46 protein-coding genes and 3 tRNA genes (2 of these 49 cut by a window edge) are annotated in these 57,671 nt (G+C 42.9%); 13 read left to right on the top strand and 36 right to left on the bottom strand.

Annotated features, from left to right (window positions below):
- The 8 genes from bamA to rimO all read right to left on the bottom strand — a co-directional run.
- Nucleotides 1-2,281 carry the 5' portion of an outer membrane protein assembly factor BamA gene (gene bamA, locus HL061_RS12540; RefSeq protein ID WP_252962900.1) on the bottom strand. Its footprint begins 134 nt before the window's first position, so only the first 2,281 of its 2,415 coding nucleotides appear in the window; the start codon lies at nucleotides 2,279-2,281; the stop codon falls past the left edge of the window.
- Nucleotides 2,282-2,543: 262 nt separating this feature from the next.
- Nucleotides 2,544-3,920 carry an RIP metalloprotease RseP gene (rseP, locus tag HL061_RS12535; protein WP_071003458.1) on the bottom strand — a complete coding sequence of 459 codons (1,377 nt, stop codon included), beginning with the start codon at nucleotides 3,918-3,920 and terminating at the stop codon, nucleotides 2,544-2,546.
- A gap of 147 nt (nucleotides 3,921-4,067) precedes the next feature.
- Complete coding sequence (ispC, locus tag HL061_RS12530; RefSeq protein ID WP_071003456.1) at nucleotides 4,068-5,276, bottom strand: 1-deoxy-D-xylulose-5-phosphate reductoisomerase; 1,209 nt, start codon at nucleotides 5,274-5,276, stop codon at nucleotides 4,068-4,070.
- A gap of 170 nt (nucleotides 5,277-5,446) precedes the next feature.
- Nucleotides 5,447-6,256, bottom strand: coding sequence for a phosphatidate cytidylyltransferase (locus HL061_RS12525; protein WP_071003455.1), 810 nt, complete (start codon nucleotides 6,254-6,256; stop codon nucleotides 5,447-5,449).
- 176 nt (nucleotides 6,257-6,432) lie between these two features.
- Nucleotides 6,433-7,191, bottom strand: a complete 759-nt coding sequence (gene uppS, locus HL061_RS12520) for a polyprenyl diphosphate synthase (protein WP_240365217.1) — start codon at nucleotides 7,189-7,191, stop codon at nucleotides 6,433-6,435.
- Between the two features lie 273 nt (nucleotides 7,192-7,464).
- Entirely contained in the window at nucleotides 7,465-8,019 is a 555-nt protein-coding gene (frr, locus tag HL061_RS12515; protein WP_075106244.1) for a ribosome recycling factor, read from the bottom strand.
- A gap of 128 nt (nucleotides 8,020-8,147) precedes the next feature.
- Nucleotides 8,148-8,873: a UMP kinase gene (pyrH, locus tag HL061_RS12510; protein WP_071003450.1), complete on the bottom strand. Its 726-nt coding sequence runs from the start codon at nucleotides 8,871-8,873 to the stop codon at nucleotides 8,148-8,150.
- A gap of 172 nt (nucleotides 8,874-9,045) precedes the next feature.
- Nucleotides 9,046-10,641 carry a 30S ribosomal protein S12 methylthiotransferase RimO gene (gene rimO, locus HL061_RS12505; protein WP_240365218.1) on the bottom strand — a complete coding sequence of 532 codons (1,596 nt, stop codon included), beginning with the start codon at nucleotides 10,639-10,641 and terminating at the stop codon, nucleotides 9,046-9,048.
- Nucleotides 10,642-10,776: 135 nt separating this feature from the next.
- Here rimO and HL061_RS12500 point away from each other — a divergent pair, with 135 nt between their 5' ends.
- The 3 genes from HL061_RS12500 to HL061_RS12490 all read left to right on the top strand — a co-directional run bounded on the left by HL061_RS12500 (nucleotide 10,777) and on the right by HL061_RS12490 (nucleotide 14,294).
- On the top strand, nucleotides 10,777-12,147 hold the full coding sequence (locus HL061_RS12500) for an ATP-binding protein (RefSeq protein WP_240365219.1): 1,371 nt from the start codon (nucleotides 10,777-10,779) through the stop codon (nucleotides 12,145-12,147).
- A gap of 82 nt (nucleotides 12,148-12,229) precedes the next feature.
- Nucleotides 12,230-13,990: a sigma 54-interacting transcriptional regulator gene (locus tag HL061_RS12495; protein WP_252962899.1), complete on the top strand. Its 1,761-nt coding sequence runs from the start codon at nucleotides 12,230-12,232 to the stop codon at nucleotides 13,988-13,990.
- 219 nt (nucleotides 13,991-14,209) lie between these two features.
- Nucleotides 14,210-14,294: transfer RNA gene (locus HL061_RS12490), tRNA-Leu, on the top strand.
- A 91-nt stretch (nucleotides 14,295-14,385) separates the two neighbouring features.
- On the opposite strand, the gene HL061_RS12485 is transcribed toward HL061_RS12490, so the two are convergent.
- Entirely contained in the window at nucleotides 14,386-15,408 is a 1,023-nt protein-coding gene (locus HL061_RS12485; protein WP_252962898.1) for a serine/threonine-protein kinase, read from the bottom strand.
- Between the two features lie 81 nt (nucleotides 15,409-15,489).
- Here HL061_RS12485 and HL061_RS12480 point away from each other — a divergent pair, with 81 nt between their 5' ends.
- A complete protein-coding gene (locus HL061_RS12480) occupies nucleotides 15,490-16,434 on the top strand; it encodes an ATP-binding protein (RefSeq protein WP_240365268.1) in 945 nt (314 codons plus the stop codon).
- A gap of 76 nt (nucleotides 16,435-16,510) precedes the next feature.
- Here the strand turns inward: HL061_RS12480 and HL061_RS12475 are convergent, their stop codons facing one another.
- From HL061_RS12475 to gyrA, 6 genes are all read right to left on the bottom strand, one after another.
- Entirely contained in the window at nucleotides 16,511-17,656 is a 1,146-nt protein-coding gene (locus HL061_RS12475) for a ribonuclease Z (RefSeq protein WP_252962897.1), read from the bottom strand.
- 32 nt (nucleotides 17,657-17,688) lie between these two features.
- On the bottom strand, nucleotides 17,689-17,961 hold the full coding sequence (locus HL061_RS12470; RefSeq protein ID WP_071003439.1) for a hypothetical protein: 273 nt from the start codon (nucleotides 17,959-17,961) through the stop codon (nucleotides 17,689-17,691).
- Nucleotides 17,962-18,062: 101 nt separating this feature from the next.
- Complete coding sequence (locus HL061_RS12465; RefSeq protein ID WP_071003437.1) at nucleotides 18,063-18,731, bottom strand: glutathione S-transferase; 669 nt, start codon at nucleotides 18,729-18,731, stop codon at nucleotides 18,063-18,065.
- A 178-nt stretch (nucleotides 18,732-18,909) separates the two neighbouring features.
- Nucleotides 18,910-19,557 carry a hypothetical protein gene (locus HL061_RS12460; protein ID WP_227517157.1) on the bottom strand — a complete coding sequence of 216 codons (648 nt, stop codon included), beginning with the start codon at nucleotides 19,555-19,557 and terminating at the stop codon, nucleotides 18,910-18,912.
- Between the two features lie 238 nt (nucleotides 19,558-19,795).
- Nucleotides 19,796-20,866 (bottom strand): EamA family transporter RarD, encoded by a 1,071-nt coding sequence (gene rarD, locus HL061_RS12455; RefSeq protein ID WP_252962896.1) that lies wholly within the window; start codon nucleotides 20,864-20,866, stop codon nucleotides 19,796-19,798.
- 141 nt (nucleotides 20,867-21,007) lie between these two features.
- Entirely contained in the window at nucleotides 21,008-23,749 is a 2,742-nt protein-coding gene (gene gyrA / locus HL061_RS12450) for a DNA gyrase subunit A (RefSeq protein WP_071003431.1), read from the bottom strand.
- A gap of 572 nt (nucleotides 23,750-24,321) precedes the next feature.
- Here gyrA and HL061_RS12445 point away from each other — a divergent pair.
- Both HL061_RS12445 and HL061_RS12440 read left to right on the top strand, forming a co-directional pair.
- Nucleotides 24,322-24,603, top strand: coding sequence for a hypothetical protein (locus HL061_RS12445; protein WP_058025545.1), 282 nt, complete (start codon nucleotides 24,322-24,324; stop codon nucleotides 24,601-24,603).
- A 56-nt stretch (nucleotides 24,604-24,659) separates the two neighbouring features.
- Entirely contained in the window at nucleotides 24,660-25,511 is an 852-nt protein-coding gene (locus HL061_RS12440) for a methyltransferase domain-containing protein (protein WP_071003429.1), read from the top strand.
- Nucleotides 25,512-25,544: 33 nt separating this feature from the next.
- Here the strand turns inward: HL061_RS12440 and HL061_RS12435 are convergent, their stop codons facing one another.
- The 7 genes from HL061_RS12435 to HL061_RS12405 form a co-directional block, all read right to left on the bottom strand.
- Complete coding sequence (locus HL061_RS12435) at nucleotides 25,545-26,870, bottom strand: ABC transporter ATP-binding protein (RefSeq protein WP_252962895.1); 1,326 nt, start codon at nucleotides 26,868-26,870, stop codon at nucleotides 25,545-25,547.
- Nucleotides 26,871-26,984: 114 nt separating this feature from the next.
- Nucleotides 26,985-28,661 (bottom strand): iron ABC transporter permease, encoded by a 1,677-nt coding sequence (locus HL061_RS12430; RefSeq protein ID WP_252962894.1) that lies wholly within the window; start codon nucleotides 28,659-28,661, stop codon nucleotides 26,985-26,987.
- 161 nt (nucleotides 28,662-28,822) lie between these two features.
- The gene (locus tag HL061_RS12425; protein ID WP_071003425.1) at nucleotides 28,823-29,956 is read right to left on the bottom strand and encodes an extracellular solute-binding protein; all 1,134 of its coding nucleotides are present in this window, start codon (nucleotides 29,954-29,956) and stop codon (nucleotides 28,823-28,825) included.
- 556 nt (nucleotides 29,957-30,512) lie between these two features.
- Nucleotides 30,513-31,235 carry a 16S rRNA (uracil(1498)-N(3))-methyltransferase gene (locus HL061_RS12420; protein ID WP_252962893.1) on the bottom strand — a complete coding sequence of 241 codons (723 nt, stop codon included), beginning with the start codon at nucleotides 31,233-31,235 and terminating at the stop codon, nucleotides 30,513-30,515.
- Nucleotides 31,232-32,833, bottom strand: coding sequence for a 3-deoxy-D-manno-octulosonic acid transferase (locus HL061_RS12415; RefSeq protein WP_252962892.1), 1,602 nt, complete (start codon nucleotides 32,831-32,833; stop codon nucleotides 31,232-31,234). Before HL061_RS12415 ends, HL061_RS12420 begins: the two co-directional genes overlap by 4 nt.
- A gap of 119 nt (nucleotides 32,834-32,952) precedes the next feature.
- Entirely contained in the window at nucleotides 32,953-34,452 is a 1,500-nt protein-coding gene (locus tag HL061_RS12410; protein ID WP_252962891.1) for a tetratricopeptide repeat protein, read from the bottom strand.
- Between the two features lie 110 nt (nucleotides 34,453-34,562).
- The gene (locus HL061_RS12405; RefSeq protein ID WP_290127473.1) at nucleotides 34,563-36,203 is read right to left on the bottom strand and encodes a cardiolipin synthase; all 1,641 of its coding nucleotides are present in this window, start codon (nucleotides 36,201-36,203) and stop codon (nucleotides 34,563-34,565) included.
- Between the two features lie 215 nt (nucleotides 36,204-36,418).
- Here HL061_RS12405 and HL061_RS12400 point away from each other — a divergent pair.
- A tRNA-Val gene (locus HL061_RS12400) sits at nucleotides 36,419-36,494 on the top strand.
- A gap of 36 nt (nucleotides 36,495-36,530) precedes the next feature.
- Nucleotides 36,531-36,607, top strand: a tRNA-Asp gene (locus HL061_RS12395).
- A 326-nt stretch (nucleotides 36,608-36,933) separates the two neighbouring features.
- On the opposite strand, the gene HL061_RS12390 is transcribed toward HL061_RS12395, so the two are convergent.
- A complete protein-coding gene (locus HL061_RS12390; RefSeq protein ID WP_071003416.1) occupies nucleotides 36,934-38,211 on the bottom strand; it encodes an McrC family protein in 1,278 nt (425 codons plus the stop codon).
- Nucleotides 38,208-40,556 (bottom strand): AAA family ATPase, encoded by a 2,349-nt coding sequence (locus HL061_RS12385; protein ID WP_252962889.1) that lies wholly within the window; start codon nucleotides 40,554-40,556, stop codon nucleotides 38,208-38,210. The genes HL061_RS12390 and HL061_RS12385 overlap by 4 nt, the downstream gene beginning before the upstream one ends.
- A gap of 506 nt (nucleotides 40,557-41,062) precedes the next feature.
- Here HL061_RS12385 and HL061_RS12380 point away from each other — a divergent pair.
- The 3 genes from HL061_RS12380 to HL061_RS12370 all read left to right on the top strand — a co-directional run bounded on the left by HL061_RS12380 (nucleotide 41,063) and on the right by HL061_RS12370 (nucleotide 44,381).
- On the top strand, nucleotides 41,063-43,024 hold the full coding sequence (locus HL061_RS12380) for a hypothetical protein (protein ID WP_252962888.1): 1,962 nt from the start codon (nucleotides 41,063-41,065) through the stop codon (nucleotides 43,022-43,024).
- Nucleotides 43,025-43,074: 50 nt separating this feature from the next.
- Nucleotides 43,075-44,001, top strand: a complete 927-nt coding sequence (locus HL061_RS12375; RefSeq protein ID WP_025643743.1) for an IS30 family transposase — start codon at nucleotides 43,075-43,077, stop codon at nucleotides 43,999-44,001.
- Between the two features lie 62 nt (nucleotides 44,002-44,063).
- Nucleotides 44,064-44,381: an ankyrin repeat domain-containing protein gene (locus tag HL061_RS12370; protein ID WP_240365288.1), complete on the top strand. Its 318-nt coding sequence runs from the start codon at nucleotides 44,064-44,066 to the stop codon at nucleotides 44,379-44,381.
- 92 nt (nucleotides 44,382-44,473) lie between these two features.
- Here HL061_RS12370 and HL061_RS12365 read toward each other — a convergent pair whose 3' ends face one another.
- The 4 genes from HL061_RS12365 to HL061_RS12350 are packed head-to-tail and all read right to left on the bottom strand — an operon-like array spanning nucleotide 44,474 to nucleotide 49,316.
- Nucleotides 44,474-46,093 carry an SAVED domain-containing protein gene (locus HL061_RS12365; RefSeq protein WP_240365289.1) on the bottom strand — a complete coding sequence of 540 codons (1,620 nt, stop codon included), beginning with the start codon at nucleotides 46,091-46,093 and terminating at the stop codon, nucleotides 44,474-44,476.
- A gap of 3 nt (nucleotides 46,094-46,096) precedes the next feature.
- Nucleotides 46,097-46,609, bottom strand: coding sequence for a Mov34/MPN/PAD-1 family protein (locus HL061_RS12360; RefSeq protein ID WP_240365290.1), 513 nt, complete (start codon nucleotides 46,607-46,609; stop codon nucleotides 46,097-46,099).
- Complete coding sequence (locus tag HL061_RS12355) at nucleotides 46,594-48,285, bottom strand: ThiF family adenylyltransferase (RefSeq protein ID WP_252962887.1); 1,692 nt, start codon at nucleotides 48,283-48,285, stop codon at nucleotides 46,594-46,596. The genes HL061_RS12360 and HL061_RS12355 overlap by 16 nt, the downstream gene beginning before the upstream one ends.
- An 8-nt stretch (nucleotides 48,286-48,293) precedes the next feature.
- On the bottom strand, nucleotides 48,294-49,316 hold the full coding sequence (locus tag HL061_RS12350; protein ID WP_252962886.1) for a nucleotidyltransferase: 1,023 nt from the start codon (nucleotides 49,314-49,316) through the stop codon (nucleotides 48,294-48,296).
- 296 nt (nucleotides 49,317-49,612) lie between these two features.
- Here HL061_RS12350 and HL061_RS12345 point away from each other — a divergent pair, with 296 nt between their 5' ends.
- Nucleotides 49,613-51,154, top strand: coding sequence for a site-specific DNA-methyltransferase (locus tag HL061_RS12345; protein ID WP_071003404.1), 1,542 nt, complete (start codon nucleotides 49,613-49,615; stop codon nucleotides 51,152-51,154).
- A 50-nt stretch (nucleotides 51,155-51,204) separates the two neighbouring features.
- Nucleotides 51,205-51,345, top strand: coding sequence for an integrase core domain-containing protein (locus HL061_RS12340; RefSeq protein WP_252962885.1), 141 nt, complete (start codon nucleotides 51,205-51,207; stop codon nucleotides 51,343-51,345).
- Between the two features lie 520 nt (nucleotides 51,346-51,865).
- Here HL061_RS12340 and modB read toward each other — a convergent pair.
- The 8 genes from modB to moaA all read right to left on the bottom strand — a co-directional run.
- Nucleotides 51,866-52,567: a molybdate ABC transporter permease subunit gene (gene modB, locus HL061_RS12335; RefSeq protein ID WP_071003402.1), complete on the bottom strand. Its 702-nt coding sequence runs from the start codon at nucleotides 52,565-52,567 to the stop codon at nucleotides 51,866-51,868.
- A gap of 46 nt (nucleotides 52,568-52,613) precedes the next feature.
- Nucleotides 52,614-53,453: a molybdate ABC transporter substrate-binding protein gene (modA, locus tag HL061_RS12330; RefSeq protein WP_071003400.1), complete on the bottom strand. Its 840-nt coding sequence runs from the start codon at nucleotides 53,451-53,453 to the stop codon at nucleotides 52,614-52,616.
- Nucleotides 53,446-53,937 (bottom strand): molybdenum cofactor biosynthesis protein MoaE, encoded by a 492-nt coding sequence (locus tag HL061_RS12325; protein ID WP_071003399.1) that lies wholly within the window; start codon nucleotides 53,935-53,937, stop codon nucleotides 53,446-53,448. The genes modA and HL061_RS12325 overlap by 8 nt, the downstream gene beginning before the upstream one ends.
- Nucleotides 53,938-53,990: 53 nt before the next feature.
- Nucleotides 53,991-54,272, bottom strand: a complete 282-nt coding sequence (locus HL061_RS12320) for a MoaD/ThiS family protein (protein ID WP_071003397.1) — start codon at nucleotides 54,270-54,272, stop codon at nucleotides 53,991-53,993.
- Nucleotides 54,273-54,349: 77 nt separating this feature from the next.
- Nucleotides 54,350-54,856 (bottom strand): cyclic pyranopterin monophosphate synthase MoaC, encoded by a 507-nt coding sequence (moaC, locus tag HL061_RS12315; protein WP_071003395.1) that lies wholly within the window; start codon nucleotides 54,854-54,856, stop codon nucleotides 54,350-54,352.
- 42 nt (nucleotides 54,857-54,898) lie between these two features.
- Complete coding sequence (locus tag HL061_RS12310; RefSeq protein WP_290127472.1) at nucleotides 54,899-55,597, bottom strand: molybdenum cofactor guanylyltransferase; 699 nt, start codon at nucleotides 55,595-55,597, stop codon at nucleotides 54,899-54,901.
- Nucleotides 55,598-55,946: 349 nt separating this feature from the next.
- Nucleotides 55,947-56,477, bottom strand: coding sequence for a molybdenum cofactor biosynthesis protein B (gene moaB, locus HL061_RS12305; protein WP_212563746.1), 531 nt, complete (start codon nucleotides 56,475-56,477; stop codon nucleotides 55,947-55,949).
- Nucleotides 56,478-56,588: 111 nt separating this feature from the next.
- A protein-coding gene (gene moaA, locus HL061_RS12300) for a GTP 3',8-cyclase MoaA (RefSeq protein ID WP_071003389.1) crosses the window boundary here: on the bottom strand, nucleotides 56,589-57,671 show its 3' portion. It continues 18 nt past the right edge of the window; the window shows 1,083 of its 1,101 coding nt (coding positions 19-1,101); the start codon falls outside the window, past its right edge; it ends in the stop codon at nucleotides 56,589-56,591.

The raw sequence follows: 57,671 nt of genomic DNA, 5'->3' as shown, positions 1-57,671 counted from the left end.
GGAATTCGTTGTCTTGGGTCAATAGTGGTACACCTGTATCCTCACCAGTGCCAGGATTAACGAAGGTACGGTCTTCTTTGTCACTTGTATCGAATACCTGACCACCTTCAGCAAATAGTACTGGACGTACTTGGTCTGCCCAATCGCCTTTAAACGGCATCGGTAAAATCAATTCGGTACCAAAAGTAACTAACGCATTACCACCTACTTTTTCGTCCTTATAACGAACACTATCATTGATGGCATCATTATAGCTTTGCGACTTAGGACCCAATCTTGATGATTTATAACCACGAACCGAACCATAACCACCAGCATAGAAGTTTTCATAGAATGGCAAATCATTACCATAGCCAAGCTTGGTATAACCACGCGCCACCCAATCTTTATAAATCGGATAGTAGATATTGCCGCGATAAACCAGTTTCTGATAACTGGCATCACCAAGACCAATGGTCGCATCGACCGTATGGCTCATGCCTTTATTTGGAAATACAGGGCGATCTAAGGTGCTATAATCCCAGCCCAGTAATAAGTTGTAGGTCTGATAATCATTTTTAAAGCCAGTACGACCTTCGAAATCTCCAGTGAAGTCTTCAACAGTACCGCCATCATCGATGATTTCTTGTGCGTTTGATATGCCGAGGAAACGACCACCACGTACTGTCGTGTTGTCGACATTTAGACCAGCACTGACACGCTTGGTTTCATCAACAGGATAGCTGTAGTTCAGCGTGGCACCATAAGCGTCGGTGACATATTTACTAACGTTTCTGTCGTCGTATTTGGTTTCGCGATAATAAGCACTCACCCCTTGTGAGACGCCATTTTCTGTAAAGTATGGATCGGTATATCCTAAGCTATACGAATCACGTGTCTCTGAACGTGATAGTGCGGCTTTAACGCGGTTACCAGTGCCCATAAAGTTATTTTGGGTCAAATCCAACTGAAAAGTAACACCGCCGCTCTGCGAGTAACCTGCTGCAATCGTTGAACTACCAGAAGGTTGCTCTTCTACTGTATAGTTGACATCTACTTGATCTGGCTGATTGGGTACTGGTTTTACATCAACGTTAACAGCTTTAAAGAAACCGGTACGCATAAGACGTGTACGTGAAAGCTGGATTTTTTCGCTAGAGGCAAGAGAGCCTTCTAACTGACGCATCTCACGGCGCAATACTTCATCTTGAGTTTTTAGATTGCCTGTGAAGTTGATACGGCGAACATAAATAGGACGTGCAGGATCGATATAATAATCCACGTCAACCATTTTGGTGTCGTCATTAATGCGTGGTACGGGTCTAACTTGAGCTAAATAATACCCTTCGTTACCATAGCGTCTTTTGAGCGCAGCTGTGGTGTCATCCAGTTTGGCCTGTGAATATTTTTCATTAGGCGCAAAAGTAACCAACTCTTTTAGTTCGTCGTTATCAAAAGTAGGCTTACCTAAGAAATTGACGTCACCAAACTGATACTGCTCACCTTCACTCAAACTGACTTCGATGAACACACTACGTTTATCTTCACTGATATTCAGTACGGCGTTATCTACTGCGAAACGCACATAACCATCGTTTTGATACAATGCTTTTAAATTGTCTAAACTGGCGGCCAGTTTTTCTTGTGCATATCGATCAGATTTTGATAGCAAGCGTGTCCATGATGATTCTTTTACGGCAAACACATCTTTGATGTCTTCATCACTAAAGTGTTTGTTGCCAATCACATTGATATCAACAACTTTAGCAGGCTTACCTTCGATGAAGCGCACATCAAGCTTGACGCGGTTACCATCAAGTACCGTCTGATCTACTTCAATATTACTGTTGTAGTAACCTTGGCTGATATACTGCTGTTGCAGCTCATTAGCAACGCCTTGCAGGGTCGATTGCTTCAGTACATTACCGACAGACAGTCCAGCATTCCCAAGGCCTTGCTCAAGCCCTTCTTTAGGAATGAGCTTATTACCTTCAAAATTCACTTCAGCAATGGTTGGACGTTCAATAACATCAAACCTTAGATTGCCACCTTCGACACGGCTTTGAATATCAGCAAAGTTTTCAGTGGCGTATAGTGCCTTGATACTGGCCGCCAAGCTACTGTCATTGACCGTGTCTCCTACCGTGATGGGTAGAACCGGATAGAGGCTATCAGGGGTTAGGCGTTGCAAGCCATTGAAACCGATGTCAGTCACTACAAATTCTGCAGCCTGTACCGGCATACTCATCATCGCTACAACTAACGGCAACCCAGCCGCGCTCATAAATAAAGGCGTACGCATAAACACTATCCGTCAATAAAAAACTTGCTAAAGTTAAGGTAAAAAGCATATGTTGTCCAGCCCATTTGCACAAAGTCGCAACTCCATGCATGGCTAACTCAGAACACTTTATATAAAAAGAATCACAAAATAAACTAAAAATTACGATTAGTACAGAGGCGATGACACAAAGTATCTTGCGTATAATAGCAACAATCAAAGCGTAAGAGCCATTAAACCATTAGTATATCGTGCTTTATTGATTATATTACTCATTAACCGATCAAAACAGCCGACTGATGTCATTACCAATTGCTAACACCATGAAACTTGCCAGTAAGAGTAAACCGATATTTAACCCCACCATTTGCACCCTTTCAGAGAGCGGCTTACCGCGAATCAGTTCGATGAAATGATAAACGATATGACCACCATCCAATACTGGAATCGGTAAAAGATTCAACACAGCAAGACTCAGGCTAATCAATGCAGCCGTCGATAATACCATCTGCCAACTGATATCAAAGCTTTGCTTGGCGACTTTGGCAATGGTAATCGGACCTGACAAGTTATCCAGACCAATCATACCTGAGAGCATTTTTCCCATCGAGCTTACCGTCATCACGGCGAGTTGCTCAGTCTTCTCGAACGACTTGACCAATGACTCGCCAGGGCCATAAACCACGGTGGTTTTGTAAGCATCAGGAATAACAATCTCAGTCTGATCAACCATGGCGCCAATTTGACCGTAATTATTACCCAAGTTGTCTTTTTTACCTTGCGGCATAATTTGCAATTGCACCGTTTTGTCATCACGCAATACGGTAAAATCAAGTAACACCTCGGGATTATCACGAATAATACGCGTGGCGCTAATCCAATCGTCAATGTTTTGATTATTGATGGCGGTAATACGATCGCCCACCTGTAGACCTTGACGGCTAGCCGCACCATCAGCCGCCAATTCACCGACAATCGGGGCAATCTGTGGCTGCCACGGTAACATACCAAAGCTGGTTAGCGCGTCTTTACCTTGTGCATCACCTTGCATAAATTGTGTGACTGGTGCTTGATAGGTTTTGATCGACTGATTGGGTTGAGCATCTGACTGTAGTGTAATACTCACATTGTCTGTCTCACCCATCCGTCCTGCAAGGCGATAATTGATACCTTCCCACGTCTGTACATCGTGCCCATCAATCGCAACAATCTTATCACCGACAGGTAACTGCGCCATCGCAGCTGGGGTATCTGGCAGCACTTGCCCAATTTTGGTAGCCAATTGCTCAGACGGCGTCATAAACAACACCCAAAAGAGCGCAATAGCAATGATGAAATTCATGATAGGCCCAGCGGCGACAATCGCAATCTTCTTGAGCGGATGCTGATAATTAAACGCAAGATGCTGTTCATCTTTTGCGACATTGCCTTCACGCTCATCAAGCATTTTGACATAGCCGCCCAGTGGCAATGCTGAGATACGATAATCGATGCCACTTTTTTTGCTGGTCCAACCAAATAGTTTAGGGCCAAAACCGATAGAGTATGTTAATACTTTGACGCCGCACATCCGTGCCACGATATAGTGCCCCCACTCATGTAAGGCAATGAGTGGACCTAAGACAAATATTGCCGCAAGAAGCGTTAATAAAAACGTCATGATCTTTTCTCAGTATTGTTGCTTAGCATCTTTTATCAACATCAACATCAACATCAACATCAACATCAACATCAACATCTTCACTGATATCGTTTATTAGTACCATTTTTTAACCAAGAGGCTATTTATGGCTAATGATTGCTACGATTATGCCAATTTTGCCACAAGCTTATCAGTAAGGTGACGCGCTATTTTGTCAATGGCCAATATATCTTCTATGTCAGCCGTTTCGTTTAATGGTGGCAACTGTATATCGTTTAAGGCACGCTCATTGATATCAGCAATGTCAGTTAAACGAATTTGTCCATCCAAAAACGCCGCCACTGCAATTTCATTGGCTGCATTTAGTACAATAGTCGCCTGCGTACCTGCTTGCATTGCTTGACGAGCAAGGCGTAGACAGGCAAATTTTTGCAGATCAGGCTCAATGAGCTCCAAACCACTAAGTGCATATAAATCTAATGGCTGTGAGCCACTATCAATACGGCTCGGGTAACTGAGCGCATGAGCAATCGGCGTTTTCATATCTGGGCTGCCTAATTGCGCCAAAAAACTGCCATCACTATATTCTACCATTGAGTGAATGATACTTTGTGGATGAATGACCACATTTATCTTATTTTCAGGCAGATCAAACAAATGACAAGCCTCGATCAACTCAAGCCCTTTATTCATCATTGTGGCTGAGTCGACAGATATCTTCTGGCCCATTGACCAGTTAGGGTGCTTGACTGCCTCTGCAACAGTTGCTTGCTGCATCTGTTCAAAAGACTGCTGCAAAAATGGGCCACCTGAAGCCGTCAACCACAGTTTGCGTACACCATGATTTGGCTGATGAATTTGGGTGTTGTCTTGCTGAATAGCGAGTGGTAAGCACTGGAAAATAGCATTGTGCTCAGAGTCGAGGGGTAACAACGTAGCATTATGTGTTTTGACCGCATTGATCATGACCTGCCCTGCCATCACCAGCGCTTCTTTATTGGCGAGCAAAATACGCTTACCTGCGCGTGCTGCGGCTAAGGTAGAAGGCAGTCCTGCTGCGCCTACGATGGCAGCAACAACCGTATCTGTTTGGGTATCGGTTGCAATATCTATCAGACCAGCCTCGCCCCCGACCACCTCAATATCAAGCCCTGCCACACTAAGCCGCGCAGCAAAATCATCCACTGCCGATAGAGGTACGCTCACACGTTTTGGTAAAAACTGCTGACAAAGTCCAAATAGCTTATCTAAACGGTGGTAGCCTGACAATGCGTAAACTTCATAATGTTGCGGTTGCGCCGCTAATATTGCTAACGTGCTATCGCCAATCGAGCCTGTCGCGCCTAGTACGGCAATGCGTTGCGTCATAACCATTAATGCCTATGATATTTAGTATTTAGAGAAGGAGAAAAGAATAAATGAGGGTTGAACAGTATAAAAGGCAATAAAGCTATATAGCAATAAATAAGACCGTTGTAAAAGACTAGCCAAAACGGTCACTTCGCTTACTTATCACATCATAAAATCAGCTAAGTGACTTTGTCTTATACCACAATCAAACCTAGCTGCTGTATCGCCCAAAAGCCAAGTGCAAATATCGGAGTTGCAGATAGCAATGAATCAATACGATCAAGTACACCACCATGCCCTGGTAAGATGGTACCAGAGTCTTTGACATCAGCACGGCGCTTGAGCATTGATTCAAAAAGATCACCAAGCACAGAAGCCAGAATCGTTAGCGCCGATAGTGCCACAAAGGCGACTAGCGATGCGCCCGTCAGTTGTAGCTTAAACACACTGATCGCAACGACTACCAGTAGACCTGTAATCAAACCACCGGCCAATCCTTCCATACTCTTATTTGGTGAGACATTGGGTGCCATTTTTCGGCGGCCAAGCTTACGACCAACAAAATAAGCACCGCTATCAGCACACCAGACCAATAAAAACACATAAAGTAGCCACCATGCTGATAGCTGCCAGAGGTAAAAAATCGCAGTAATGGAGGCTGTCAAAATAACCACACCCAACAACGCTAGATGTTTTCCGTACCATTTTGTCTGTGTTGGGAATGCACGTACCCAAGACAATGCCATCAGCCATATGACAAGCGAGGCCGTCCACCAGAATAACCAAGTCACCTTCAACATAAGCGATACGACAGTTATCACTAAAACTAATAGCACAAAGACAATAGGTTGACGCCACTTCGGCATCAACTTCGCCCACTCATGAGCTGCGATAATGACGCCAACGGCTAAAAGCGGTGCGAATAAAATAGGGGTTTGGCTCGCAAACATTGCAATACCAACGATAATAACGAGAACTATTGCCGTTCTAATTCGTTGCCACATACTTATCGAGCCTTATAATAATGAAGAAGGTACAGTCAAAAAAAATGCATTATAACAGTTGATAGACCTGTGCCCATTAATAGCATTGACCCTCATTAAAACGGTTTATCATCTCGTAAGCAAGCGGTATTAGCGACCTAGAGAATACTGTCTGAATTTTTATGGCTACTATTGCATCAGCGACTATGCTGCTCTATCCCTACCTGCTCGCTGGTTTTACCAAAACGGCGTTGACGCTGTGCAAACTCAGCCATCATCGAAGCCAGCTCTTCTGGAACAAAATCTGGCCATAAAGTTGGCGTGAAAAACAACTCTGCATAGGCCGCTTGCCATAATAAAAAATTCGATATTCGATAATCACCACCGGTACGAACCAGCATGTCTACTGCTGGAGCGTCTGCCAGTTGTACTTGCTCACCGAGCATTTCTGCACTAATATCTTCAGCCCTCAACTCACCTGCCTGCACTTGTTGTGCCAGCTGTTTTGCTGCATGAGCAATATCCCATTGTCCACCGTAGCTAATCGCAATGACTAATGTCATGGCATCAAAGCTTGCAGTTTCTGCTTCGGCATCCGCCATTAACGCTTGTAATTTTTCACTAAGCTGACTGCGATCACCGATAAAACGTAAGCGAATACAGTATTTTTTCATACGCGGCATTTGCTCATCAATGGTCGATGCCAACAACTGCATTAATAGTGCAACTTCACTAGGTGGTCGCTGCCAATTTTCGCTAGAGAAAGCAAAAACAGTCAGTACTTCAATACCGGTCTCGACACAATATTCTACGATAGGGTCTAAAGCAGTTTTACCAGCTATGTGACCTTGACCTTTACCCAGGTTATTGGCTTTGCCATATCTGTTATTACCATCCATGATAATAGCGATATGACGAGGAAGAATGTTAGGAGCCGTAACGGCTGAAGTGGACATAGGCAAACTTGCTTATTGTTAAGGTAAAATAATAATAACGTGTGCAGTGGCGATTAAAAGCGCCATGTAAATAATTCACAAATTTATCATAATTTAGCGATCAAAATTTTTATAGCTTACAATATATTTGAGAAATATCAGTAAACTGCACTCACATTAATAAATCATATTATCCATGTCATAATAAACAGCCAATAACTACAAGGTATTGGCTGCTAAATTACAGATAATCTACCGAATTGATTCTTGCTATAAATACCAAATGGATCAGTATTAAACTTCCATCAAATCGCTTTCTTTTTTGCTGAGGCGGCTATCGATAGTTTCAATGTACTTGTCAGTGATTTTTTGGATGTCATCGTTAGCACGGCGCTCATCATCTTCTGAGATTTCTTTCTCTTTTGCTAGATCTTTGATGTCATTCATCATATCACGGCGAATATTACGGATAGACACACGGCTGCTCTCTGCTTCTCCGCGAGCAAGTTTTTGCATATCGCGTCGGGTGTCTTCGGTCAACGCTGGCATGGGCACACGAATCACATCCGCTGTCATTGGGTTTAGGCCCAAATCTGCTTCGCGAATGGCTTTGTCTACTGCTTGTACCATCGTACGGTCAAACGGTTGAACCAATAACGTACGTGAGTCTTCAACGTTCACGCTGGCGACTTGGTTTAGGGGGGTTGGTGCACCGTAGTAGCTGACCATCACGCCTGACAACATACCTGGGTGTGCACGTCCAGTGCGAACTTTACTGAAAGTGCTCTCAAGCGCTTCCAACGTTTTTTGCATGCGTGCTTCGCCGTCTTGCTTAATCTCTTTAATCATTGTGTGTCCTTATTTATCGCTATCGACAAATTTTTTATTTGCTATTGGGATATTTGTTATTAGCTACTTTTTGTTATTAGCCACTCTCTGAAGTGACCGATCAACGCTACATCAATTCAGGGAATTAATTAATGAAAAACGCGTGTGCCTTCGTTTTCACCCATGATGACATTTAGCAATGCATTAGGTTTGGTCATATCAAACACTTGTAGCGGTACGTTATGCTCGCGGCATAGCGCGATAGCCGTCAAATCCATCACGCCAAGTTTCTGCTCTAACACTTCATCAAAGGTGAGCCCGTCGTATTTTTTGGCATCAGTATGGAGGCTTGGGTCTTTGTCATAAACGCCATCAACCTTAGTCGCTTTCAAAATCAAGCCGGCTTCAATCTCGATACCACGCAAACAAGCAGCCGTATCAGTGGTGAAGAATGGGTTGCCTGTTCCAGCAACAAAGATACACACTTCACCATTTTTGAGATAGCGAATCGCATTACGACTGCTATAGCTTTCGGTGACCTCACCAATTGGCAATGCAGACATCAAACGCGTTTTGATATTACGACGCTCAAGCGCATCACGCATCGCCAGACCATTCATGACAGTGGCTAGCATACCCATCTGATCACCCGTCACACGGCCAACCAAACCTTCTTTTTGTAATTGTGCGCCGCGATATAAGTTGCCACCGCCAACCACGATACCAACCTGAACACCTAGTCCACGCAAATGAGCGATAGACAGGCTCATTTTATCGAGCACTTCGGTATCAATACCCATGTCTTTGCTACCAGCCAAGGCTTCACCAGAGAGTTTTAGCAAGATACGGGCGTAACGCGGGTTTTTGTCAGACATGAGGTCACCTTATTATCATGAAATTATAAAGAAAATTATGGGTAAAACACAAATCAGGTTTGCCCGTAACGCTGCACTTAAAGACAAGCGTATTAAACAGGCTAAATTGCGCTAATTGTAGCAAAAACTGCCCGCTATTGGGCAATTTTCACTCGTATATCTTGTCGAACACTTAACCTTGATAACTGGCAAATAGATCATATTCGCTGGCATCATCAATCGTCACGGTCAGGAACTGCCCAACTTTGACTTGAGCAGTAATGTCATCAACATAGACATGCCCGTCAATTTCAGGCGCATCAGCATAACTGCGGCAAATAGCGATATTCTCATCACTATCAATCTCATCAACCAATACCATTAAGGTTTTGCCGACTTTTTCTTGTAGTTTTTGCGCTGAGATCTCTTGTTGCAGCGCCATCAAACGCTCGTAGCGAGATTGCTTGACGTCTTCAGGCACATGGCTTGGCAAATCATTGGCGACAGCACCTTCTACTTCTGAATACGTAAATGCCCCCACGCGGTCAAGTCGCGCCTCGACCAGCCAATCAAGCAAGCACTGAAAATCTTCTTCAGTCTCGCCTGGGAAGCCAACTACGAAAGTTGAGCGAATCACGATATCAGGGCAGATATCACGCCATGCTTTGATACGAGCCAAGGTATTTTCGCTGTGCGCAGGGCGTTTCATTGCTTTTAGAATACGATGACTGGCATGCTGAAACGGAATATCGAGATAAGGCAGCAGTTTCTTTTCGCCCATCAGCTCGACGACTTTGTCTACATGTGGGTATGGATAAACATAATGCAGACGCACCCAAATGCCTAGATCATTCAAGGCTTGGCATAAATCATAAAACTTAGACTTGAGCGGCATGCCATTCCAAAAGCTGGTCTTATATTTGAGGTCCAGCCCATAGGCTGAGGTGTCTTGCGAGATGATAAGCAACTCTTTCACGCCCGCTTTTTTGAGCGCCATGGCTTCGTTCATGACATTATCAATCGGGCGCGACACGAGATCACCGCGCAAACTTGGGATAATACAGAACGTACAGCGGTGGTTACAGCCTTCTGAGATTTTTAGATACGCATAATGACTGGGCGTCAGTTTGACCCCCGCTTCATTGATCAAGTCTATTTTTGGGTCGTAATTGGCATCCAAGCTGCGATTTGGCTTTGGCACGTGCTGTGCAACGGCTGTAATCACTTCATCATAGGCATGCGCGCCTGTCACTGCGAGTACAGCGGGATGCATCTCACGGATTTTTTCCGCTTCTTTGCCCAGACAGCCTGTGACAATTACTTTGCCGTTTTGACTAATGGCCTCGCCAATCGCATCAAGCGACTCTTGCACCGCTGACTCAATAAAACCGCAGGTGTTGACCACGACCAAATCTGCACCGTCATAGTCGCTTGCAACTTGATAGCCATCACGGCTCAGCTCAGTGATGATACGCTCACTATCCACCAAGGCCTTGGGGCAACCTAGTGACACAAACCCAATTTTTGGCGCTGCACTCACTGGCATCGTGGCAGTTGCATTAGCCGTCGAGGCTGAAGTAGCGTGGCTGCTTTGAGTAATGCTGCGGTTTTGATTGTGGTTGGCTTTATGATGATAAGGCTGGTCAGTATGTGTTTGACTGACATCTGTCTGACTCTGCTCTTGCGGTATTGATGGCTTTGCAGGATTAAAGATAGTGGCAGTGTCTTTTACGGCTGACGTAGGGGCTGTCGTTGTCGTGTTCACTGACTCGGTAGAAGTTTTGGACATGGCTGACCTTGCTAGAGATAAATTGGCTGAGCGCATTGTACGTTTTTTTTGCAAAAATCACCAGTTTTGCCGCTCTATAGTCTTGATTTATGGTTAAATATTGATTCAAATATCCTATTTTTCTGGGCAATATCCATGACTGCTGATTTTATCACCACCAAAACCAACCCTGATTTAGCATTCGTATCACAGCATCTATTCACCGCTATTTTGTGGGTCAATGATCAGTTATCGATAACCCGTTTAAATGCTCAAGCGGAGCAATTACTGGCTATTAGTAGTGGGAGGTTAATTAACCAGTCTATCTTGACGCTATTGGCACCCGATGAATTAAAACTAAAAGAAAATGCTTCTATCGACAATGTCAGTGATGATAGTGAAAACAAACCTCTGGATGAACCCCTCTACTCTTTGACAGAGCGGTTCAATCAAGCACAAAACTACCAACAGCCTTTTATTGACCATGATCATGTCATCCAAACGCCTTTGAATGGCAACTTAATACTCTCAGTCGATTATAGCGTGACGCCTGTTATCTACGAGCAGCAGTCGTATTTTATTATCGAGATGTGGGGCAAAGACCGCCAAAGTCGCATCTCAGAGGAGCAGCGCCAGCAGCAGCAATATGCGGTTGCTCGTCACATGCTACGGTCGGTCGCGCATGAAATCAAAAACCCACTTGCGGGCATTCGGGGTGCAGCGCAGTTATTACAGCGACAGTTTATTAAATTCAGTGATGCGAATACGACGGCGGCTAACAGTCACTCTAACGCGCTCAGCATCTCACAGGACACTAGCGCTGGCACAAACGATGATTTACATAAGATGAATCAAAAACTGCGCAACTATACCGATATTATCATCTCAGAAACTGACCGTTTGACACATCTGATTGCTCAACTGCTTGGCTCAAATCAGCTGCCAAACTGGCAAACGCTGAATGTCCATGAACCACTAGAGCATGTTTTGACCTTGGTAGTCAGTCAATACCCACAAGTGACGATACAGAGGGATTATGATTTGTCATTGCCTGAGTTGTGTGCTGACAAAGACCAATTGATTCAGGTATTTTTAAATATTATGAATAATGCGTGTGAGTCTATGACTGAGTTTGAGCAAACGCTACAGCAGAACAAGCTCTCTGCGTCTAAGGAGTTACCATTAACCGATGTGCAGACCGATAGAGAGACTGCTTATCAGCCAACCTTGCACATTCAAACGCGCGTTGCCTTTCAGCATACGATTGTTGGGCAGCAGCACAAGCAAGTGCTGCAAATCACTATCACTGACAATGGTTCGGGCATTGATCCGGCACTTATCGGACAAATATTTTTTCCGATGGTGACCAGCCGTGCAGCAGGTACTGGCCTTGGCTTATCTATCGTACAAGATATTATCAGCCATCATCATGGTATGATTGATGTGAGCTCTACAGAGGAGGCGAACGGCAAGCAAACACGCTTTACACTATATCTGCCTTTTACCCAGCCCGTCACTGAATCATAGAACACATGGCGGCATAAAACTGCTAAATTGTAAGACATCCAATCCCAAACCGACAATAACAATTGCTCATTAGGCCCGATACATGACCCAATACAGTGACAACCAAAACCCTAAAAGCGATGCACACTCTCCAATAGTCACCGTCAATAATGCACCCAGCGATCAGCCTGCAACGCTCTGGTTAATCGACGATGATGCAGCGCTGCGTATGGTATTGGCCGATACGTTTGAAGATGCTGGATTGACCGTTATCAGTTTTACCCAAGCGCAGGCAGCATGGACTCGGCTCAATGATGCGCTAAAACAGCAAGAATCAGCCACACAGCTGCCAGACGTAATATTGACTGATATTCGTATGCCAATGATGGATGGATTGTCATTTAGTGACTGGGTACACCAGCACTTTCCGGACATGCCGATTGTCATTATGACAGCGCACTCAGACCTCACCTCTGCGATTAATAGCTATCAGACCGGTGCGTTTGAATACTTGCCAAAGCCCTTTGACCTAGATGATGCTGTTGCCACTATCTATAAAGCGATCAACTACCAGCCAAATATGGCGTTAGCTCATTATTCGAACGAATCTGATACCCATATCGCGACTGACGCGCGCGCCGACAGTGATATAACACCTGAAGCACCTACCAGTACAAACTCTAAACACAGCAAAAATAAAGCTGAGGTGACAACTGCCTCTAAAGCTAATAGCAATCCGAGCGGTATCATCGGTCAGTCACAAGCCATGCAAACCGTGTTTCGTGCCATTGGTAGATTGGCGCAGTCCCCCATCTCGGTCTTAATTACTGGAGAGTCAGGAACAGGTAAAGAGTTGGTTGCCAGTGCCTTGCATCAGCACTCACCGCGCAAACAGCAACCATTTATCGCACTTAATATGGCAGCCATACCACATGATTTGATTGAGTCTGAATTATTTGGTCACGAAAAAGGCGCGTTCACTGGTGCAACGACAACTCGTCAAGGACGTTTTGAGCAGGCTAATGGCGGTACGTTATTTTTGGACGAAATTGGCGACATGCCCTTTAGTACCCAAACACGTCTGTTACGCGTACTGGCCAATGGCGAGTTTTATCGCGTTGGTGGACAGCAGCCGATCCAAGTAGATGTCCGTATCATCGCCGCCACTCACCAGAACTTAGAAGAATTAGTCAAACAAAATCGTTTCCGTGAAGATTTGTTTTATCGTCTCAATGTCATTCGTCTACCGCTGCCACCACTGCGTAAACGCCCCGAAGACATTCCTGCATTAGCGACCTACTTTATGCAGTCGGCAGCTGAGCAAATGAACACAACACCGAAACATTTGCATCCTGCGGCCTTACAGATGATGCAGACCTTTGACTGGCGCGGCAATGTGCGTCAACTTGAGAATGTCTGCCTATGGCTGACAGTGATGGCCACGGGCGACACCGTGATGGCCACAGACTTGCCACCAGAGCTATTAGAAAACACGCCTCTAGACTCAGAGCTAGACCAAGAACACGACTCGTCACCACAAGCAAATGCAGAAAACCCTCAACTGCAAAATAAAGACGACTTAAATAATTACAGCCAAAATAATCAAGTCACTCACACTCCTGCCAGTCCAAATTGGCAAAAAGCTCTTGCTATCTGGGCTGAGCAGTCTCTCAATACAGGCGAAACTGATATTCTACAAACGGCCACGCCTGAGTTTGAGCGGGTCTTGCTAACAGCAGCACTCAACCATAGTGGTGGCAAAAAGATAGAGGCAGCAAGTTTACTTGGTTGGGGTCGCAATACCCTGACCCGTAAATTACAGCAGTTAGATATCTCTGCACCCAGAGTGCCATCCAAGGAGTAAATAAAGGCTTAAAACGCAATATTAAAAAGCCATTAATATCAATTATTTATAAAAATACGTGAAAATAAATGCAAAATAACTAAAAATAATCGCAAATAGGGGTTGACCAGAAATTCAAACTCTATATAATAGCCAACCACTGAGACGCACTACCGAATCAGTTAACTGTCTAGATAGCGTTTGAACTTAATCGCTTTTGATGATAGAGTAACGGAAAATGGGGCTGTGGCGGAATTGGTAGACGCACCAGATTTAGGTTCTGGCGCCGCAAGGTGTGAGAGTTCGAGTCTCTCCAGCCCCACCATTTTCGGATAGTACATCTTAGACCAAATATTAAAGCCTGCTTTTTAGCAGGTTTTTTTGTGTCTGTCATTTAGCATTTCTAGTTATAACCTTTATAAATTTGCTATCACCTCATCCATACTTTGATACCTTTTCTCTATTCGCTTTGCCAATGCTTTATCAACAATACTTTGATAGCGAACATACTCTAGCGGTAATTTTGGAATAGACTGCTGGCAGTGCTGAATGGCCCAATCTGTCATGGACTGATTACTTTGAGGGTCTATATTAAATGGTCGCTTCCCTACCAATATTTCAACCATCATGATACCGAAGGCATAGATGTCACTTTGTATCGTTGCTCTTTGTCCTTGCCAGCGCTCAGGTGCCAAATATGCTGGTGTTCCGCCAGAAAAATTTATTGCGTTTGGTCGATCATTTCTTTGGGCTAATGCAAAATCTGTCAATAGTAAGTCAGGCACTATACAATCACTATCGGCGTGACTTGTTAGATTATCACTGAGCAAAATATTACTGGGTTTAATATCATTATGAAGCCAGCCAGCGTTGTGTAGGTTGCAGACTAAATGAGCAGACTCTTTGATCAAATCATGTTTTTGCTTGTCTGTTAATGACACATGGTGATTCAACAGCTTAGCTAAGCTGCTGCTTTCATAATAAGGCATGACCAATACCATTAACTGCTGGCTCTGTTCTAATGTGTCGACCTCTACATTATGATAGGCCAATAGAGGTGGCGTAATAGAGCTAACTTGGGTTTTCTGCGAAGTATATAACGCTTGCAACACGCTTATTTCATGAGTTAAATCTGAGACACTTTGAAGTCTAACTGAAGTGGCACGTAGCTCCCATTTAATTATCACGCTACCATACTCTACATGGCGTGCACGCGTTATACCTTGATAGCAGCTTTGCTTGCTGCGTTGTTTGGTAATTTGCGTTTTACTCTCTTGGGTTTGCTCTGTGCTTCCCTCTCTGTATTGTTGACTGATACGCTGATGCACTATTTGGGTATATTGTAACTCTGACAATGCTTGGGTAATGACTGGCAATAGTTGTCCAGATTGCGCTTGCAAGGCTTGTGTAATAGGCAAATTACTGGCACTATTTTTCACAGTGTTATCTCTCATCATATTATAGAGTCGCAATCGCACACTATCGTTTTACCCAACCGCCACTTTACCGCTAGAGTCATTATGTCACAGTCTAACAATTATGCCCTGCCCGCCCCTTTATTAGCATTGCTTAGCCAGTATCTGCAAGAGCACGTCACACCAACCATTGAGATTGACCCAAGCCAGCTTGCGTATCGCTGGGTCGGCGGACGTACTGGTCACCTACAGCCTTTGTCTGTCAATTTATTTTTGAGTTTGGATGATTTGCAAGGTATTGATGTGCAAAAAGCAAAACTGGTACAAAACACCCGCCAGTTTCTCAAAGGCTATCCTGCCAATCACGTCCTGATGACAGGGACACGTGGTGCCGGCAAATCCTCGCTGATTCGCGCCCTACTGCAAGAATATCACAGTGAAGGGTTACGCATTATCGAGATTGCGCGTGATGATCTACAGGTGCTAGACAAGATTCGTGCCGCGATTAATGCGCTGCCAGCGGACTGCGCTTGTCGCTATATCGTCTACTGTGATGATTTGGCATTTAACGGTCAAGATGAGAGTTATCGGGCGCTAAAAAGCGTGCTTGATGGCGCGCTTGATTCTGAGCAAGACAAGCTACTGGTCTATGCCACCAGTAATCGCCGTCGCTTGCTACCACAAATGATGAAGGACAATCTTGATATTTATAATGGGCAGACGGATGAAGTCAATCCTTACGAGACCATTGACGAGACCGTGTCATTATCAGATCGATTTGGCTTGACCTTGACCTTTCATCCTATGGATCAGCAGACTTACTTACAGATTGTGCAGCATTATCTAAATTTAGAGCAACGGAAAATTTCAGCTCGCATTGATACTGATATTGAAATGGATGTGGACGGTGAAAATCTACCTGACAAAATCAGAATGGACGCCTTGCGCTGGGCATCTGAACGCGGTGGACGCTCAGGTCGAGTGGCTTATCAATTCAGTCGTTACTGGAGCGGCAAAACACAATTGGCTATTGAAGACCGTAAATCATAGCCGCTAAGCCATATCAGCCGCTAAGCCATATTAGCCGCTAAGCCATATCTTTGAAACTATCTCTTTACAGTTATGCCTAATTGCTGCGTGCAGAGCCTACATACTGCACGCGACTCTCCTTTTGACTACCCGCTTGATTATCTGCCAAGTCGATAGCCCCATTGACGCTATATTGAGCAAAATCTTCTGCCAGCCATATATTGCCTTGGTAGACACTTTGCGCATCTAAGCGAATATAGGCCATATTTGGCGTTTCGCTATCTGGATTATCAAAGCTCTGATAACGAGCGCTAAAGTGAGTCAAAATGATGTTTTTCAAGCTCATCTTTTGCGCGAATGTGCCCACTATGTGCGCGCTACTATGCATAGGATCAAAGTCAGGGTTGCGGGCTTGAATGGCCATCATGACCTCATGCGTATAAGTGGCCTCATGCACCAACAAATCCGCATCCATAACTGCTTCACTCAAACACTCTGGCGTGTCATTGTCCCCTGCTATTACTACCTTTGTCCGCTGCACATCATCATGAACATAGTCTGCTGAATGTAAGTGCTGACCATCCTCAGTGATGACATTTTCACCTTGTTGTAGCTTGCCCCAAAGCGCGCTTGCTGGAACACCATCCGCTATAAGTTTACCTGTATTGAGCGTGCGACGGCTGATGGTCTGCGTGATACCAAATCCATGAGATGGCACGCGATGTGATAACGGATAAATCTCTATTATCAGCTGATGTTGATTATCCAAGTCGATTTTTACTGTACCTTTATTAACATTAACTTCTTGCGACAACAGATCCTCTATCGACACAAAGTTGAGGGTAAATGGCAGATATAATTCAGTATGTAAGATAAAGGCATCAAGCAGCGCCGAGATGGCTTTTGGTGCAATGAGCGTCAATGGCTCACGGCGACCTGACATCGCGGCACTCGCCAGCAGCCCTGGCAGGCCATAACAGTGGTCGCCATGGACGTGGGTAATACAAATCGCCGTCAATTGACGTAAGGAGAGTTTGGTATGCAGTAATTGCTGCTGTGTGCCTTCGCCACAATCGATGAGTAGCCACGGGCGCGACTTTTTATTTTGACTGTTACTATGCGGCTGGTTGCCTTTTGATGAACCAGACGCATGAGGATTCAAGCACTCGATTGCCAATGCCGTTACATTACGCTGCTTGGTCGGCACGCCTGCGGAGGTGCCCAAAAAGGTTAATTTCAGCATAGGTCATGTCTTTTATTTATTAGAGGCACGGGTTAGGACCGTTGGCATATCATGGTTTTTTGACCGTCAACCATTTGCCCACCATTGGCCGTACATTCATTAACCATATTAGATTCATAAGATTTCCAGCCACCATAAAAACTAGCGGCGCACAAAATTACAACCAGTAGTTTTTGTGACCAAGATTTGATAGATACTTGCTGGTTATCAACCGGTTGCCTATTTTGCAAGTTATGATCTAGCGACTGCTTAGCATCTGTGTCTTTCTTTGTTTTTGCATGATGCGATGTATTCAAGTCTGTCATTATTTTATCCTAAAAAAGGCTTTGCTTATGAATAAACAAAACCTTTTATCTAATATCACCTCAAGTATTGAGAGGTGTTTAAGTGTTTATACAAGTATCTTTTAAAACTGCGGTGTTCCGCCCTTTGCCTCAGCACGTTTGAAAGCGGGGCGTTCTTGACAGCGTTTGAGCCAATTTAATAGATTAGCGTATTTAGATTGATCCATACCTGCACGCGCATTAGAGGCGGCTACCACAATATACATTTGAATATCAGCGGCACTGAACGTCTCCCCTGCAAACCAATGACTGTCTTGGAGATGCTGCTCCATCAGATTTAGGTTGTTGATAATATTATTGTTGATCATGCCATCTTCAACTTGTTTGCGAATACCTTTACTGATCGGTTTGATCAGCATAGGCGATCGTTCAACGACTTTACTAAATACCAGACGCATAACTAACTGTGGCATCGCCGTGGCTTCGGCAAAATGCAACCAAAAAGTATAATCTTCCCACGCCGCTTCATTATCATCAGCCGGCTTAAACTGATGCTCTTTATCATAGTGTCTGAGCAGGTATTCAATGATAAAACCGGACTCAGCCAAAGCGCGATCACCCACTTCAAGCACCGGCGTGTGTCCCAACGGATGCACTTTTTTTAAGCTCTCAGGTGCAAGATACGCCTTCGTACGCTCATAGGTTGTCAGCTCATAATCCAGCTCCAACTCTTCTAGTAGCCATAAAATACGAAACGAGCGCGAATTGTTTAAATGATGCAGAGTTAACATAAACCGTCCTAGTTATATATTGTTTTAAATCAGCCATAATCTCTTAAATATGGCGCCACGTTTTGAATTAAACATGACACCACTGTGCTCGATAATAGCGTAATTTATGCCCCTTTGACACTGCAATTTTGTAGGACAATGACCAAGATACTGCCTTGTAAGTCAGGTTTATGTAAACCTAGGAGGCACCAGTTTTAGTCACAATCACAGACAGTGCTTCAATCTTGCGCGTCATCTTATCGATCTTTTGCTGATATTTTTTGATTTGGCGAAAGCGGTGCGCCATTAGCACGCCCTTAATACGGCGATTTTTGAGACGGCGGCGTGGCGGATAACCCAAGCACACAAACAAAGTCGCCCAAGAGATCGCACCATATTCAAAGATATCATAAGCGATACCGAGACCTGAGCATATAATCGCAGCCCACTGTAGCAAGCTCATACTCTCATTATAAAAAAATCGACCAACCACGATCATGATCATCGGATATAAGAAGTAACCCAACGTCACCTCAAGACCCAAACCATTGACTGGCGCCCACATAAACATCCAAGTTTGCGCCCCCAAAATCGGAGTGGGTAGTATGAATAAAAACCACTCTTTGGCATTTTTTAAGGTTTTTAGATAATCAAAAATATGCTGCCACTGTTTTAGCACACCCACCAGCAGCACCAGACCAAAAAACATCGTGAGCACACGCCACGAAGCAACTTGCGTACCTGATAACGGTTGCAACAGCAAACCAAATAGGAATAGCAATGAGTATAAAAAATTTGCAGCCACAGCAGTGATCGCACCCTGAGAAGTTTGGTTAGTAATCAACATCACAACAGCCTTTAGAGATTGGGACACATCCTTTGCAATTTTAAAAAAAACAAAAGCCTCAGACGATAACGTCTGAGGCTTTTTTATATAGGGTGGTCGCGCAATCTAAGATAAACGCTATTAATGTATCCTGCTACATTATGGGCGGCATTATGTCAAAGTCAAAATAGATAAGCAATACCAGTGTGCATCTAGTATCTCAATGTCGTTATCAAGCAAATTTAATGCTCGTAAGTCCTTATTTTGCATCAAGTTGTTCGAGTTTTTGCTGTATCTTATCCATCTTTTTTTGATAACGACGAATCTTACGAAAGCGATGCGCTTTTAGCACACCATCGATACGCTGATTGATAAAATGACGACGCGGTGGAAAGCCTCCTACCTGCGGCTCTCTATATCCATGCAAGCGGTCATTACGCTGACGAACGAGATAGCCTATCGCACTATCGATTATCATGACCACTAGGGCAAGTGTAATCATGCCGTACATAAAGAGCGAGCCACCTTCATCAAGACTTTGACTCAGAACGGTAATAGACAACACAAATAACAGTAGCGGCTCTATGTAGCTCAGCGCCCCAAATAGCGAGACCGGCAACTTGCTACTCGCAATCATCGTTAGCGACATTGCCAGTGCACTAAAGGCACCCAGCAATGGCAGTAGGTACCAAAACTTCATATTTTGTGCCGCCACACTAAAACCACCAGTGAGATAAAGCATGATCAATACCACGGGCGTCAGCAATGTCAAATCAAACAACAAGCCAGTAATGGGCGGTACAGCAAGCGTGCGGCGCAATAGATAATACGGCGGATAGCCCAAACATACAAATAGCGTCACCCAAGACACCGAACCATATTGAACAATGTCGTAGCCAATACCGAGCGCTGCCAGTGTTGCTGCCGCATACTGCAAGACACTCATATCCTCACGATAAAAAAACCGACCAAGCACAATCATCACAAGTGGCAATAAAAAATAGCCCAAGGTGACATCCAGTCCAAATCCATTCACAGGTGCCCACATAAACAACCAAATCTGGCCGCCTAAGATCGGTGCAGGCAATATAAATATCAGCCATTCTTTCAAGGTCTTAAGCGTCTTTATATAATCAAAGACATGCTGCCATTGCTTAGTCAAACTGAGCAAGATGACCAAACTTAACAACATCATCAGCACGCGCCATGAGGCTACCTGTGTCCCCGTTAAGGGCAGCATAAACAGTCCAAACAAAAACATCATCGAGAATAAAAAGCTCGACGATACCGCTGCGACAGTTCCCTGAAAAGTTTGATTGGTTGTAAGCATAACAACAGCCTTAAAAGTAAAATCCTATGTACATTATTAAGAAAAAGTGAATAAAAAATAAAAGCCTCCGACGACAACGTCAGAGGCTTTTTTCTAGGACAATGATCAGAAACTAGACTGAAAAGCTAACTACCAAGACTATTACTCGTCATCGTCTACTGCATCATTATCCAATGTGTAATCGTTGGCAATATCGATAGCGTCGTTGGCATCGCTCAAAGCAGTATTGTCAGTTGCGGTATCGATATCTATCTGCTCCTGACTTTCCACCTCAAACGTGCCATCTTCTTTCATCGCATCGATTAATTCATCATCACCCTCTTCGTGCTCAACACGCGCCATAGCGACCAATTTTTCATCTTTTGGCAGACGAATGAGCGTGACACCCTGAGTGTTACGACCAGAGCTCGCAACGTGCTCAACTGGCGTACGTACTAGCGTTCCTTTGTCAGAGATTAAAATAATATCATCGGTAGCGTCAACCTTAGTCGCTCGCACCAATGCGCCATTACGCTCACTGGTCTTAATGGCGATAACACCGCCACCGCCACGGTTTTGCGTATTAAACTCTTCGATAAGGGTACGCTTACCAAAGCCGTTTTCACAAGCAATTAGGATTTCATGTACATCATCTTCGATAACGACCAATGATTTGATAAATTCATCAGTAGCCAAACGCATACCGCGGACGCCTTTCGCTGTACGGCCCATCGCACGAGCATCATTCTCATCAAAACGAATCGCTTTACCACTTGAAGCAAATAGCATCACTTCTTGATTGCCGTTGGTAATACGAGCGCTGACCAATTTATCACCCTCTTCTAGACCAACCGCGATCAAGCCGTTCGAGCGAATATTGGCAAACTGTTCAAGCTCAACACGCTTGACTGTGCCATTGGCGGTTGCAAAGAAGACAAAGCGGCCGCTAACTTCCTCAGACATTTGCGGAATCGGCAATATCGTCGTAACGGTTTCGTCGCTATTTAAACCAATTAGATTGACCAACGGACGACCACGAGCACCGCGGCTGGCAATCGGCACTTCAAACCCACGTAAGCTAAAGACGCGGCCACTGTCTGTGAAGCACAATACCGTAGAGTGCGTTGAGGTCACGACCAGATGATCAATCACATCATCTTCTTTCATTGCCGTTGCAGACTTACCTTTGCCGCCGCGCTTTTGTGCGACGTAGTCATCAATTGGCTGAGTCTTGGCATAGCCAGTACGCGACACCGTCATCACAACGGTTTGCTCAGGAATCAGGTCTTCACGGCTGAGATCCATGCGTGAGTCGATGATGTCGGTGCGACGCTCATCACCAAAGTTATCACGAATCTCGATCATCTCATTAGAGATAATACTCATCAGCTTATCAAAATCACCAAGAATAGACTCTAAATGAGTGATTTCGCGTAGTAAGTCTTGGTATTCCTCGGTCAATTTATCTTGCTCAAGGCCCGTCAAACGATGTAATTGCATGTCTAAAATCGCATTGACCTGCTCAAGTGACAAGCGATAACGCTCTTCGCCTTCGATCAGACCAAACGGCGCTTTAGGATCTTCGCCATCGATAAACTCAGGACGTACTGACTGACTACCAGCAGCCGTGAGCATCGCAACGACACTGCCTGAACCCCATGTATTATTCAATAAGCTTTCGCGGGCGAGTCCACGGTTTGCAGAGGCTTTAATCGTCGCAATAATCTCATCGATGTTGGCTAATGCAACCGTTAAACCTTCTAGCAAATGACCACGGACGCGGGCTTTGTTCAATTCATAAATCGTACGGCGCGTCACCACTTCTTGACGATGACGGACAAATGCAGCGATAAGCTGACGCAAGGTCAATAGCTTTGGCTGACCATTGTCTAGCGCGACCATATTGATGCTAAAGCTAGACTCAAGCGGCGTCTGCAAGAACAAGTTATTGACAATAACTTCGGCAGTCTCGCCGCGACGCAAGTCAATAGCGATACGCATACCGTCTTTGTCAGACTCATCACGAATCTCACTGATGCCCTCGATTTTTTTATCACGAACAAGCTCTGCGATACGCTCAATCAATTTGGCTTTATTCGCCTGATAAGGGATTTCGGTAAATACGATGCGCTCACGATCGCGGTTGACGCCAGTATTGCTCATCGGCTCAATATGATAACGACCACGAATATGCAAACGGCCTTTACCCGTGCGGTAAGCATCTAAGATACCTGCACGGCCATAGATAATACCGCCTGTAGGGAAATCAGGACCTGAAATATGTGACATCAGCTCTTCGGCTGAAACTTGTGGGTTTTCGGCATACGCCAAACAAGCATTGATCACTTCGGTCAAGTTATGCGGTGCCATATTGGTCGCCATACCAACAGCAATACCTGTCGCGCCATTGACCAATAGGTTAGGGATACGCGCTGGCATCACGCTTGGCATGCGCTCAGAGCCGTCGTAGTTGTCTTCCCAATCGACCGTATCTTTGTCCAAATCTGCCAGCATCTGATGAGTCAGCTTGGTCATACGTACTTCGGTATAACGCATCGCTGCCGGAGGATCATCATCGATCGAACCAAAGTTACCTTGACCATCAACCATTGGGTAGCGCAAGCTAAAATCCTGCGCCATACGGACGATGGCATCATAGACAGCACTATCGCCATGTGGATGGTACTTACCGATCACATCACCAACCACACGGGCAGACTTTTTGTACGGCTTATTATAATCATTAGACAACACGTGCATGGCATACATCACACGGCGGTGTACAGGTTTGAACCCATCACGCACATCAGGCAGCGCACGCGAGACGATCACGCTCATCGCATAATCCAGATAGGATTGCTTTAGTTCATCTACGATGCCAATAGGACTGACCGATTCGCTCATATACACTCCTTCACTCACATTTTTTTCTAACGTTGACACATCGCTTATGGCACCCACAGATCATATAAAAATACTGCCACATAAATGGGCAGTCATGATCAAAATACATACCATAAAAAAACACTGCTACACATGCAAAACAATAGGAAAATAGTGATACGGTTTTTGTTAAAAACAATGTTTAATAAAAGAAGCTATTTTAGCACAAATTTGCTGATTTAGGGGGTTCTGACCACCATTAAAATCAAGCTAGGCGGTTCATTTGCAGTGATATTTTGAATTACCCATACACTCTAAAATAATTCTAATGACAGGTTTTTTTTGATTGGCTGATTTTGCCATTTTTACAGACGAACTTACAACCTGCTGAGCAAAGAGATACTCCGTCCATCTTAGCTGAACAGAGCCTACCAATTGTTCTAACATGAGCTAATGGGTTTCATAAGTATATGATGATTTAAATTAGGTCAATGAGGCTATTTTTTTAGTGACGCTGGACAAAAAAATCCTAAGCGTTACACTAACTCATCTTTTATAGAACTCGAATAACGACCTAACAGGCTACTTTTATTATGGATATCATTCTTGCGATTGTTTGGATTTTAGCAATGGTGCTATATAGCTTTTCGAGCGATTATGTTGCTAGTTTTCCTAACCATAACAATCGCGCTGTACCCTATGTCCGTTGGGGAGCACTTTTAGTCGCCATGGCTTTGTCAGCATATTTAGCAAAAGCCTATCAAGAAAACCTACAAGGCAACGGTATGTGGGTATTTGTTATCGTCGTATTTGTCATTATTGTTTTAGCCAAGATCGTCTTTAAATGGGTCATTAATAGACGTTTGAAACGCTAAGCTATACTGAATATTTTTGTTGCTCTCAACCTCTCCGCTATTGATCTGAACGCCTTATGACCACTGAACATCAAAACAACCAACTTGGCCTAAACCAAGCCACCGCACCAGAAGACACACGAGCAGATCGTAGCTTCGATACCATTGCCGATCATTTTGAAAAAAAGGTCTATGGCGGTTTAAAAGGTGAAATCCGATTGGCGGTATTACGCCGTGATATTGTTGAATATAGTACACAAATGAGTGAAGCGCTTGGACGACCGCTGCGTATCTTAGATGTGGGTGCAGGGCTTGCACAAATTGCCATAGAGCTTGCTACTCAAGGTCATAGCGTCGTCATCAACGATATCTCAGCAAATATGCTTGAGAAGGCAAAAGCAAACGCTGAACAAATCGATCAAGCGCTGGATATCACATGGTACGTCTGTCCATACCAAACACTTGAAGAAACGCTAGGTAAAGAAGAAAACGATAAGTTTGATTTGATCCTATCGCACGCGCTACTTGAATGGTTGGCAGAGCCTGCTGCCGTCATGGACTTCTTTGATCAATATCTAACCGATGATGGCGCGCTATCTTTGTGCTTTTATAACCCTGCAAGCTTTGATTATCGCAACCTCATCATGGGAAATTTTAATTTACTCGATAATACGGACTATAAGGCGGACAATAAGAAAAGCCTCACACCCAATCATCCCGTTGCTAAAGAAGAAGTGGAGTCTTGGTTGAAGGCGCATGACTATCAGACGGTACGTAGCAGTGGTCTACGGGTATTTCATGACTATGCACCGCTCAAGCGTGGCGGGCATAACGATCCAGAGGCGGTGATAAGGATGGAGCTGCGCTACTCACAATTAGAGCCATACAAATGGCTTGGACGGTATTTGCATATTCTGGCTAAACGGTAAACTTAGACAACCGCTCAAAAGCTGTGAAGGCTGCTAAACGTCTTCATCAACTCTCGATGATCTGTCATATTCTGACCAAGTGGTGGCATTGACCTCTTTTTCGTCAAACACGACCACATGCTCCAATAACGGCAAGATACCAATATGTGAACCAATTTCATGATTATGATGGCTAGCAACCAGTGATAATATGGACTGTCCGTCATCTAACTGTAGACGGTACAAATAGTTGGCACCGCGGAACACTCGCCCAATCACCAAGGCTGTCTGCGTACTATCATCATCATGAATGATGTCATCAGGGCGCACGAGTACCTTGATTGGGGTACCATTTGGATAATCATATTCGCAGTACTGTGGTTGTCCTGATTGATCATAGACTTCCATGCGGCGATAGATATTGCCAAGCGCCGTCTCTACACGACCTTCTTTGATGATACCGTCTATCATCGCGCCTTCGCCGACGAACTCAGCGACAAAAGGACTGACAGGCTCATGATACAGCTCGCTTGGTGTTGCCCATTGTACCAATCTGCCCTTATCCATTACCCCGACTTTATCTGCTAACGCAAACGCTTCGTTTTGGTCATGAGTGACCAAGATTGCCGTAGTATTGGTACGTTTGAGAATGTCACGGACATTCATTGCCAAGGATTCACGTAATACCACGTCCAGATTAGAAAATGGCTCATCAAGTAGTAGTAATTTAGGCTTCGGTGCAAGCGCCCTTGCAAGTGCCACACGCTGCTGCTGACCACCGGACAGCTCATTTGGACGTTTATCCGCATGCTCCGTCAGTTCGACCAGGCTTAGCATCTCAGCCACACGAGCTTTTTTGTCAGCCGCTGACCATTTATTGAGGCCAAAGGCAATGTTTTTTGCCACGCTCAAATGACCAAAAAGCGCATAATCTTGAAACACCATCCCCATGCCGCGCTTGGCTGGTGCCACGGCAAAAGAGTCCCGAGCTGTTTTTTCCGTTAGACGTTGATTGTTTAAATGGATAGTACCGCCGCGGCTTTGCTCCAGTCCTGCAATCGCTCGCAATGCCGTGGTCTTGCCGCAGCCACTATAGCCCAAGAAGCAACCAATCTCTCCTTGCTCAAGCATCAACGACATGCCATTAACTACAATAGTATCGTCATAGCCGACAATTAGGTTTTGTACACTAAAATATGGATTGGTCGCGATAGTGCTCTTAGTATCTTGGCGCGCAGTATCGGCTTGTTCTACAGGCTTGCTACATTGAGACTGGGTTGTCCGAGTTTGCACGACTGGTGATTTTTTGACAGGAGTACTACGTGCTCCAGTCTTTACTGACTGAGCGTCTGACGAGTCGTTCATTGAATCAGTGTACATAGACAATCCCAGTTCGCTATTAGTAAATACAATGTTGGATAAAGCAGTAAAAATGATAATATAAGTTGGATCAAGCACCATTAAACATGGCATATTTATAAGCAGCAATGGCGGTTAGCTGTGTTTGTCACTTTGACGCAATAGTATCCAAACTGGAAGCAATCCGACCAGTACAATCAATAAACTTGGTAATGCTGCCCGCCCCCACATGCCTTCGCTTGTCATCTCAAACACGCGCACCGCCAGTGTATCCCAGCCCTGCCTGCGTGTCATCAATGTGATCGGCATCTCTTTCATCACTTCGACAAATCCCATTAACAATGCCGTTAGTACCCCAGGGCTAAGTACCGGTAGCATCACATGACGCCAACGCTGGTACGCACTGTCACTAAGCAGTTTCGCTGCGGCCTCTTGATTAACGGTCAATCGTTGTAACTGCCGATCCACTGGCTGAAAACTCACCGTCATAAAACGCGTCGACAATGCCAATAGCATAACGATCACACTGCCTGAGAGCACCTGCTGCGAGGTGATACCAAAAGCAATCATTTGATTGTCTAGCCACGCAATAGGAATAAAAATACCCACTGCCAATACCGTACCTGGCACGACGTAGCCTAAATTAGCGAGCGTGGTCATCAGTTTAGTCGATTTATCAGGATATTGCCGCTTGATCCACGCAATAATCACTGCCAAAAAGGCAATAAAAACTGTGGTCATACTAGCAATCATAAGGCTGTTAGTCACAAAATCAATATAGCGCGCATCAAAATCTTGGCGAAAATTCAGTGCAGTCCAATAAATCAGCTGCAAGAACGGTATTAGAAAAGCCAGCAAAAATACAAACGTACATAGCAAGCTCATCCCTATTTTGGCAGGAGTACTGGCGTCGAAACGCTGGTTGCTGCCTTGCGTAATCGAACTGCCGCGCTTGGCCTGCCAATACTGCTCAAACAGTACTACAATAAAAATCACACCGATGAGCAAGGCTGCTAACTGAGCCGCTGTGGTCAAACTAAAAAAGCCAAACCACGCCTTATAAATAGCAGTGGTAAACGTATCGACATTGAATACCGAAACCGCGCCAAAATCTGCCAATGTCTCCATACTTGCCAGCAATAAGCCACCGATAATCCAAGGCAGTGCTTGCGGTAATGCCAACCGAAAAAACACGCGGCTACGGCTCAAACCTAGCATCTGGCCTGCTTCAATCGCCCACCGACCTTGCGACAAAAACGCCTGACGCGCCAGCAAATACACATAAGGATAAAATGCCAGCGACAACACTAAACCTGCACCCCAGACATTACGTACCGAGGGAATCGCTGTCGTGATACCAAAATCGCGCAGTCCTGTCTGTAACGGCCCACTAAAATCCACAATACCAATAGTGACAAACGCCAATACGTAAGCCGGTATGGCAAGCGGCAACATGAGCGCCCACGAAAAAAACCGCTGACCAGGGAAGCGGTACATGCTGGTTACCCAAGCGAGAACCGTACCAATGGTCCCCGATATAACAGCCACCATAAACAGTAAAATCGCGGTATTTTTGAGCACTTGCGGCAGGACATACTCTGCCATATGCGTCCAAATATCGGCGACTGGTTGCGTCCACGACAACAACACGATCAAAATCGGCACCAGCATAAACAACGAAATCAGCCCTAAGACTGATTTCGAGATAATACGTTTACGAAGGGCATGGTCTTGACTGACCGTCTGATTGTCATCAGCTCTGCTACTGATTGGATCTTGCTCGCTAACAGACGCATCTGGCGTTGTGATCATAGTATCATTACCGTGTCATACTCACTCATCGAGACTTTTTAAGCGCCTACCAAACTCAAAACGTTCATTGTTTCATGACTAAACATTTCATCATCAGATTTTAGCAAATTGTCTTTAAAAAAGATGATGTTGAGCTTGGTATCACGATGACTGGCAGTCTTTTATTTATAACCCGCTTTGTCCATCATTTGAATGGCTTGAGTTTGTAGCTCACCAAATTTCTGTACGTTGATATCGTCTTTTTTGAACTCGCCCCAAGATCTGAGCATTTCTGACTCATCCACCCCTTCTTTGACTGGGAATTCTTTGTCTGAGCTGGCGTAAAGGCCTTGCGCCTCATCAGATGACAACCACTCAATCAGTTTAAGCGTACCGTCTGGATTATCTGACCCTGTAACCACGCCCGCGCCTGAAACGTTTACATGTGTACCAGTGGTGCCTTGGTTTGCCCAGAATATTTTCACAGGGAAGTTTGGTTTTTCGTCTAATAGGCGGCCATAGTAGTAACTGTTGGCGATACCAACTTCACACTGACCAGCAGCAATCGCCTCTAGCATGGCGGTATCATCACTGAACACGTCAGTGGCAAGATTATCAACCCAACCACGGATGACAGCTTCTGTTTTTTCTTCACCCAAATGCTCTATCATGCTGGCCACAAGTGACTGGTTGTATACCTTTTTAGAAGTACGCAAGCATAGTTTGCCTTTCCATTTTGGATCCGCCAAATCTGCATAAGTCGATAATTGATCGGCGCTAACTTTGCTTGGGTCATAAAAAATCGTACGCGCGCGCAGTGATAGACCTGTCCACTGACCTTTTGGATCGCGATACTTTGCAGGGACATTGGCCTCTAGCACAGACGACGCTACTGGCTGTAGCAACCCTTGCTGAGCCGCTTGCCATAAGTTACCCGCGTCCACCGTCAGTAGCATGTCAGCTGGAGTGTTTTGACCTTCCGCTTGCAAGCGCGCCATCAGTGGGCCAGTTTTGTCTGTGACAAGTTCAATCTTGACACCAGTCTGTTCAGTATAGCGATCTAGCAATGGTTTAATCAGCTGCTCATTACGTGAAGAATAAATAGTAATTGTTTGACCATCTGCACTGGTCGCACCGTCATCATTAGCTGCTTGCTGTTCAGTTTCAGTACCAGCCTCTGTTGTCTCTGTCTCCACGCTGTCTTCGGTTGTAGAAGAATTGCTACAGCCAACCATTCCCAACATCAGGCCAAATATGGCAGCAGACAATACAGGCTTGGTGGTGAATAGATTAGTGCGGATGGTGTTCAGTGGCATGGTTTTCCCCATAGTAATGCGATAAAAAAGAGACGGCAAATAGTGAGATAAAATGGTCAAAGCCCCTATTTGTTGGGATTCGTTGGACCATAATCATGGAAACAACATACTAATAGAAATGAGATTAACTATCAATACATTTATCTAACCCAAGATGCTGAAATTATTTGGCTTATTAGGGCGTGTTGAACATTCGACCATGGCACTGACAGCAACTATTTTTTAGGCGATTCGATGTTAAAAATAATAAGCTTAGTCACTCTAAGCGCTTATTTTTAACGATGAAGCGGCAAAAAAGAATCCTGTCCCCTGCTTTTATCGTTGGGGCTGATGCTAAAATTGCCCCATACTGCGTTACAAATCTCGCTAAGGCATCTGCATTATCGTCGCTTTGTGCCTTATCTGGAACAATTTTAGCGATCAGCAGTGCCTATTTGCGAATGTTCAACACGCCCTAGTCATTTTCTAAAGCTAAGTTGTACCCAAAACGGCTCTTGTGTTTTTGTACTCCTATCCTCTTGTGAATGGCAAATATATTAACGAATACCACACCAATTTAGAGCAGCCATTGCCCTAACATAACATTGACCGCCGCTTCTGTACGCAATATACGCGGCCCTATATGTACTGGCGTGCACCCGTGTGCGGCGAGTAGCGCTATCTCATAATCGATCCAACCGCCTTCAGCACCGATGCAGACCAAACTGGGCAATTCTAATGTTGTATCTAATTGTCGAAATTCAGAAAATGACTGCTCAGCATAAGGGTGTGCAACGATGGCTTGATTACTCACCAAACTGGTAAGCGTATCCTCTACAAATGGCTTAAAACGTTTTTTTAGCGTAATACGAGGTGCAATCGTATCAACCCCTTGTTGCAACCCTTCTAATACAAACTCATCAAGACGCTTAAGCAGCGGACTTTGCCAATAGCTTTTTTGCGTGCGATAGCTGTTAACAAGTACAATATCGCGTACGCCAAGCGCCGTCATATCCATGATCAAACGCCGCAATACTTTGGGACGAGGTAAGGCTAAAACCACGGTCAGATCCAGTTTGGCTGGCGGGGTAATACCGAGCTGAACATCGTATAACTGAATACTATCAGCAGCAATGTCCTCAATGACAGCCGTACCAAGATTGCCACCTAGCTGCCCAATTTTGAGCGTGTCACCAACTTTTGCGCCCAGTATGTTATTGACATGGTCGACTTGCACCACGTCATTGATTTGCGCTTTACTTGTGGAGAAATTTTCAACGGGCAGTAATATACAATTCATAATATCTCTTGCCCTAAATTTTGAGGAAAATATTGCTCAATAACGTCCTCAATCATAGCCAGTTGACGAGTCAACACTGCTTGCTGTTGTAAGGTTATTGTCTCGCCCGCCTGTCCTGCCTGCGTCGCTAATGGTAAATCACTTAACCAAGCCTCTAGCTGCTGATAAATAAGTGCGGTGTCATCAGTGCTATCAGTACCGTACTGATGATTTACTGTACTTTTAGCGCGCTCATTTGAGCCATCTATCGTCATTGGACGATAAAACTGATTGTTTGGTTGATATAAGGCGCCCACCTCGGCCAGCTTATCGACCACACTTTGGCACGATTGGGTGTAACGACCCATGATGACAGGCGTTACCACGCTCGCAGGTTCAACGGGATTGTGTCCGCCTATGTCTACTAGCGACCCTCCAACCAATGCGACATTTGCCAGTGTATACCAAGTCATCATCTCACCCATGCTGTCCGCCAGATAGACTTGCGTGTCTGCATTGATGGCCTCATCAAGACTGCGCCGTGCCATTGTTAGACCAGTCTTTTCGATCAATGCTGCAACTTCATCAAAACGCTCAGGATGTCTAGGCACGATGATCAGTAACGTATTGGCTAGTGATGACTGCGATAAGATCTGCTGATGTAACGATAGCGCCGTCTCTTCTTCGCCGTTATGAGTGCTTGCTGCCACCCAAACTGGTCGGTCTGCTATCGCAAACGCTTTTGCCAGCGCATTTTTTTTAGCGAGCGCATTTTTTTTAGAGGGTATCTGCGCACTTGCATCTTTTGCATCAACAGCTAAATTATCGGAATCGATAGCTTCCACATCAATTTTAGGCGTATTGATGACCCACTTTAGCGACCCTGCCACGCGGATCTGTGCGCTATCCGCCCCTAATTGACGAAAGCGTTTGGCAGAATCGCTGTCTTGCGCAATGATGAGCGCAAGGTTTTTCATCATGCTGCTGCTCACCGCACCAATTTTTTGATAACTTTTAAAAGAAGACACCGAGAGACGACCATTGACGAGAATACTTGGTATCTGATGCTGAGCAAGCTTGGTCAAGATATTCGCCCATAGTTCAGTTTCGACAAACAGTGCGGCGATAGGCTGTACATGCGTCAAAAATGTCTCAATCACGGCAGGAGTATCAACGGGGACATAGCTGTGACTCATACGACCTTGAGCGATTTCATCTACAAACCGACTGGCACCGCGAGCAAAACCTGTCTGCGTGGTGTTGGTCAACCATATCTGATAGCCACTAGCCAGTAATGCGTCTAATAAAGGTGCAACCGTATTGGTCTCACCCAACGATACCGCATGACACCAAATCACACCTTTATTACTGTGACCAGTAATCGCTGGACGCGGTGGATATTGTTTGCCAAAACGCTGCGCCACTTCTTGCTGATAATTGTCACGTTTGTGAGAGCGCCGCCATACTTGCAGACGGTATAGCGGCTTTAGCACACCGATCAGAAATTGATAATAAAATGGCGTCTGATACACCGCACGATCAGTCAATAAATTATGACCTGACAACCTAGTGTCAGTCGAATGGGAAGATGTGTCAGATGGAGTATGAGATGATGGCATGGAGTAGCCCAGATTAGTAATGAATCAAACAGCAGAAAGGTAAATATAAAAACGCGCCAATTCTACCTGAAATCAGCGCGTAACCATAAACTTTTAAAAGTTTACTGAGTCAATAGCGATTAGACGATAATCAGTATCAGTACCGCAACCACGATCACTGCACCAAACAGTAACTGATAGCGCTTGTTACTGTGCTGCTCTTGTTTTTGCGTCGTGATCAGCGCTTGCGCTTGCTCCCATTGAGACACAAGGTTTGCCGCCTCTATATGACCATTATCTGCCGCTTGCTCTAGCCAGTATTTACCACTATCAATATCTTGCGGCATGCCTACCCCTTGATAATACAGCTTGCTAAGTAAACGCTGGGCACGGCTGTCGTTTTTGCTAGCGGCTTGCTTTACCCATTCCACGCCAGATTTTTTAGCGTCCTTGTCATCTGCCGTGAGTCCTTCGCCAAGCAACTCGTACATCGCCAAGCGTAGCATGGCAGCCGTATTACCCGCTTCTGCAGCCACCTGTAATGCTAGCAATGCTTTATTTTTTGCTGCTATATGATTGTCTGAAAACACAACTTGGCCACGCGGTTTGTCCTGCTTGGCAATGTGCTGCTCAAACTGATCGAGGACTTTGCAAGCTTGCTGATATTCAGTCACGCCTGCTGTTTGCGGCACCTCAATCTCGTCTAACTCTATGAGTAGCTGCGTAAACATTTCTGGTGTCGGTGGGGTTTTTACAGGCGCCATAGGCTTGGTGGCTGGCGACGCTACCTTCGTCAGCTCAGGTTTTGCTTGAAGCTCTGGTTGGCGCGGCGCGGTACTCATTAAAGGTTTAGATACAGTAGTTGCAGCAGAAGGGCGCTCGATATTGGCTGATACTATATTAACATCAGCCAATTCATTATTTACCGGTACGTCCTCTGATGCCTCATAATGACTAGCAGGTTGACTTGTACTGATAGTCGTACTCGAATCTATCGTTGAGTGTATGCTTTGGGTCGTATTATGCGTTGCTGACTCAGTCTTTAAATAACTAAGAGTATCTGTATTACTCGCTTGATCCGATAAATCTGGCAATCTTGCGCTAACTGCTTGGTATAGTCCACTCTCCGCCTGTCCCCCTTGTACCGCTTCAAATGGCCGATCAATATTGCCAAATAGACGCAGCCCTATTGGCTCTAAAGGAAAAAATAAAGGCAGCGCATCAGTAGCCGCATTATTATCACCATAGCCAACGGCCATATGCTGATAAAAGTCATCGGTAATCAATGACAGCTCAGGATAGCGTTTGCGTAGCTCAAACTGCCCATACCAATGGGGCTTATTTTGCCACTGCTGTGCCAATACGCGACCTGCATAAAATCCTAGAAACACCATAAAGTTGCGATAGTGCTCATCGACCAGTAACGTCGCCTCGTCCCATATACCGCCTTTCATCATGTTGCGGCGTACCTGAGACAATAGTGTATCAATACGCTGTAAGCTCTCAAGCGACTCATCTAGCGCACAATTATGCAACTGTGTCTCATATGCGATACCACCTGCGATAGGACGCCCAGCTAAAAAATCTTGCCAGTAACCTTCTGCAATATAGTCAAGTGGTGTTAAGGGCGAGGCAGACATAGACAGGCGTGTCCTTTTTTAGATAAGTTGATTATAGAGACAATGATAATGATTAAAAATATGAGCATAAAAAAACACGGACAGGTTACCTTAACCTAAAATTGAGCGTGCTACAATAAAGGACTAAACAAGCGTACGACATTATCAAATAAGCGTTTTGATCCATGGCGCTGCTGCCACTCTTCATTGCCCAAAATACGGCAACTTTGTAAATATATTTCTTGACAGTCAGCCACTTGAGCGACCATCTCTGGCGTATAAATCGCCAAGCTGACTTCCATATTTAAATAAAAACTGCGCATATCTATATTGACCGTACCAAACAGGCAGTAGTCGTCATCGATAACCACGGTTTTTGCATGTAGCAACCCCCCTCGAAATAGCGCAATGGTCACGCCAGCATCGAGTAGCTCTTGATAATAAGCTTGTGAAGCATGCTGCACCAAAAACGAATCGACTTTTTCAGGAACAATAATCGTCACCTCAACGCCGCGCTTAGCCGCTATCGTCAGTGCACCTGATAGCGACTCATCGGGTACAAAGTATGGGGTGGTAATACGAATACGCTTATTGGCACGGTGAATCACAGTCACTAACGTATTGTAAATCACATGCGCTGTCAGCTGCGGTGCTGACGGTATGAGCTGTGCCATCACCTTGTCTACGACAGGCATCTTTGGTATCACAATTGAAGTGCTACCGATACCTGGCTGCTCGTGATAATCAATGTGATCGCTCAATACTTTTACGCGACTGTTTAAGTCGTTGATGGTCGGATCCATCACATAGAGCTTTCGCGTATAGTTATTGATTCGCTGATTGAGCGCATCTAGGTTTTCGTTGTTTTCGGCGCCGATATCAGTAACAATAACTTTGGCCATGGCGGTATTGATACTAATAGAGTGCTGGCTGGTGGTTCTAATCGCCACATCAATCCACTGTCCGACATTTTTATTTTGCTTAAAAAACCGTGGATCAACCAAATTAAAGCTACCGATATAGCCAATATATTCGTCAATGACCACCATCTTACGGTGATTACGTAAATCAGAGCGCTTAAATAGTGTCTTAAGCAGTCCCACTGGCAGCGACTGATGGACAAACACACCGGCTTTTTCTAATTTACGATGGGCACTACTATTAATAAAACTAAAGCTACCTACACTATCAGCCAATATGTGACACTCAACGCCGCGCTGAGCGGCTACTGACAACGCCTCTATCACATCGAGTACTTTTCCTCTGGGATATACAATATAAAACTCCATAAAGACAATGCGCTGCGCTGCATGGATATCCTCAATCAAACGCTGAAAAATCGATGCAGGATCTGTTAACAACTGCATTTGATGATCGGGAAATACTCCTAGCCCTGTCCAGCGCGTTCCTATTTGGCTCACACCGCGGTATTTGATGGGTAGCAGATCTTGTCCTTTATCAAACACCAGTTGCTCGCGCCGTGCCATGTCATTCATCATGATGCTTGCTTGATCCACGCGCTCACGGTAGCGTCGTCCAATCATCGGCTCGCCTAGTAGTATGTATGCAATCAGACCGAACACGGGCACGGTATAAAGCACTGCAATCCAAGCAATGGATACACCAATATTACGCTGCACTGACACAACGCGTAACGTCATAACAATCATCAGTATAATATGAAATATCAGACCTAGACCTGCGTACTCTCCCCACGTCCAGTTAGTAAAGATCTGCCCAATCGTAAAAATATCTATGCTGGCCTCCCTCAATCATGCTCAAAAAACAAAGTATCCGTAGTATAGTAGCTTTTCACCATCAAACAACTGCTAACAATCATAACCTGCCTCTAAAAAATACAAGTAAGTATCTACCATATATTACTGTTTTTAATACCATTAAAAATTTATTTCCGATTATTTCATAAAATAGTCAAAATAACGTTTGACAGTCAAGTGTAAATCTATATAATACACACCCACAGAGCGGGTGATTAGCTCAGTTGGTAGAGCGTCTGCCTTACACGCAGAATGTCGGCGGTTCGAATCCGTCATCACCCACCACTTACTAGCTTGTGGTAAAAAAGCTAAACGACCTAAGCAGCGGTAGTTCAGTTGGTTAGAATACCGGCCTGTCACGCCGGGGGTCGCGGGTTCGAGTCCCGTCCGCTGCGCCATATTTAAAACTTAAGTTTTATACAAGTTTCGCCTCAAACATTAGATTGTTTGGGGTTTTTTTGTGTTTGAATTTCGTCGTTAAGCCTTTATCTATAAGGTGTGTATATTTTACCCCTACTAATTATTTATAATTGGCATAATCTTTGATAATGTATGAATGACAAGTTTTTTTGCATGCGCCCTATCTTCTGAAAAACGGTGACCAAGTACTCGGTGACCAAACGGTGACCATTTTGTGACCAAGGTTATTAAAGTTGCTGACTGTAACTGATCCTTAAAGTTCATGCTTACTGATAAGTCTAGTAGCTTAAATGTGAAGCTCAAACTAAGCTTTAGATAAAGACGGAAACCTTTCTACCCATTCACCGATAACCACTTTGTCAGTTTCAATACAAAATGGTATAGCCCACAATCTCAATTCTTCTGCTAAATAAAAACACTCCAAAGGTATTTCGAACTGATGATGCTTAGGATAAATAAGCATCATGTCCCCACACCCGTTCAAATATTTATAACCATAAGCAAATAACTGATAAATATCCGACTGACTGATATTGAAATTGTTATCACTGTTATTGAAGCTTATTAACTTCCACTTAGTATCAAGTACATGGTGATTTCTTCTTTCTTTACTGATTAATAGATCAGGTTTTAATTGAAAGCGCGGTTTTAAACCTTTTTGGTTATTCACCATGTGCTTACTAGAAGCTTGTGTTGTTAGTTGCCAGGGCGCCTTAATATCTCGTCGTAGGCATCTTGCTACATACTTCTCGAACAAAATTTCCATTGGAAATAACAATGCAATACCCCGATGCTCTCCCTTTTGAAAGTTTGGATTAAGCTTTTCAAGTATTAGTTGGCACCATGGCTTTATCGCTCGGTAGGATTGCAATATTTTGATGTCTGACCACTTATGCATTGAGTTTAGAGGCTCTCTAAGACTCGCTATAGGGTCTAAGATGTGTGAGAACTCATTAGCCAGTCGCCAGTTCTCAGAACTTCTACAGTGCTGCTGTACGTAATCCAATGCCGTTTTAATTAATTGGTTCTCAAGTCGATTGGAATGATAGACATCATGACGAATATGAAAAAGATGAGCTCTACCAACCGTTTGCCTTTGTTGAACTGTAATATCAAGCTGGCCGCGAATAAATCTACTTTCTTCTTCGACTCGCTGATAGTCAAATCTGAGCCCAGACGCTACCAGCTCCTTTAGCAAATATAAAAACTGGTAGTATATCCATTCGTGAATAGGTAGGTTCATTCGATTGAGATTGGCAGATTGAGCCTCTTTATAGGACAATTGCAAAACGGAGCTCAACATTTTGCATAAGACGGCTCTGCTATTATCTGGTTCCTGTAAACCTAACCCTGTCTTTGGTAGTACCTCAATACCTTCGCCGCAAGGACTTTCTAAATAGCCCACATAAGAGTGCAGCTGTAAGTATTGTGGACGCTTATAAGTAATAAACCGTCCATAGCTCTCTTTTTCGCTTAATTGCACTAACCAATCAAAAGTTTCTTGCTTGATAATAGCTAAATCTAAGCTAGGACATGCTGTCTTATCTGTTGTCAGCTGAGCATATTCTCTGACTTGAATCATGCTTCGCTATCCAAAATTTTAGACTCAGTCTGGATTAGTATTTTCTTATAGGATTCAGGATTGTTAAAAGCAGTCTTATTAATATGATAACGACGGTCGTTTAGACCTGTAATACTACTATGAAATAACTCGCTAACGGTCGGAGTTATCTCCCTAGTTTGAACAAACTGTTCTGATGTATGTTTACTAGGATCATTCAACACCCAGCCAATACGCTCCCAATCTGAAAAGAAATATTCCTGAAGTAACGGGATAATCCGTCTCTTAAAAATGTTACCTAATTCAATTTCTCTTTCGTCATCTGAATCTAAGTCTTTCAAGGACCAAAAATACGAGTGCCCTATGACGTGTTCACGATCTAACAGGACTTCAATACGCTGATTCATTACTGTCAGAATTTTAGATACAGCAATGCCATGAACTTTTATGCCATCTAATAGTTTAGGTTGAGGTAATAGCTCAACAAAATCAAATCGACGGCGTAATGCTAAATCTAGCTGTGCAAGAGATTTATCAGCGGTATTCATAGTGCCTAGTATGTAGAGATTTGAGGGTACTGAGAACGGTAGTTTTGAATAAGGCAGTATAACTTCACGCGCATCTGTACCGCCTTTACGCTTATCAGGCTCAAGTAATGTAATAAGCTCACCAAAAATACGGGATATGTTGCCGCGGTTGATTTCATCAATAATAATTAAATGTGGTAACTCTCTAGAATTGGTAGTAGGTTCTGGAGTAAGCAAATGTTTTAATTTTTCTCGATCAATGGTTGTGTCACGTAACTGATAAATAGCCATCTGAGACAATGACTTATCAAATAAACGTTCTTTTGGAAGACTCGGGCTATATATACGCAGCCACTTAACCTTTCTTAATTGCTGAAATCCATAGCGCTCTTTCGTGTCTAAAAATTCATAGTCGTCTGTAATCTCAGCAATAGCACGGAACTTATGGTTACCATTAGATATGATTACTAGATCACCAATACTAACCGCATTTTTGAAAATATTAACAGCTGTAGCTTTATAGTTACTAGGATCATCAGCTAAAGAAATGTTATGCGATTGCTCTATCTTTGCAACTACTTCTCTACGATTACTACAGTTCGAAAAGTCGATGTCATCACCCCAACCTAGAAGCACATAATTGTTATCAATGCATTCATTAAATATCTCATTTTCATCGGAGATATTAGTATTTCCTAAAGAAAGCTTCCATATATTCTTACCTTCAATATTGACTGTTTGTGTAGAGCCCGTCTGTTCTGTTGTTATGGCATTAGTACATAATTGCTTGAAAACACCATCAACCACTTCATAGCTAATGTTTGAATTATTATCGTTTCCTTCTACAACTACAGGTCTAATACCTTCCACGAAGTCCTCATAAGAAAAACTTTGATGAAAAGTTGTAAATGCAACACGCCCTTTTGCCGTTAGTTCATCATACTTATCTTTGATCTTTTGACGCTTGAATTTGTCATTGCTTAGAGACTCATACCAATCGGGAGCAACGCACTGTACAGCGAGTTCTGTAGTACAGTAGGTCTTACCTGTGCCTGGAGGGCCATACAAAATGCGATTAAGGTTAGCCATATTTGGTTCTCTACTTTTTGTTTTAATGTTATACCCACTCTGTTGTGACGCAACTTTCTTATCAGTATTTTTATACCATGCTTCATATGATATTTGCCAAAATGGCATGTCAGTTTTTACCTTCAATTTTTCCAGAAGATTTTGGTAATCAGACCAACTTTCTTGAGGTAAAGTGAACCCTTGTTGTTCAAGCCACGGCTCAGTTTGTGCATCTATTGGTAGATACTGTGATGGGTTTATATAAAATAAGTATTGGGTAAGTTTCGTAAATCCTGTACCAAGTATTTTTAATGCTGAATTAAAGTCTTGCTCTTTAATATCACCATTACGAGCTTGCCGAAATAACTCCCAAAGCAAAGGGATGGAGTCATCAGAACGTATATATTTATATGGAAACAACCAGAACTTTAGTGCCTGAGCTGTGGGTACGCCATCAAAATCTTTAGGAAGAGAAATATCTTTCCCAATTACATTTATTAATTTACTAATTAGTTTTTCTCTATTTTTAACTCCAAATTTCATAAAAGCAGCAAAAAAAGTAAAAGGATCTATCTCTTTCAATGCTTCTTTTTTTTCTTCTTCTATGTATTCATCTTCTAATCCTTTAGTAATACCAGTTTTAGCGAGTATGTTGACTAACTCTTCCTGCTTGTCCTCGTAGTCAACTATCCAATCCGCAATAGCTTTAAAAGCCGGAATCCATGTGTACTGCTCATTACGCTGTCTGACATCCATTAAACAATCTTCCATATAATTTTTTCTAACTATTAAAAAATAAAAATTTTTACGGCATTAACCCAGTGGGAGATTGCCCAAGTATTTGAGACTATACTCATGCCACTAAAGGCATACACAAAATAGGAGCAACACCATGAGTAAGTCTACGCAATCAAAACCAACTTCAAACCAAGGCAACGGTGGGAATTGGCCAACTAAGAACGGTTCAAGCAATTCGTCGGGATCAAATCGCGGAAATGCAAAGCCTAAATAAATTCAAATATAATCAATTTGGAGAGGCAGATGCGGTAGCAAGCCACATCTGCTTTCAAAAATATGAGATATTCAAGCAACAAAGATTTTAATCATCATATAAAGCGCCTAATAAAGCAAGGCTGGTTATTTAGAAAGAAACGAAAACACAATCAGATCGTTGCACCATGTGGACAGTCTGTTACTTTTTCTAAAACGCCGAGCGATCATAGGGCACTTAAGAATTTTATCAATGATATTAAACATGCAAAAGAAGGATATGTGTAATGAGCAATACAAGCATTAAGAAAACCCCTTATTTCCTCCCTGCTGAAGTAGTAAGAGCGATTGCTAGAGCTATTGATAGCAAGAATGATAGTGAATCGTTAGATAACAAATGTCATGATCTATATCTAAGTAAGAATGAGCTTGACCAGCTTATCAATATACATATACATAAAGTTATCGAACGAGTTGAGCTAAAAAGATCAGTTGAGAACGAGCTTAAGTCTTTGATTGCCCAAATGTTTGACGATTACCTGAAGGTAATAGCAAACTACGGTCTATCAGAGCGAAATAGAGATGATATTGGACCTTGGATAATTGAAGCCTTCTTTTGCCCTCACTTAATTAATATTGTCTCTTTTTTAGGGGTAAGAACAAAACCCTTTCAAAAATCTGACTATATTGAGCTAATGACCGATACCTCTACAAGTTTGGAGCTTGCTTTTAAAATAGTTAAAAAACGGGTTAAAGGTTGGAGTGCCTTTTATGCAGGTTTACCTAAGGGTGATAAGGATAAAATTACGGCCTGGCGTCGCGGCGATGATCTACCCAGTTATGGCAGTTTGCTGTCGATTCTCAACCCTAAGCGCCATGATATCTCAAAAAATATCCTCGTCTTCTTAATAACGGCTCGTGCTATTGGTTACTTTAAAAGACATAATGATTTTGAATTATTAACTCAATATTTCAAGTCGCCTAAATCTCTTGAAGCTCTAATGGTTCAATTTGAAGACTTACTATTAGCACTAAACGAGAGTGATATGCAATATGTAGCCACTCTATATCAGAAGAAAGATGAGCAGTTTCTTCATCGACCTTCTACTATTATTTTAGAACTGCTAACTTATAGTTTAAGCAGTTTTTCGAAGGATGAAATAAAACAGGCCAAAGAATATTTTTTTAATGCATTTGAGCTGAGCCTATATCGGTCAGGACATTTATGCGAGCGAATTATTGAAGTTGGTTTCGTTATTGCTAGCTGGCAAGAAACCCCTGATATGAGCTTAATATCCAAGCTAAAAAGTGTCCAAAATCTATATGGCTACACTCTACCTACGATAGTGACTGGGGATACCAAACGGAAGAAAGAAAACCTAGTTGAAGACTGGGAGATCAATATGTGGCGGAGCAACGCGCAAAGGGTGTTCAGTAATTTCAAGGTTGAACTACCAGAAAAATATCAAGTGAGCTCAGCTATTCTACCTATACATTTAAACGCAAAAGAGCTAGCGCTTGACATCAAAAAGCCCAATAAGAAAGTAAAGCTAAATGACAATAGCAAGCTCCATAGAGATAAGAATAAGAAGAAGCAAGTAACGACACAGCTCATCTGGAATACGTTGCTTGAAGACCTAAATGCTGTTAATAAACTCTTGCAAGCTGGTGCTGACATCAATATCCTCTCTGATAACAATGAATCAGCTTTATTAATTGCTTTGCAGTATATGAATTTAACAGAGCCTCATGAACCAGACGATAGCTTTTATCAAGCGCTTAAAGGTTTGGAGTATACGCCAAAGACAATCAACGCGGTAACCGCTAAAAAGCATCTTTTCCCATTATTAAGTGCCGTGCAGACGGGACGACCTGATGTCGTCGAACATATTGTAAACTTAGGGGCAGATGTCAATCAAAAAGGTGGTGGCAGCCATCTAGACGCACTAACCATGTGTATATCTCTAATCGGAACAATTAAGAACTCAAAACTGCTACTTAACCAGTTTAATATGATGGCTAAAGACCCAAAAGTCGTAATAGAAAAAATGAGCGACTTTGAGTTTTCTACCTTCATCAGAGATACACAAGGTAGTTTTGGTGTTAATAGACAGCAAGTGAAACGCTATCTTGCCCAAAGTAGGGAAAGTTCGGATGCAACGGCTATTCTTAAAGATGTATCTAACTTTTTCCAACTTAGATTAACACATGAAGTGCAATACCAAATGCAAGGTGAAAAAAAGACCTAGATGCGCTAGCATCAAAGTTTTTATCCACCGACCAAAGTGAGATTGCAACCATGAGCTATACACATCTAAGCCTAGGTGAACGATACCAGATTTATGCCCTTAAAGGGGCAAAACATAGTATTAATTTTATAGCGAGGGTGTTAAACAGAAGTCCCAGTACCATATCAAGAGAGCTTAGGCGTAATAAAAGCCTACGAGGTTACCGAGCAAAGCATGCTAATAACAAGGCTTGTGACAGACGGGCTAACAACGCCACAACTATTGTGACTGACCTCTGGGCATGGGTGACAGACAAGCTTAAAGAGAACTGGAGTCCTGAGCAAATATCTGGCGTTCATGCTGGTATCAGTCATATGAGCATTTATCGCTATATTTGGCGTGATAAGAGGCAGGGCGGTACATTGTGGCAGTGTCTCAGACGTAAAGGAAAACCATACCGGCAGCGTCTAACCGCTGAGACTCGAGGCCGTATCAATGACAGAGTCTCGATTCATGAGCGCCCTTGTATTGTTGAAGAACGCTCACGTATTGGAGATTGGGAAGCGGATACCGTTATCGGTCAGCATCACAAGCAAGCGATTGTCACGCTCGTTGAACGTAAAACGGGGCTGCTGAAGATGAAGCGTGTGGGTCATAAAACAGCACAGCAAGTATCAGAGGCAATGATAGAACTCTTAGCGCCAGTGAGGTTGCAGGTTAAGACCATTACCTCTGACAATGGTAAAGAGTTTGCTCAGCATAAGAAGGTGAAACAAAAGCTCTTTAGCCCTTTCTTCTTTGCCGATGCTTATGCGTCATGGCAGCGAGGAACCAACGAGAATACCAATGGCCTTATCAGAGAGTACTTGCCTAAGGGTTGTGACTTTAGACAAGTCTCTGATAATGAAATACAGGACATTGAGAACAAACTAAACAACAGACCAAGAAAACGATTAGGGTTTAAAACGCCTATGCAGGCGTTCTATAATATTAATTAGCGTTGCACTTGGTGTGTTAATCTAAGCAAGAGAAAATTCAGGCAAACTACGAGATATTCGATTTGAGCGAAATGCGAAAAATAGCAAAGCTACTAATTGATCGAGGTGCAAATCCTAGCGCTAGATATGACTGGCATGGCATCGATGGGTACACTCCATTTTTATTAGCTTGTGAGATTAATGAAGCTGAACTGGTCTCTTATATGTTGGATAACGCTAATGAGTACTCAAAAGATGACATTATCAATACGGTATATAGAGATCGTAGAGATGGTCAAGCTATTGGCTATGAGAGAGTTTGTAAGTATTTTAAATCAGACGATGTGCTGGAAGTCATAGATAGGCATTTAACTTTAGCTAGTAGTGATGAAGTGAATTAACTTCATTAGCGTAATCTTTTAATACAACCTGATAGCCATAAGAAAGTATTATTGCTTTCAGGTTATATTAGATCAAATATACGTATAGCAATCTATGGCATACCTTCAACGACCGTAGTATTCTCATCATTGTATATTCTAAGTTTGGGCTCCATCATCTCGGTTCCATAGTCGTAGACTATAAATTCAGGCTGAAATCTATCTACAGCTTGGCCAATATATACACAGGCCGCATTTGAGGCACAAACCAATAGATGTATTTTTTTAATACCATGCTTCTGATTTAAGTTAGTGAAAATTTCCTTAAGCCTATTAGCTAGTTTTTCACCTTCAAGTGGATGTGCTATTGCGCCATTACCGTACCCATAAGTTTTAGGAGGATATATATTTATTACTGGAAGCTTGTCTTGGACCTGTTGATTAAGATGCTCAATTGTTGCATCAATCATTGCAGCATCTGCGGTTAGTTTGACGCTAACAATAACCTCAGATTGCCCTGAGTCAATCTCTGGCTCGTCAATAATAAATGCATCTTCTCTAGGCTGCACCCCAGGCCACATCCAACTACTAGCATCTCTGTAACGCAGCATTGGCATTAATTTAGACTTATTACCAAACTTCGCACCAAAACCTATTAAAGCAAAAGTCGGACCTAAGACGAATACTGCAGCACCAGATCCTTCAGTTCGATCATGAATTTTATTAACACATTTCTCGATATTCCTTGAAGCATTCTCTTCAAAACTATTATCAGTATCCATTGACTCACTTGCACCAGAATTCACACTAATAATATGGTCTGATGCTCTATGTTCAAACACACTTAGGGACTTTGATATTGCCACCGAACTGGGCTTTTCTACATGTTGACTGTTTACGCCCCAAGGAATAAAGAAAATATCAACTGGCGTATAATTTAGAGCATCAAGTAACTTGTTGCATAAGCAGACGTGTTCTTCACGCATTTTAGTTAATAATGGTGCTGGATAATATGAGCTTGCAATCCTATCTACTAAGCGATGATGTATATCACACAGCAGCAAAATATTACTAGCATCATTGGATAATAAACGTGATAGATATAGTGCTCCTCTAGGGCCCTTAGTAGAGGACGCAATATTATGAGCCAAATAACCGTAGTTACCCTCATAACCAGTTAAACCATCAACATCTAAGCGTTGTCCACACCCTCTGAACATACATCGTCCATGACTATCATCCATAACTTTACGCTTAAGATAGACATCAAAATTTTCCCCTCTACCACCATCATTAATTTTCAAAATTAGATCATTTACAAAATCTTTTAACGACTCGTTAGTTACAGGGTATGAGCTTTGCAGACAATTAGACCATAAAGACATAACATCATTTTTCTGCTTCATACTCTTAGCTTCAAAAACTTCAACTTCCGAGATTTTATAATCCGTTTTTATTTCAAAATTTTCACTTAGGTATTGAATGAATAAGTAATTATGGTCATCTATCAGAGAAAATCTAAAAACATCAATCAACTCACCATTACTGAACAACAATGTCAGTAAGTTATGGTGGCTTGCGTCTGAAAGGAAGCCAACATGATCCCATTGTAGTCCTATACCTTTGAGATGGTCGAAATATTGTTTGGCCGACTCAAGGTCGGTAAATATAGTTTTATTTAAGGATTGATCATGCACAGTCTGAGTTACTGCAGATAGGTTATTCGTAGTCATTTTTTAATCGTCCTCATCACAAAAAGGTAAATAGCCTAAAAATATTCTAGAGGTTTGAGAGTAGGCAATCCAAAAGCCAATATGACTCGTACCAACGATGACATAAAAAATACGTTCTGATAGGTATTTAGAGCTAGTGAATTGACTGGCTAAATCATTTAAGTCGGTATTAGATGGATTAGGTTTTGGCTCAGGATGTGTATGCCATAGCCCTAGAAGACCACCAAAACCTTTAGTGTCTTTCCAATATTTTTTCAGAGCTGTATCGTGAGATTTGGAACGAAAGAAAGTAGTGCGAGTACGCTTATCTCTAAACATGGGCGTCGTTAAGTCGTCTACCAATATCGTATGACTATCTGGATAATATCTACCTAATAATATACCGCCAGCTTCCTTAGATTTGGCTTGTAATTGTCTAAAGTCGAACCAAATGCCTATGACAGACTCAGCTATTACGCCCTCATATGCTTTATCATTTTCTTTCCACACGATGCGATTATTTAGGTACTGCAACATGAGCAACCTGCAACTTTGATATAGCTTAATGGCTGTGAATAATAACCACCGTTTTGTAGAGCTGCCTCATGGTGCTTAGTAGCTTCTAAGCCATAGTCAATCGGTAATTTATTGGTAGCGCACCACGATTGTAATCCAGTTTTAAGTTCAATCACGAACTCAGCTATAATCACTGCTGTTTTCATAGCGTGGACTGAACCATATGCTGTGAACGCTCCAGCACATCCAGTAATATTTTTTGATAAAACTATGCCAGAAGGATTACTAAACAAACTGGTCTTTATATAATTTGAAGGATTGCCATCACCATCATAGTAAAGACACTTCAAACAGGCATCCTTATTACTTTTGAATCCTAAAACATGACCACCCAATCCGTAAGCTTCTAGCCAACCAGATGCAACATGAACACTGGTATCATATGTATATAAGCGTCGGCACACTTCGAGTTCTGTTGGTGGGTGACCTGTAGCTAACACTATAGAATGAATTTCAGATAGCTGTTCACTGTTTTGACTAATGAGCCAGTTTAAGATATTAGTCTTGTAAGCTACTATCTCTAACTCAGGTATGTTTTGCTGGAGACGATTTTTAAGAGCGCCAACTTTAGACTGGTTGACATCTTGTACTCCAAGGTAATGCCGCATAATATTGTCAGTTTTCATATCATCATTATCGATAAGTATTAGTTTATCGACGTCTGACTCAGCCAGCATTTCTGCAACTCTTGAACCAACTGAACCGCAGCCAGCTATCACAACGGTTTTTTTATTTGATAATTGAGACTCAATCCCAGTACGATTAAGTAAGTACTCACGCCAGCCACGCTGTAAAGTTTGAACCTTGAAATTACGATACTTATTCGAAGCCATATCCTGATAATAGGAGATGACCAAGTAAGTATGCATTTTAGGCGTAGGTATCTCTAAGAGAACGATTTTAAACTTACTTTTCTTGTTTAAGCTGTCTAACTGTTGGGTACTGAAGTTTAAGGTTTGTTGTTCCCACCAGTGTTCATCAAAGGATGTGAAAAGATTAGGAATAACAAAATCCTCGATACGAGGTAAGGATATCTTAGTTACTTTTATAGCAGTATAAGGGCTAGAGCTAGGTGGATGTTGACTAGCACCATCTACTAAGTATTTAATGTGATAAAACTGAGGTGTATTACGTTGTCTCGAGCAATTAATACACCACGCATATAAACTGTCAGATTGATTTGGATTGTGTGTCGCAACGATAACTGGTGCATCTGACACGATTGTCTGGTTATAACCATCAATTTCTTCGTATAGAGCAATCCTGTTACCAGCTTGATATGACTTAAGAGAGTTCGTAAGAATGTCTATAGCCGCATCTACAGTGTATTTAAAAAGACCAAATAAGTCAGCGCTATCAAACATTTCACCTTGATGATCTTTAACACATATCAAGCCGTTATTACCTACATGATCTAATGCTGGTAAGTTGCATTGAGTAACTGATACGGTAGGCAGCAATAGCCAGCGCTTTTGATCAATATATTTGACTGATAAAGGGATTGTCTGTCCATGAATATTTAAATCAAAGCCTATGGCTATAAAACCATCTTTTCTATCCTCACTCTCAATATTCTTGCCATTAAGAGACTGAATGTGTTGTTCAAAGCTTTGCTGTACGCCATCGCTAATTGTCATGACATTCCCTACGCTGATGAACCAGTGCTGACGTATGGCGCTTCGATACTCTTTTTAGCTTTATCGCTTTTATTAACCTCTGGAAAGTCATCACCAAAACTTTTCCTCAATATCTTACTGGCTTCATGCGCATCTGGCTCATCGATAGCTGACTGTAAATTATCTCTTAGTGTCTCAAGACGCTCCTTAATAATAGCCATATCCTCATCACTGACAGACTTAAGTAAGTCTCCATGGGGAACTACCGGTAGATCAATAGAAAGACGATCACACCAGTCAAAATTACTAAGTATAGAGTTGACTAAATTCAATAAGACCTCTCCATCATTTTTAACATCTACTTCGGGCTTTAACCAATGATACGCTGCCATAGTCAATCCAATGCTATGAACCCCCACGTATTTATGGTTACGCCATCTTTTTAAGTAGCGTACGCATCTACGAAACTGTTTGCGTTGATCAGCCCCGTTATTTTCATAGTTGTCATTACCTTTGTATAAGCCATTGATTATTGAATTGATACCTTCAGGATCCGCTGCCTGCCAAACTCGCTTATCTTCAGCTAAACTTTTTCTACCTTTAGCTAGATAGTATGTATCATCGTATACGTTGCTAGACTTTGCATATATTGGCAAATCAACATGATAATCTGGTTTGCCATCCTTCATATATGTCACTGTCACACATGAACGACTCACTTCTACAGTCCGATTATTGTGTTTGATACAATCTGCGACTAACTCTTTTAATTCGACCGGTTTATAGTCTTCTTTATGGCAGTCCAGTAATACACCAACATCAATATCGTAATCACCAGTTCTGACAGGTTTAATACCTGTATTTAAAGCGTAGCTTCCTTGGTTGAAGCTTCTTTCATACTGAGGATAGCCATCGTCTTTTCTTTCTGCCAATTTACTCTTAAGCTTATCGATGATTAGGTCGCGTTTTTCACGTAAAAAGTCGTTTTCTTCATAAGTGCCTAATTTAATAGCATTATGGAATTCTAAGAACTGTTTCTGCAAATCTGCCATATTACACCTCTCAATAATTGTTAAGTTTTAATAGTTATAGAATATATCAAGTCTCTACCAACATTGATAGGTACAGAACATTTGCATACGACAAATAATGTCGCATCCATCCAAATCAACGCTGAAAAAAATCCAACAATAGCTTAAAGTAGCTCTACCAAAGCAAAAGCTTAAGATATTGCATTACTAGTCGATACCCGGTGAGAGCTATCGCGTTATATGATAAATTACCACTCAGGATATCAAGCACTAAATAAGCCTTTAATGGCTGACAAAAAAAGAGGAAGTAAGGCGATATGCCTATATTGAACTGGTTAAATAAAGAGCAAGCGTTGACCACAGCGCGTGACTGTCCGTATCGTTTGCTAGAGCTAGTGCCAGAATTATCGTATGGCGAGTCAGATACTGACAATATGCTCATTCAAGGCGATAACCTCGATGCATTAAAGGCGCTCATTCCGACGCATTCAGGGAAGGTGAAGTGCATCTTTATTGACCCGCCTTACAACACTAAAAGTGCCTTTGAACACTATGACGACAATCTCGAGCACAGCAAATGGCTGTCGATGATGTACCCACGCTTAGAGCTATTGCATCAGCTACTATCTGAAGATGGTTCTATTTGGATTACGCTTGATGATAATGAAGCACATTATGCCAAAGTTATTTTAGATGAAATATTTGGACGCAAAAACTTTATATCGAATTGTATTTGGCAGAAAGTATACACAATCAAAAACTCAGCAAAATATTTTTCCGAAATGCATGATCATTGCCTCGTGTATGCAAAATCTAAAGATCGATGGCTTATTAACTCTTTACCAAGAACTGAAAAACAGAATAAAGCTTATAAAAATTATGATAACGATCCTAGAGGTCCTTGGAAAGCTACGCCAATCCAAGCTAGAAATTTTTATAGTAAAGGTCTATATGAGGTTAAGTCTCCTTCTGGAAGAGTTATCGATGGCCCACCAAAAGGATCTTATTGGCGTATTTCTGAAGAGTCATTTAAAGCTTTGGAAAAAGATAATAGAATTTGGTGGGGAAAGAAAGGCGATAATGTTCCAGCACAAAAACGCTTCTTATCAGAAATTGAAGGAGGTGTAGTACCATCTACTATTTGGTTCTATGATGAAGCAGGTCATAATGCTGAGTCTAAAAATGAAGTTAGAGCCGTCTTTGAAGGTCTAGAAGATGAGCTATTTATTACACCTAAGCCAGAGAGACTAATACAAAGAATTCTTCATCTAGCTACAAAAGAAGGAGATCTAGTGTTAGATTCGTTTTTAGGGTCTGGAACGAGCGCTGCTGTAGCTTTGAAAATGAATCGTAAGTTTATAGGTGTAGAACTTGGAGAGCACGCAGAAAACCAATGTGTGTACAGACTAAAAAAAGTAGTTGATGGTGAGCAAGGCGGTATCTCAGAAGACGTCAACTGGGCAGGTGGTAGCGGCTTTAAATTTTACCGCTTAGGTGATGTGATCTTTAATGAAAACGGTTCGCTAAAAGAAGGTATTAGCTTTGATGCGCTCGCCGCGCACATCTGGTATGGCGATACTCGGCAATCGCTCCAGCAGTCTACCAAATCACCGCTACTTGGCGTGCATAATGGTGTCGCTTATTACCTACTTTATAATGGTATTTTAGGTGATAGGCGTCCTAACGGTGGTAACGTACTCACATCAAAAGTGTTAGCTATATTACCTCCTCATCCTGAAGACCCCAAAAACGGTAAAAAAGTCATCTATGGTGAGACGAGCCGAATGGGAGACGCTCGCCTCAAGAGTGAAAATATTATATTTAAGCAAATACCATACTGTAACTATCCCCTAAAATAACACAGCTCAAACGTAGAATTTCTTATAAAATACCCATAAGGAGTTTTGATATGAGCAAACGAATGACTGAGACCCAAATAGTATCCATTTTAAAAGAAGCAGAAGCAGACTGGATCAAGGTTTATAACAACGAAAGACCCCATGATTCACTTAATGATATGACACCTGCTGAGTACAGGCAGGTGGCTTAACAATTCTACGATGATGTTGTGTTAAGAATGGGGTATTTACAGGATAATTACATCAAGGATAGAGTATTGAGAAAAACTCTTAAATATAAGTATAAATACTATACTTAATTTACCTTGATGTAAGTATAATATTTATACTTATTAGGTGACCAAAACAAGCTTATTAATCAGTATAAAATGTATTAAAGTATGCTAAACGTCTTAACATAATAATCTCTATAGCCCTTGCTACATAAGTCTTTACAGGTTGACATAGATTAAAGTAATTTAATGAAATATGGTGGGTCTAGCCTGTCACGCCGGGGGTCGCGGGTTCGAGTCCCGTCCGCTGCGCCATATTTAAAACGAATTTAGACTGTAAAGTCTAAGCAAGTTTCGCCTCAAACATTACATTGTTTGGGGTTTTTTTGTGTTTGTGTTTTTTGTCTATGTTCTTTCTAATATAACTACCTCTCAATAAGCATCTATTTTGTATTCGCAATAGTTATAATCATTCAACGGACGTGCAGGTATTTTAGTACTATGGACGCTGACTCATGCGACTCACACTAGCAATCAACGCCACCATTACTACGCCCATGATAATCAAAATACCAGACATCATATGCGCTGCCTCATAGTTGAGCGCTTCAACTTGCTCATATATCGCAATCGACACTACCTTGGTCTCACCTGAGATACTCCCCCCTATCATTAACACCACACCAAACTCACCAATGGTATGAGCAAAACTTATCAAACTACCCAAAATAATACCCACGCGCGCTTGCGGTAAGGCTACCTTGACGAAGCGGCGCAGGCGACTGGGTTCTAACAGATGCGCGACTTCTGTGACACTTTGCGGAATACGCAAAAACTGTGCATACACTGGCTGTATATAAAAAGGCAGTGAGTAAATAATAGACCCAACCACTAGACCTTCAAAGGTAAAAATAAGCGGACTAATATTGTGCTCAATCAGCCATTGACCGATACCCATACTTGGACTTAGCAGTAATAATAAATAAAAGCCAATAACCGTAGGCGGGAGCACCAGAGGCATGGCAATGATGCCCATGAGCAGAATTTTGAAACGCCCAACTGCCTTCTTTTGACTTGGCTTGGCAAGCCAATAAGCCATAGGAGTTGCAAACAACAGTAAGCACAAGGTCGTGATAGAAGCGAGCTTAATACTTACCCAAAATGGACTGAGCATATCTGACATAAGAGACTGGTCGATCATATAATGTCACGGCTCGTTTTATAGGTAGCGTGTCTAGGCTAACGGATTACTGAATGGGCAGGTAGCCTGCTTGCGCGAAGTGCTGTTGTCCTGCATCCGAGCGCAAGTAATCAGTAAACGCCGCTGCTAGGACTGTATTATTGATAACGATACCATCTTGTAAGATGGCTGGATAGGATGCTTTTGGCACAGTAATAAACTGCTCAGGTTTGGCTTTTATCGCAACGAGTTGAGACTGCGCCACAAACCCATAATCCACGCTACCTGTATGGGCGTACTGAAATACTTGACCAATATTTTCTGCCTGTATCAGATTCTTCTGAGCGCTTAATTTGTCATATAGCTTTTGTGATTGTAGATAAGCTTTTGCAGATGCACCATAAGGAGCAAGTTCAGGATTGGCAATAGAAATCTTGCTATCATCTGTGAAACTAGCACTTGTAAACGCGTCAAGAAGCGATGCTGGCGTAAAATCATTCAAAGGTTTTGTGACACTATAGAGTGCAAGCTGACCTCTAGTATAGGTAAACGGTTGTACAGATTTATCACGCTTGTCATCAGACAGCTTTGCCGGAAACTCTTGATTGGCAGACAAGAATATATCATAAGGGGCTCCTGCCTTGATTTGAGCATATAGCTTGCCAGAAGACGCGTAAGTGACTTCGATATCTAAGTTACCTTGATTCGACATATTGCTATCTGTTTGATAGCTATCAATGATATTAGGTAGGACATCAGATAAGTTGGCTGCCGCAGCGATACGTAGTGTTTGGTGCTCAGTTGTAGCAGTCGCCCATTCTGCATTCGTACTGTTATCTGCTGTACAAGCATTTAATGCCAGTAGCAAACACGCAGAGGTACTAATAGCAGCTAGTGACCTACCCATTGTTGCTGAGCCATTTAGATGAAGCATCTTCGTAATATTCTTGCTTCCACACAGGAATGTCGGCTTTGATAGTATCTAGTATCCAGCGACACGCATCAAATGCTGGATAGCGATGCGCTGACACTACCCCCACCCACACCGCCACATCACCAATCTCTAACGCTCCGATGCGGTGTATGGCAATAGCGTGAGTGATCTCAAAGCGCTTTTTGGCTTCTTCTATAATGGCGCGGCCTTGGTTGATTGCTAAGTCTTCATAACCGTAATACGTAAGACGATCAACGCTCGTGGCATTATTATGGTTGCGCACTCGCCCTTCAAAGCAAACAAACGCACCGCAGCTGTCATTGTCTAACGTACTTTTGAGCTTATTTTCGTCAATTGCAATATCGAGTAACGCAAAACCGTCGCGCTCAGCAATAAGATAGGCTTCATCGGTACTACGTTTGATGGTCATTGAATGGTTATGGATATTATCTGTCATTTTTTTCTCTATTTACACTAATTGTGGCGCTATAGCCGCTTATAAATATATACCTAACCACCAGCGACTGGCGTGATAAATACTACGCTATCGCCGTCATTGATTTGATCTGTCCATTTGGCGAAGTAATCATTGACTGCCACCCGTAGCTCTGCTTGCGGACGGCTAAAACGATGCTTTTGGCTAAGCTGTTCATATAGTTCAGTCAATGAGGTGTCTTGGGGTAGTTTGACAGTCTCTTGCTGACAGTTAGCCTCATCTGCCAAACTGGCGAAATACATGACATTGATATCCATCGTTGATTCGATATCAGCTTTTGTCTCAATAACACTCATAAACTTCTCCTTTTTTTGCAAGCGTCCTTGCTTGATATCCAATATATCTTTAGTCATTGATTAGGTTTTTTATCACACTAAGCATGAGTATAGTCTGACTTGCCACCTGTTTTTTTAATCAGGTGAATATCATTTATAACGATGTCATGTGATAGTGCTTTAGTCATATCATAGATGGTCAAGCAGGCAACGCTCACGGCGGTTAGCGCTTCCATCTCAACCCCTGTTTTGTGCGTGACTTTGACTACAGCGCTGACGGTGATACTGCTCAGCGCATCATTATACACAAAGGTGAGGCCGATCTTATCTAGTGGCAGCGGATGACAAAGCGGTATCATATCATGCGTGCGTTTGGCAGCCATAATACCGGCAATATGTGCCGTTTGCGTAATGCTGCCTTTTTTGGTCATCCCATCAGCCGCTTTGATCTGCGCATAAATCTCGCTCGGAAAACGAACTTGCCCAGTCGCGTTCGCTTCTCGCGTCGTTGCGGTCTTGCCACTGACATCAACCATCGTGATGTCACCATTACCATCTAAGTGTGATAAAGCAGATTGATGATTTGTCTGAACGCTGTTACTCATTGATATCGCCTTTTCTTAGTAATCTCTTTATTAGTATTTTTATTATGTTGGTAGCGCGGCACACGCCTGTTCAAACTCTTGAGGCGTATTAAAATTGGTCAAATGCTGCCAGTCCTGAGTAAATGGCACGGTTTTTACCATCGGCTGAATAAAGGGCATGACTCGGCGCTGACCACTATCAATATAAGCTTTCAAATCGGGTTCAATAGCTAAATGATACAGCCCTAGTAACGGATATAAATGACTGGCATCTTTTAAGCAAATGACGCGCTTATTAGCCGCTGTATTAATCGCTTGTTGCAATTTCTGCCATAGATCAGTGGCGGATATTAAGCTGTCACAACTCATCACCAGTAGCCACGATGCACGCTGATTGTTAGTTGTAAACAGATTATTCGAGCCAGTCAATGTTTGCAATGCTGATTCGATAGCAACCAACGCACCGCCTGTACGAATCTGCTCATTATTATCCGCGTCAAAATCAGAAACGTAGTCAGCAATAGGCATAACGGGCGAACTGGGTTTGTCCAAAGTAGCATCTGAATCAACATAAAAGCCTAGCCCATTATCCGCAATCAAAATAGGAACTTGCAACTCGCTGGCATGACGAACATGATAATTTAGCAGCTGCTCACCTGTCGGCAGAGTGAGCGTCGCCTTTGGTGTTCCCATACGTTTGGATGCTCCGCCAGCTAAAATAACTATACCTACCAAGTTGTCCGAACTATTTGAGCAACCCATCATTATGCCATTGCCTGTCATTTTTGGTTAAATAGCCGTTATGGCTTAGGGCGTGTTGAACATTCGCAAATAGGCACTGCTGATCGCTAAAATTGTTCCAGACAAGGCACAAAGCGATGATAATGCAGATGCCTTAGCGAGATTGGTAACGCAGTATGGGGCAATTTTAGCATTAGCCCGCAGGGACAGGACTCTTTTTTGCCGCTTCATCGTTAAAAATAAGCGCTTAGAATGATAGAATGACTAAACTTATTATTTTTAACATCGAATCGCCTAAAAAATAGTCGCTGTCAGTGCCATGGTCGAATGTTCAACACGCCCTAATTATTTATCATCAATTATTTATAAATCAGTCATGACTGGGGTTTTGTGCCAAAAAATGCGGCACAAAGTTACACGGACGAGTACGGCTATCAAACTGCTCTTTTAGGATATTTTCCCACCCTGTACGGCACGCGCCCGATGAACCTGGTAGACAAAAGATACCGGTACCATTGGCCATACCAGCCACTGCCCGCGACTGCACCGTAGACATACCAATCTCGTCTTTTGAGATCAAACGGAACATCTCACCAAAACCATCAATCGACTTATCAAATAGTACGCTGACAGCTTCTGGCATGCTATCTCTAATAAAGAACCCTGTACCACCTGTTGTGATGACCGCGTGCACGTCTGGACTGGCAATCCAGCCACTAATGACCGCTCTAATCTGATAGATATCATCAGTGATCAGCTGACGGTCTGCCAAATGATGTCCAGCCTCGGTCAAGCTATCGGCTAGATATTGACCTGACGTGTCTTCTGCCAGCGTACGGCTATCAGAAACAGTCAATACCGCAATATTAAGAGGGGTAAACGGTGCAGCAGGCTTACTCATAAAAGATCCTTTATAGATATAATTTTATAAATGTATTAAAAAAAGCTTATGTCGGAAAAGCGATAGCAAAAACAGCATCAGTTATCATCAGAATTAGAGACTCAGAATGCCTTAACCACCGATTATCGAGAGATTGTGCATGATACCACTGTTCGAGTCATGCAGATGATGATGCTCAGGCTTAATCGGCATAAAGCTATGTAAAGTGTTTACCAGTCCTTGGATATCGTTTTGTTGTAAGTATGGACGAATATCGTAATTACCTTGGTCAAATAAGCACAGATGCACCTTGCCCTGACTACTGACTCGCAAGCGGTTACAAGTATCACAAAAGTGCGCCGCATAAGGGGCAATCATACCAACACGGCCGACATAATCAGGGTGACTGTACTCGACCGCTGGACCATCGGCACTGCCACGCTCGTGTGGCTGCCAACCATGGTCTAACAAATAATCCGTGATGATATCAGACTGAGCATGTTGGGCAAAAAACAAGTCGCTATTGTCACTGGTCTGCATAAACTCAATAAAACGATACGTTACTTGCCTGTCTTTGACGTAGTCGATCGCGGCGATCAGGTTTTCAAAGGCAGTCTCTGCCATCAAGACGCTATTTATTTTAAGTTTGATATCCGTCGTTTCTAGCAAGGTATCCATATCTGCCAGTATCTGCGGTAAAGTATCAAAACCTGTCATTTTGTGAAAAGTGGCCGCATCAAAACTGTCCATACTGATATTGAGCTGATCAAGTCCAGCCGCTTGCCAGCTGGCTAAGTGTTTACCCAACTTATAAGCATTGCTGGTCATCGCTACTGTTTCAATACCGTCCGTTTGCTTGATCGTTTCGATAATCTCGACAACATCACGGCGAATAGATGGCTCACCGCCTGTAATTCTCACTTTTTTGGTACCTACTTGGGCAAAGCCGTGCACCAATGTCGCAATTTCAGAAACGCTCAACTCATCGTCAGGACGTTTGCCCTGATAACCATTTGGCAAGCAGTACTCACAGCGAAAATTACAAAAATCCGTAATAGATAGACGCAGATATGTCAGACGCCGTGCAAACCCATCCGTTAAGGGCTGATGGATTTGGGTTGCCTGATCAATCGGCATCACTAAATTAGACGGTATATAGCTGTCAGACAGCACAGGTGCTGACGCAGGAGAATACAGTTTTGGGCTGTCTATTTT

Source organism: Psychrobacter sp. PSP, from assembly GCF_024085615.1.
GTDB lineage: Bacteria > Pseudomonadota > Gammaproteobacteria > Pseudomonadales > Moraxellaceae > Psychrobacter > Psychrobacter pacificensis.
Note: the sequence above shows the minus strand (reverse complement) of the source record. Positions and strands in the feature narration are given on the sequence as shown.

Coding starts and splice junctions, on each gene's coding strand:
- rseP (WP_071003458.1), bottom strand. CDS start 3,920: ATGACGTTTTTATTAACGCTTCTTGCGGCAATATTTGTCTTAGGTCCA.
- ispC (WP_071003456.1), bottom strand. CDS start 5,276: ATGGTTATGACGCAACGCATTGCCGTACTAGGCGCGACAGGCTCGATT.
- HL061_RS12525 (WP_071003455.1), bottom strand. CDS start 6,256: ATGTGGCAACGAATTAGAACGGCAATAGTTCTCGTTATTATCGTTGGT.
- uppS (WP_240365217.1), bottom strand. CDS start 7,191: ATGTCCACTTCAGCCGTTACGGCTCCTAACATTCTTCCTCGTCATATC.
- frr (WP_075106244.1), bottom strand. CDS start 8,019: ATGATTAAAGAGATTAAGCAAGACGGCGAAGCACGCATGCAAAAAACG.
- pyrH (WP_071003450.1), bottom strand. CDS start 8,873: ATGTCTGACAAAAACCCGCGTTACGCCCGTATCTTGCTAAAACTCTCT.
- rimO (WP_240365218.1), bottom strand. CDS start 10,641: ATGTCCAAAACTTCTACCGAGTCAGTGAACACGACAACGACAGCCCCT.
- HL061_RS12500 (WP_240365219.1), top strand. CDS start 10,777: ATGACTGCTGATTTTATCACCACCAAAACCAACCCTGATTTAGCATTC.
- HL061_RS12495 (WP_252962899.1), top strand. CDS start 12,230: ATGACCCAATACAGTGACAACCAAAACCCTAAAAGCGATGCACACTCT.
- HL061_RS12480 (WP_240365268.1), top strand. CDS start 15,490: ATGTCACAGTCTAACAATTATGCCCTGCCCGCCCCTTTATTAGCATTG.
- HL061_RS12475 (WP_252962897.1), bottom strand. CDS start 17,656: ATGCTGAAATTAACCTTTTTGGGCACCTCCGCAGGCGTGCCGACCAAG.
- HL061_RS12470 (WP_071003439.1), bottom strand. CDS start 17,961: ATGACAGACTTGAATACATCGCATCATGCAAAAACAAAGAAAGACACA.
- HL061_RS12465 (WP_071003437.1), bottom strand. CDS start 18,731: ATGTTAACTCTGCATCATTTAAACAATTCGCGCTCGTTTCGTATTTTA.
- HL061_RS12460 (WP_227517157.1), bottom strand. CDS start 19,557: ATGTTGATTACTAACCAAACTTCTCAGGGTGCGATCACTGCTGTGGCT.
- rarD (WP_252962896.1), bottom strand. CDS start 20,866: ATGCTTACAACCAATCAAACTTTTCAGGGAACTGTCGCAGCGGTATCG.
- gyrA (WP_071003431.1), bottom strand. CDS start 23,749: ATGAGCGAATCGGTCAGTCCTATTGGCATCGTAGATGAACTAAAGCAA.
- HL061_RS12445 (WP_058025545.1), top strand. CDS start 24,322: ATGGATATCATTCTTGCGATTGTTTGGATTTTAGCAATGGTGCTATAT.
- HL061_RS12440 (WP_071003429.1), top strand. CDS start 24,660: ATGACCACTGAACATCAAAACAACCAACTTGGCCTAAACCAAGCCACC.
- HL061_RS12435 (WP_252962895.1), bottom strand. CDS start 26,870: ATGTACACTGATTCAATGAACGACTCGTCAGACGCTCAGTCAGTAAAG.
- HL061_RS12430 (WP_252962894.1), bottom strand. CDS start 28,661: ATGATCACAACGCCAGATGCGTCTGTTAGCGAGCAAGATCCAATCAGT.
- HL061_RS12425 (WP_071003425.1), bottom strand. CDS start 29,956: ATGCCACTGAACACCATCCGCACTAATCTATTCACCACCAAGCCTGTA.
- HL061_RS12420 (WP_252962893.1), bottom strand. CDS start 31,235: ATGAATTGTATATTACTGCCCGTTGAAAATTTCTCCACAAGTAAAGCG.
- HL061_RS12415 (WP_252962892.1), bottom strand. CDS start 32,833: ATGCCATCATCTCATACTCCATCTGACACATCTTCCCATTCGACTGAC.
- HL061_RS12410 (WP_252962891.1), bottom strand. CDS start 34,452: ATGTCTGCCTCGCCCTTAACACCACTTGACTATATTGCAGAAGGTTAC.
- HL061_RS12390 (WP_071003416.1), bottom strand. CDS start 38,211: ATGATTCAAGTCAGAGAATATGCTCAGCTGACAACAGATAAGACAGCA.
- HL061_RS12385 (WP_252962889.1), bottom strand. CDS start 40,556: ATGGAAGATTGTTTAATGGATGTCAGACAGCGTAATGAGCAGTACACA.
- HL061_RS12380 (WP_252962888.1), top strand. CDS start 41,063: ATGAGCAATACAAGCATTAAGAAAACCCCTTATTTCCTCCCTGCTGAA.
- HL061_RS12375 (WP_025643743.1), top strand. CDS start 43,075: ATGAGCTATACACATCTAAGCCTAGGTGAACGATACCAGATTTATGCC.
- HL061_RS12365 (WP_240365289.1), bottom strand. CDS start 46,093: ATGACTACGAATAACCTATCTGCAGTAACTCAGACTGTGCATGATCAA.
- HL061_RS12360 (WP_240365290.1), bottom strand. CDS start 46,609: ATGTTGCAGTACCTAAATAATCGCATCGTGTGGAAAGAAAATGATAAA.
- HL061_RS12355 (WP_252962887.1), bottom strand. CDS start 48,285: ATGACAATTAGCGATGGCGTACAGCAAAGCTTTGAACAACACATTCAG.
- HL061_RS12350 (WP_252962886.1), bottom strand. CDS start 49,316: ATGGCAGATTTGCAGAAACAGTTCTTAGAATTCCATAATGCTATTAAA.
- HL061_RS12345 (WP_071003404.1), top strand. CDS start 49,613: ATGCCTATATTGAACTGGTTAAATAAAGAGCAAGCGTTGACCACAGCG.
- HL061_RS12340 (WP_252962885.1), top strand. CDS start 51,205: ATGAGCAAACGAATGACTGAGACCCAAATAGTATCCATTTTAAAAGAA.
- modB (WP_071003402.1), bottom strand. CDS start 52,567: ATGATCGACCAGTCTCTTATGTCAGATATGCTCAGTCCATTTTGGGTA.
- modA (WP_071003400.1), bottom strand. CDS start 53,453: ATGGGTAGGTCACTAGCTGCTATTAGTACCTCTGCGTGTTTGCTACTG.
- HL061_RS12325 (WP_071003399.1), bottom strand. CDS start 53,937: ATGACAGATAATATCCATAACCATTCAATGACCATCAAACGTAGTACC.
- HL061_RS12320 (WP_071003397.1), bottom strand. CDS start 54,272: ATGAGTGTTATTGAGACAAAAGCTGATATCGAATCAACGATGGATATC.
- moaC (WP_071003395.1), bottom strand. CDS start 54,856: ATGAGTAACAGCGTTCAGACAAATCATCAATCTGCTTTATCACACTTA.
- HL061_RS12310 (WP_290127472.1), bottom strand. CDS start 55,597: ATGGGTTGCTCAAATAGTTCGGACAACTTGGTAGGTATAGTTATTTTA.
- moaB (WP_212563746.1), bottom strand. CDS start 56,477: ATGAGTAAGCCTGCTGCACCGTTTACCCCTCTTAATATTGCGGTATTG.